This window comes from Pseudoalteromonas prydzensis (assembly GCF_001661495.1).
Taxonomy (GTDB): domain Bacteria; phylum Pseudomonadota; class Gammaproteobacteria; order Enterobacterales; family Alteromonadaceae; genus Pseudoalteromonas; species Pseudoalteromonas prydzensis.
The window spans coordinates 57,672-115,342 of record NZ_BDDT01000001.1; the positions used below are offsets into that span (position 1 = coordinate 57,672).

The window sequence follows — 57,671 nt, forward strand, 5'->3', positions numbered from 1 at the left end:
ACCTATTTAAAGCCGTGCCTGGTGTGTGGGTTGAAAGCTCTGGGGGGGAATCCGGTGCTAATGTGTTTGTGCGAGGGTTTCCAGGTGGTGGCGACGCCCCATTTCTAACACTTAGCCTTGAAGGCTCACCCGTTTACCCTGCCCCAACATTATCGTTTTTAGAAAACTCGTCACTCTTTAGAATCGATGAAACCATCGAAACCATGGAAGCGCTACGTGGCGGCCCAAACCCGGTAGTTTCAAATGGCCAACCCGGTTTAACCACTAACTTTCGTTTAAAGCGTGGCAGTGAAGACACCCAAGGTTTGTTTAAATACACCACCTCTGATTACGATTTGCAACGTGTTGACGCCGTTGTCAGCGGTGAAATATCTGACGACTTATACTTTATGGTAGGCGGTTATGTAAAAAGCTCACCAGGTATTCGTGATGCAGGCTTTACCTCAGAGAAAGGCAGCCAATTTACGATTAATATCACTAAAGAACTCGATAACGGTGAAATGAATTTCTACACTCGCCAAACCGACGATCATGGCGCATGGTACTTACCCACGCCGCTCAATGTTGATGGCATTGATGCTGAGTACACCCAACTTGGCACGCTAAATCGCCAAGCGACCATTTATACTGGGCCAAATAATGACGCGCACCAAGTTGATATTGGCGATGGCCGCGGTTGGGATGGCCATGTATCGGGTGGTAGCATTAAACTTGAATTTGACAATGGCTGGACTTTTTCAGACCGCTTTAATATCACCAAAGGCGACGCCAATACATTTGGTTTAGTTCCTGCAGGCTCCGCGACTACAATGGGTGAAGTGGCTGATAATGGCCAATCGGCCACCGGGGCTGCTACTGGCAAAACTTATGAGAGCGATACCCCTGTACAACAAGTTGGCCGTTGGGTGGTACTCAAAGAAATAAGCTCATTTACTAATGACTTAGCATTTTCAAAACAATTTGATGATTTATCTATTGCGCTAGGCTATTACACAGCCAGCACTTCAGCCAACGATTGGTGGAGCTTAGGCAATACCGCCTATCATGTGCTTGAAGCGGGTGGTGAAATGCTCAATGACATCGCTTGCAACGAAAGCACTGAAGGCTGTGATTTTAATTACGACATTAATTCATCAGGTGATGCACGTACTAATGCTTTTTACACCACAGCACAGTATAAGCTAAGCCAAGCTCTCACCCTTGATGGTGGCCTGCGTTATGAAAGCCATGATGTAGAGTACAGCGTTGATGAAGGGCTTGATGGTGCTATCAATAAAACGGTGCAATATGATGAAAGTAAAACCTCATGGACCACAGGTTTAAACTACTCCATTAACGATGACATGGGTGTATTTGCACGTGTAAACCGCGGCTACAAAATGCCTTACTTTGATGATTTTAGAGATAACTACGGTGCTTACCAAGGAGGCGAAAAGCTTATTAAAGAAGTTACTCAAGCCGAACTTGGCTATAAGCTAATAACCCAGAGTACTGATTTCTTCGCGACCTTATTTACCAATGAAGTCAAAGGCGATACGTTTGTACGCCGCCCAGGAGTACCCGCTGAAATCCTCACCAATGAGGCGTACGGTGTGGAGCTTGATTATAACTATAATCATGAATCTGGCTTTTCAGTAAACTTAAACTCGACCATTCAAGAGACTGAAATCACAGAAAGCCCATCTAATCAGGGCAATAAAAGCCAGCGTCAGCCTAAATGGCAAGTGCGTGTTACGCCAAGCTATGACTTTGAAATAAACGGCATGTACGCCACACTCTATGGTACTTTGTCAGCGGTTGATGACCGCTTTGGTAATAACGAAAACACCGTAACACTTGATGGCTACGAAAAAGTTGACTTAGGTTTTATCCTTGAGCCAATGGAAGGGATCAAACTGCAATTAGCCATTGATAACTTAACCGACGAGCAAGGTATTACCGAAGGCGACCCACGTAATGCCGACGCCCCCAATGGCCGTTACATTATGCCGCGTACAACACGCTTAAGTGTCAGCTACGAATTCTAAACTCATCTTCCTTAGATCAATACCCAAAGCCGCGGTGGTTAATACACAGCGGCTTTTTTAAATCACGCTTTGCACTAAAAGCCGCTCTTGTGACTCGCTCTCTTGGCGCTTGAAATAACTAAATATTAATAAGCAGCTCAGCGCAAGGCTTGCCGCAATAAGCGAGCCTAGCGTGGCAAAGCGAAAACTAAACCACTGGGCAATTAAACCGGTACTAGCGGTGCCGAGCATCACCCCGACTTTAATGGCATTACCATAAAAAGCAGAGGTAAAACCAATTCGTGATGGCAGTTGCTCTTGTAAAATAGTCAGGCCGATCCCCGCAAAGATGCCATAAAAAATAGCATTAACACCTTGTAGTACAAAGAATTGCCATACTTGAACGGCAAAAAATACGCCAATATAGAACAACATAGCGCAGCTAAAAGCAAAGCCCAACAAGGCTGTTTTAGTGATACGCTTGCTGAGCTTGGCGCTATACAACATCACAGGGATCTCAATTAATGCCACCATGCCCATAAATATGCCAGGCATATTATTAGCAAAACCCAGTTCATTTATTGTATAAAGTGGTAAAGCACTGGCGTACATAATATTACCAATTGAAGCAAATGTTATAGCAGCCCCTAAGGCCCAAAAAGAGTGATTGATCGGCTGATTTGGTTCAGCTTTTTTAGCTCTGTCGTTAGCATTAACGCTGGGCAAAAACTTTATCGCAAAAATTAATGCCAATAACGCAAACGTAGCTGCGGTATAAAATGAGCGACTAAAGGCAACCCCTGACGCAAGCAAATAGCCAAGTGGCGGTCCTGCGACCCACGCAAATGAAATCGCGGCTCTCAGGCGAGTATTAAACTGGGTGATATCAATATGCTCTTGCTCATCAGCCCACTGACGAGCAATAGTCATAACTTGCGGTATCGCGGCATTGCCCATTGACAGCAACAACACGCCGGCTGCAAACACCTGCCAAAAAGATGTTGCGTTAGCGAATATGACTAATGCGAGAGCCATCCCTGAGACCGCAATCATAAACATTTTTTTAGCGCTTACGCCGTTATCAGCCAATCCGCCTAACCATTGGCTAAAGAGAATGCCCATTAGCGTGACACCTGTGGTGTATACGCCCAAATAAATGGGTGGACTTTGTAAGCCTTCCACAATAAACAAACTCATTAGTGGATTAACAAATGCGCCAATTAAGCCCGTTAATAAGCTTAACAAGATAAATACCACACCATATTGTTTGCATATCGACTTCAAAAAACACCACACAGACACTAAAAATAGGCCGCGCATTATACGCGGCTTTAAGTAATATTAAAATACAAAGTGGGTTATTTAATAATCACTATAATTTACATTAAGCGCATTTTACCGACCATTAAACTACGTATAAAAACACAGTCACAGCTTGTAAACTGTGGTTTTTTGTTCGCTCAAACATCTAAAAACAGCGTATTGATAAGTGCAATATGCTGTGCTTCAACTTGTTGTTTTAACGCCTGAATAAAATCCATTGCCGTTGCAGGTCGGTTTGGATACGCATACTCTTGCCATACTGATTTAAGTGCGCTAATTATAGCTTCATCGCCTATTTCAGCTCTTAACTTAGCAAATACGATCGTTGCTTTTGAATATTGATCATAGCTTTTTGTTGAATCAATCAACGCCACTTTAGCGGCAATATCCATACGCGATGCTTGCTTGTAGCGCTTTGTTTCATAATCAACTAATGCGTTCATAGCGGCTTTACCGTAGCGCTTTTCTATGATCACTAGTTCGATATATTTGGCCATCGACTCAACTAAAAAAGCACTGTCTGCAGGCACACTATTACCAATATCATGACCAAACCACTGATGCGCAGTTTCATGCACTGCACGGCGATAACGCTGATCAAAGCCAGCATCATCGCTTGGTCGAGCCCTAAAACCCACTTTATCTTCAATTAGTATAATTTGCGGTAAGGCATAGCCAGTACTCCCAAACGGCGCAGCAGCAACTAAGCTCAATTGCTTGGCTTTATACGCAACAATATTATTTTTAAACCAATCAAGTGTGTCGCTCATCGCTTGTAAATTAACGGCGGTTGCATCGGCACGCTCAAGCACATCTTGATTTTTTGCGAATACTTGTAAAGTAATACCATCATGCTTTTTCGTTTCAGCAGTAAAAGGCACTGACAGCCAAGCTGGTAAGTTATTAATGGCAGTCAATGTTTTAAACTCAAATATCTCACGGCCCTGCTCACGTTGATGCGCAATTTGCTTGCCCTGTGTCACAACTTGATACCCCGCTGCCGTTGATATTTTGCTCGACATCGTTATGCGCTCATAGTGCTCTGGTCTATTTTGCCCTTTAGTAAGTAACGCTGAAGCTAAAGGGCGAACCTTTGGTTGCAAACCATATTGAGCTCGTAAGCTTGTATCTGTTAACTCATAGTTGATTTGATAGCCAATGGTTGGCAGCACCGGAACTGCTCGAATATAGCTAAACTCTGGGGTAATGATTTGATGCCCACCAGCTGGCCACAATGTTGCTTGATGTACTTCAAATTGTGTTGTTAATTGCCGTGTCTCATGCGGTTTTATTGCTACTGCAAACTCATACACAGCTTGATTTAAGTCAGGATAAAAAGCGATTTGTGTCGCACCTGCAATCTTCACCTTCGCCCACTTATAAAATCCCGCTCTGCCGACTAAAATTTGCTTAATTGCCCTTGCATGCGGATTCTTTAAGGTGTACGTAAGATCAAACTTGGCAAACTGCTGATGTGGATAAAAGTCAATTTTTGCATCAATATGGCTAACCTGAGGTTGCAATTTATGCTGCCAATCTGCAAAGGTTTTTTCATAATTGGCTTTAAAGGCTTCACGTTTATGTGAATTGGTGAGCGGCTTTTCGTAAACCAAACGCATATGTAATTGCACAAATAGACCGATTGAGAGAAGTACTGGCATAATTAACCATGCATCTTTTCGCTTAACAGCACGCCTGCCAAGCCCTGCACCGCGATGATTAAATGCGCAACTTAGCAATATAAAGCTTATGCAGGCCACCAACCACACCGACATATATGGCCAATAACTATTCAAACTTGCACGATATTGCCAAAATTCATTAGGTGGTTGTAAGGGGGTCCAAGCTAGACTCCAAAATGTATGAGTGAGTCCTAAGTAAGTCATAACCGGTGTAAATTTGAGTAATAACATTACAAAAACAACCAGTGCTGCAATCAGTATTGAACGACAAAGATTAAACACACACACCGTTACCCATGCAATTAGCATCAGGGGTAGTGCCGTTAAACATAAAACATATACATGATCATACGCTTGATATTGACTACCATTAAACCACTGCGCTAAGGAAGCGCCCACAAAGCTCATCGTTGAAAAAATAATAACCAAGGTAGTCAGTATCAGTAATTGACTAGATAAAATAGTGGCCGTTTTAACTGGCGTTACAGCGATTAACTCAGCCATATTAAAACGCTTTGCATAACAGCTTACCTGCCAGCTCCAAAGCACCATCAATAAACACCCAATCAGTATTTGCATATCAAATGCATAGTGATTAATTGCATCGATGCTGGTTGCGCTTATTACACTCAGCGGCTCTGCATAATCAGCAGAAGAGGCAACACTATTGAAAACCATGGCAGGCCAAACTAATAAAATTAATAGTGTCATTGGGTGTTTTAAAACATTGCAAAGCGCGGCTTTATAAAATGCGAAAAATATCGGCAGTTCATGGTTTATTGCACTCGCAGGTTGGTACGAAACACTTGCTACTGTCACTGACTGTGAATAGCTCAGTGCATTTTTTACTGGCTTATTGAACGAGCTAAAAACGCTACTCGCAGCAACCGCACTACAATAGATAACGGTTGTGAGTAACAATATCAGCACCCGATTAACGGCTATAGCCCAGCCCTGAGGCTCAATAAAGCTACCTATAATCGCGGTGTATGCAAAAGGATCTAACCATATAAACAGTTGATAACTGGTTTCGCTGATAATACTACTTCCCGCTAATATGCGATTGCCTGTAACACTTGCAAGCAGTAAGTAACCAATCCATAAAACTGCAAATACAACATAGTTCACCAGAGCACTGCTGAATTTTTGGCAAAACCAAAATGCAATTACGCCAAGCAAGCAACTATTAGGAAGCAACACAAACAGGCTGTTCCAAGCCAGTTGGTTGATAATTTGCCAGTCAAAACCTTTGCTATGCATTTGCATAACCACCATTACCAGCGTACTGATAAGCGCAATCACAAACACACACAACACCAACGTACCTACACGTAGCAATGCACTTTGTTTAAACGTGATAGGCGTCACTGCCACCAGCTCTTGCATATTGTGTATTTGATCACGCAAAAAAAATGTCGGTGCTAAAGCTCCTGTAAGTAAAGCTAGTTGCATCATGTGTAGTGCAACTAAATGGAGCTTAAATTGGTTTATAACGTCGCTGCCTTCGACGGCTAAACCTGATGCTAATGTAAACGCAAATAGCGGGGCGGCTAAAAAGCAAAGCCAAACCAAAGGCTGGCGAAACACATAACCTAGTTCGTTGATCAGTCGCATGTGTTACTACCTCGCGATCTCAACTCATAAAAGTATGTATCTTGCAGCGTCACTTCAGCAGGTATTGCATGTTCAGCGGGCGCCACTCTGGCATAAACACGAAATAACGGTTTGCCGTATCGATAACTTTGGCTTAATACAACGGCCCCTTGGGGTAATGCGGTAGGAAGGCTTTTTAGCAGCCATACATAACCATGTAATGGTTTTATTAGTGCATCTACTTCGCCACTTTGAATTAACCGACCTTGATTGATCATCGCTACAAAATGACACTGATTTTCTATATCTTCCACAATATGGGTAGATAACAGCACCAGACGCTGCTTACTAATAGTTACGAGTAAATTATTGAGACTTTCACGCTCTGCGGGGTCTAGCCCAGCGGTTGGTTCATCTAAAATAATCAGCTTAGGATCACCTAGCAACGCTTGAGCAATACCAAAGCGTTGTTTCATCCCACCAGAAAAGTGGCTCACCTTTTTGTTTGCAAACTGAGATAAATTTAATAGCGCCAAGAGCTCACTTATTTGCTGCTTTCGATCTTTTCTACCCAGGCCCTTTAAAATTGCGATATGCTCCAGCAAAGCAATACAACTCATATTTGGATAAACACCAAATTGCTGCGGTAAATAGCCTAGTTGCTTGCGCATTTCATCGGGATGTTGCAACACATCTAAACCGTTAAAATTCACCTGACCATTATCAACGCTTTGCAAACAAGCAAGCGTGCGCATTAAGCTTGACTTACCCGCGCCATTTGGCCCAAGTAAGCCAACCATTCCGGTTGGTAAAGTAATGGAAATATCACTTAATGCTTGGGTCCCATCTGCATATTTTTTATTAATATTTGTAAGTGTTAGCATCGTTATGTTCCTCAATTGACGAATAGTCACATTAAGCAACAGCTATACAATCAGCTAGCAAGTAATGATCAACACCTAAAACTAAGGGATAAGAGTAACTATTGGCTACTCATCATTAAAAACCTTACTTTCATCATTATCTGCATGTTTTAAACAACATAAACACTAAACTACCCCAGAGTTTGAGTAATTATGAACTCTAAAAATGTAAATTTACGAGCGCAAAGATGTGTTTTAGGCTCTTAAAGGTTAAAGTAATATATCAACTGAATTTAAATTGGAGTTAAATGTGCAGGCGGTTATTTCCTTTGTATCACAGCGGATTAAGGTAAAATATGTTATTGCATTGCTGCCTCTTTTTGCTGCTGTTTTGCTTGAAGCCCACATACGCTACCTATCTTTAAGGCTCAGCTCACCTACACTTTACTTACAAATAAATGTGCAGCTACTGTTAGAGTGCCTGCCTTTTTTCATTGCACATGTTATGGCATTTAAGCGACCAACAAGGCTGGCTGTTATGATCTGGTTGTTAGGCTTTATCGCTTACCCTGCCTTAATGTACACAGTAAATACGGTGTTTTCACAATTTGCCAATTGGCATTATCTTGAACTGCAAGGTTGGATTTTATGCACTGGGGCGAGCATTATATGGCTGATATCTCAACGCACTATAACGATTCAAAAATCACTAATTACCCAATGGCTTAGTTCATTAATATCATTAGATAATGTAGTGCTGATAATACTCTTTTGCTGGTCATTTATCATGGCTGGAGTACTCAATACGCATGATAATCCTTTACTAAATCAACCTTTCGCATTGATTTTTGAACCCAGTAAAATAGTTTCCCAGTTTAGCCAATTTTTTGCTTATTTTTGGCAACTGAGTGTTTATGCAGTGATTATTTATGGCCTGTATCTATTTAACCGCTATATCCTTATTCGTCATTTACTCGCGACTCACGGCGTGTTTACCTTTGTCGCTGCATGCATAATTTTTATAGCGGTTTTGACCCCTTTATTAACCGCAATAGTGCTTACCCTACCTATAAATGATCTACCCACAGGCATTGCAAACCTAACCCCCAGTGGCAGCCAAAACATTTTTAGTAAGTATAACTATCAGTTTATGCTGCTCTTTCTTGTTATAAGCACCCCCATTATTTTAGCGTTTGAGCGCCAACAGCAACAAAGTAAGTTTAATGAAATCGCCAAGCAACAAGTCCAAACCGAGCTAAAATTACTACAACAACAAGTTAATCCACACTTTTTATTTAATACCTTAAATAACTTATATGCACTTACACTGACAAAATCAGACCAAGCACCGCAATTAGTGCTGCATTTAGCTGATTTACTGCGATACACCGTTTATGAAGGTCAAAAGCCATCTGTTCCATTAACAGAAGAGCTAGATTATCTTAAAAACTTTATCGAATTACACAAAATTAGAAGTGCTCATCAATGTAAATTTAATCTAGTTTGGCCAAGCAATTCAGAGACGTTTAACATAGCGCCGTTACTACTGATTATTATCGTTGAGAATGCCATAAAACACGGTGTTGAACCCAGCTCAGATGCAGCAGCAATAACGATTAAAATTACTATCAATGACAACATATTAACGCTTTATTGCGCAAACCCAATGAGACCTAAAATGGCCAAAAATAAACGGGGGATCGGGCTTAACAATCTACTAAGACGGTTAAAACTTTTATACCCAAATAAACATTCACTCACAACATATGAGCAAGAGGAAATTTGGCAAACGACACTGACATTGGAGCTGTCAAAATGATAAAAGCAATCATCGTTGATGACGAGCCACTGGCGCATCAAGTAATTCAACATCATTTAACAGCACACAGCAATATTAATCTGATTGGCCAATACTATAGCGCTAAGGATGCCTTATGTGCGCTGGCGAAATCAGACATTGAGTTAGTTTTTTTAGACATTAATATGCCAGAGTTAACAGGGCTTGAGCTATTAAAAGCACTCGCGGATCCTCCGCAAGTGATCATAGTGAGTGCCTATCAAGACTATGCCGTAGCCGGCTTTGAGCTGAATGTAACAGACTATTTGCTTAAGCCTGTTTCAGCACCAAGGCTGAGCCAGGCACTCAACAAAGTGTACCAACGCACTGCACAGCCTTTAACTCAACAACCCAAAACTATTACCCTCAAGGTTGACCGAGAAAAACGTAAATTCACCTTAGATACTATTGAGTACCTTGAAGCCTACGGTAATTATGTAAAGTTGCATCAGGTACACAACACCACACTTGCCACAACAACATTGAAGCAGCTTTCTCAGCAGCTAGCAGGTTCATTTATACAAATTCATAAATCGTACTTAATTAATAAAAGTAAGGTAATTGCTGTTAACAATGAATATGTTGAACTCAGTAGTGGGGCTATTATTAAAATTGGCAAATCATATAAAGAGCTCTCTCGTACCCTACTTTAAAATAACGCTAATAAGCGCTTTGCAAGCAGCTTATGCGTTTTACAAGGCCAATGTACTCCCTCATTAGGACATGCAGAGATAAGTGCAAAGCCGTCTATAAACAAACAATCTTGACGACCTGCCACTATTTTAAACTCTATAGATAATTGCTTTGCTTTATTGCTTGCACCTGCGTAAATGTTTTTGTAGTTGCCCACTTCATACACCTTTGGCGGACTCAAGATGATTATTTTTGGCTGTGTTTGGCCGTGATAAAAAGCTTTAATAGCTAAAATCAACTCCTCCAGCGCCTGTGTAATATCGATAGCAGAAAGTGTAAAGCGGGCTTTTAAATCATTCGTACCAAGCTGAATAATAATTACATCAACTGTGTGCGCTTCCAGATACGGTTTTAAATACTTAATGCCTGATTTATCACCACTAAATGGCGGATCTTTAACTAAGGTTCTATTTGGCTGCCCCGCTTCAATCACTTGGTGTTCTGAGCCTAGCAATTTTGCAAGTATGCCCGGCCAGCGCTCAGTTTCAGCCAGCCGTTTACCATCAATAGGGGAAATTCCAAAGGTATTGGAGTCGCCAAAACACAGAATATTCATCAGAACGGGTTCAGCGTATAGCCTTGCTGCTGTAACTGCGCATGAGCGGTCATTGCAGAAAGCGCCATTTTCACCCCAGGGATAAGCTGCTCCGGCGCTACCTTCATATGCATTGCCGACTGCCCACACACATACACAACGGTGTTATTCGCAAGCAGCTGGTTGAGCAAGGATTGGTTTTTATTATCGGTATCAAAGCGAGCATTATAAAAGCTGTTTTCAAGCACATCAACGCTGGCACTACCATGTATAACTAAGGCCAGCTGAATGTTTTCTGGCTTCACACCATGAGCAACATGCATATTAATAAAACGCGCTAACGAATTAATATGATTATTTTGCGCGCCTTTTTCAGCACCATCCCCTACATCAAAGGCAATTTTAAACTGCGTTTGGCTTAAGTCCGACACATGCTTTGCTACATTGTAAAAATAACCAAAATCTTTGATAACAGGTGCTGGCTCAGCAGCGATCATTGTTAAGCTAGTTATAAGAAGGCTAAAGCCTAAAAGTAACGTTTTCATAAAGCATCCTTTTTACTTTTTTGTTTAGCCTAACTCGATTACCGCTATTTAACTAGCCTGAACATGTGAATGTGCTTTAAAAGTCATCCCTAAATAATTAAAGGTATGTTTAAACATAGCTATAAATGCGTCTGGCGCTGAGGGAGAGGTAGCATTAGACAACAGTGAAAACTGTTTTTGGCGCAAGGTTCTAAGCTTAGGTTTTAACGCCTCGTCATCCATGTAATCAGTAATTCGATCCATAAACGCCTTCATTTGTGGCGTAGTGTTATACCAATACACAGGGGATGCGAACACCCAATGATCATAGCGTAATAACACTTCAAACAAATTATAAAAATCATCATTTTTATATTGCTTGTCATAACGATAAGGTGAAATAACATAATCATCTAAGCAAAAAACAATGCCGCTTTGTTGCTTGCTATACGCATTCGCTTGCGCGGTAGTATTGCCATTTTTACGGCCACTTGAATAAATGATTGCGGTGTTATGTGCTGATTTTTCTTGCATTGGGTTAGCTCCTTTTTTTATGATGAAGCAAAGCTTAAAACCTCAAGCTAACTTAAGGTCAATAAGCAATCTGGAAATTTTTAAAAAGAAGAAAACTATGACCGTTCAACAAAAAAAACTCGTCGAAGCCAACTTAACCGTGGGCTTTGTTGCTAAACGCAGCGGTGTAAAAGTATCAACACTGCACTTTTACGAAACCAAAGGCTTGATCCGTAGCTGGCGAAACAACGGCAACCAACGACGCTATAAACCAGATGTACTGCGTCGTGTAGCGGTAATAAAAGCGGCGCAAGCAATGGGTATAACGCTTGAAGAAATCAAACAAACACTGGCAACTCTGCCCGAGCAACGTACCCCAACTAAAGAAGATTGGTCAGCACTATCAAAAAACTGGCAAGCACAACTTGATGAACGTATTGCTTTTATGCAGCGCCTACGCGAGCGAGTTGACGGCTGCATCGGCTGCGGTTGCCTGTCAATGACCAAGTGCCCTATTTACAATAAAGACGATTACTTAGGTGAGGAACAAAGCGGGGCTGTGCTTTTGAATAACCCTCAAAAAGAATTAAACAATGGGTAAATTAAAGTAGTGACGCAATAGCAGGTTTTGCCAGTTCACATCGGCGGGTTTAACTGCACGCATTAAAACGTTCAATCCGTACTTAATTTTGCCGCTGTAATAATGTTGAGTACCCGCCAACTAAACACTTTTCCATTGCGAGATTGGGGTTTACTTGGCTTTGAAAACCAAATTGTTGATAAAGCGAATGAGCGTCTCTTGTTGTCAGTGTAAAACGGCGCAACGATTGCAACTCAGGGTGGCTCATTACATGATCCATCAGCGTTTTACCCAACCCTTGTCCTCTAAATTGCTCTAACACAAATACATCCAATAAGTTGGCGAAAGTTGCTCGGTCAGTCACCACTCTTGCAAATGCCAGCAACTGGTTATTTTCAATTAATGCAAAGCACTGTGAATGTGCGAACGCTTTTTCTAACCGTTCACGACTAATGCCTTTACTCCAATAACTTCGTTCAGATAAAAACTCAAACGCTTGGGTAAATTGTTGTGCTGACAATTGCTGAGTAAATTTCATTTCAACTCCTTATAACGTGTTCGATTTTGATATAAAGACTAATGGTATTGATGCTGCAAGAAATAATGACATCGCCCAATTAAAACGTTTAAAGGTAGTTGGCTTATTTAAAAATTGTCGCATGTATTTGCCAAAGTTTACCCAAAACAAACCTGAGCAAGCCGCGACAAGATTAAAAATAACCACGCCCAAAATTGCAGAAGGCCAATAGGCACTCCCAGGTAAAGTAAGTGCGGTACAAAGTGTCATTAACACGGCATATGACTTAGGATTGATCAACTGAAAAAGCATGCCTTGATAGAAGTTTAAAGGCCTCGCTTGAGCATTCTCCCCTTTCACTTGAGAGCTACTAGCCACCTTGTATGCTAAATATAAAATATAACCACTGGCACAAAGCTGTAGAAAAAAATGCAGTTTTGGCTGCATTAAAAAAAGTTTTCCTAATCCTAATAGCATTGCCAAATGCATTATCGTCATGCCCGCTCGAATACCCAGTAGGTGCGGCAGGGTTTTAGTCACGCCAAAATGTGTGCCTGAGTGAGTAAGCAAAATATTATTAGGCCCCGGCGTGATTGACGCAGCAAAACAAAATAGCATGAGAGCAGGTGCAAGCTCAAAAACATTAGCTGTATTCATAATGATTAATTGTATTGATACAATATTGTGGTTGTTTAATAACTATTAATTGTCATAATTATATAAAATCATCAACATTTTTATTGTTATGAATACAATTTACAAACCTGATCACACTCTGTTTAGTCGCCTATGTGACACCCAACCCAAATATCGCGCATTAGCTGCTTTAATTGAACACGCTATTGACAGCAAAGAGCTGTCCTTTGAGCAAAAATTACCGGCCCAACGGCTACTCGCTGACAGCTTAAATATTACACATGGCACAGTAACTCGTGCTTATGCATTGCTTGAGCAACGAGGGTTAGTTACTGCAAAATTAGGGGCTGGCACCTTTGTAAGTAAAGTAGTGGAGTTAAGTCATTTTGAGGGCGACACAGACTTTGCTTCGAGCATGCAACCGATGATGGGGCAACAGCATGTTATGACGAATGCCCTGCAATCGTTGTCAGAGGATCAAAGTGCATTAACTGATGTGATGGTTTATAAACTCAACGGGCTTGCCTCACATCAGCGATTTTTTCAACAATGGCTGGCAGATAAGGGCTTTGATTGCTTAAATCATCCACTGATATTTACCCAAGGCGCTCAGCAAGGAATATTCACAACACTAGCAACCTTGTGTGAAAGTGGCGATACTGTCATAGCAGAATCTATGTGCTACCCAGGTTTTTATCATGCCTGTCACTCACTTAATCTATCATTAGCGCAAGTCGATATGCATTACGAAGGGATTGATCTTAACCAAATTGAAGCATTGTGTAAGTCGCGCACAATTAAAGCGGTGTATATCACGCCAAACTGTCAAAACCCCACAAATATTCGCTATAGCAGTGACAATTTAAACGCCCTGCTGGCGCTGAGTCGCCGGTATAACTTTTTCATCATTGAAGATGACGTAAATTACTGTTTGCCTGAGCATTGGCGATTACCATTATGGCAGCAAGCACCTGATCGGGTGTTTTATATTTCAAGCTTTTCAAAATATTTTGCTGGCGGGCTTAGAGCCGGTTACTTGTTGCCTCCGATACTTTGGGAGCAACCGATTTTAAAACAACTGCATAGCGAATGTTGGGCTGTTTCCTCAATGAATTTTGAGTTAATAATGCGCGCCATTAAAAGTAATGAGTTTACTTATAATCAAACTAAGCTTGCAGATGAGATACGCTATCGAATTGAACAAATAAAAAAGCTGCTTGAAACTTATGAAATAGATGCGCAGTTTGCCAGTTTAAATGTGTATATTCCCTTAGCCCAGTCGCAGAATATGTTTGAGTTTTGCGGCGTATTAAAAGCACATAAGGTAATTGTAAGAACGCTAGACGCCTTTATCCGCGACGTTCCAGCCCTAAAAGCGGAAAGTCCAAATGGTATTCGTCTCACCCTAGGTGGGCCTGCAACTCGAGCTGAGTTTGACTTAGGCGTAACCCGCATAGAAGCCGCTTTAAAGCAATTTAATCAAACATTTGAGGTGGTTATTTAAAAAATGGCATATACACAAGCTCTCCATAATGTGAATAACAAAATCTAAGTTTTACAACGCTAATCAATCTATTGTTACAGTATTGACTATAAACACTGCGCCTTTATGAGGGGATCTAGATCTAAGTGGTAATAAATTGCCCCCTAAATTAAACCTCTTATCAAAAGTAAAGCATTGTCATGCTTGCGAAAATATAAATAACCACAGAATTCAGACAACGTAATACTTCTAAATTATATAAATGAATCCAACCCCTTGTATTTTCTTCTAATTCAGAACACCTTACATAAAATATGCAGCAAATTACCATCAACTGATTGTTAAAACCACAGAGTTCAAGTAGTCTACTGTGCTCAAAAAGGAAGCAAAGTGATAAAGGAGATATCAATTGGAACCGATCCAACAAACACTACCACAATTAAAATCTAGTGCTTTAAATTTACAACAAGAATTAAAACAAAACGATATTATTATCGGCTCATTAAAGGAGGCTGATAATGCCCACTAAACGCTGCCCACACTGCAAAGATCACCCTTTGGATGTTACTCAATATCAGGTCAGGGGGAGGAAATAGATATCTGCCGTGAGTGTGGTGGTTTATGGTTTGAAAAAATGAAGTAAACCGCATGATTGCTGAGATCAACGAAGGGCCAGTTGGTGAAAAATACGAAACTCATTTTGGTGAAGCATTAGGTATTTCAAAGCTTGACTGCCCTTATTGCAGTAAGAATCTTGAGCGCTACCGTCTGTTAGAAGATTTTCATACTGAGATTGATGTATGCCGCCACTGCGATGGTAGTTGGATTGAAAAAGATCAATTAGAAAGTGTCGAGAATAGCCTTGGACTCAAAGCAAGCCTCGCAATGCTAAATAAAACAATTTGTTGGAAAACCTATTTATTTCAGTTTTTAACGCAAATGCCCGTTGAATATAATCTAAAGCCAAAAGAAACTATCAGCAGTGTGGTTCTTTGTTATTTGGTTAGCAATCAACATTTTTGGCATGTTTGCAGCGCCCGACGGTGTTGATTATGGGGCTCATATTGGAGGTTTTATCGCAGGTTTGTTAATTGGCTTTGTACTTAAGTCAAAAATAACTGACCATAACCCTATTCTTAAATTACTAAACCAGCCCGAAGCACAAATAAAACGCTAATTATAGTGACAACCTTCCAATCGATGATTGGTAGGTTGCTTTATTTATCAGTGGTGACTTTGCTAATAATCTCTTGGCACTGCGCTTCGTTCATAAACTTTGGTACAGGGTAATTCCAGTTCGCTTCAGCTATAGCTGACTTTGCTAATAAAGGAATATCAGTACGTTTAACTTCTTCTAAATTAAGTGGAATAGCCAAGTCAGTGAGTAACTGCTCGAGTGTAGCTAAAAACGTAGCGGCTTTCTCGGCGGGTGATTGCTCTAAGCAGGTTAACTGACAATAATCAGCAATCTCCGCTAATTTATTATCTATCGTACTCCCATAAAAGCGCAAAACAGACATTAAGACCACGCTATTAGCTAAGCCATGTGGCGTTCCATAATATGCGCCAAACTGATGGGCAATGGCATGAACATAACCAACCGATGCACGAGTGAATGCTTGACCCGCATAAAATGAAGCCAATAGCATGTTTTCACGCGCGGTTAAATCACCACCATTTTTATATGCAATGAGTAAATTTTTTAAAATAAGGTCAATAGCCATCAATGAACGCTCATCACTAAATGCCAAACCATTGATACCCACATAGGCTTCAATTGCATGCGTAAGCGCATCAATACCTGTAGCTGCTGTTATATGTGCGGGCACTGATTGAGTAAGCTCAGGGATCAATACTGCATCACTTGGTACTAAAGTAAAATCTGTTGCTGCATATTTTTGCTGCGCATTAGCGTCATTCACTACTGCTGCTACCGTTGTCTCTGAGCCAGTTCCTGCGGTTGTTGGGATAGCGCACAAAGTTGGAAGTTTTTTAATAACTTTAAACAAGCCCTTAAGTTGAGCCACTGACTTATTTGGTTGAACTGACCGAGCAGCAATTAACTTAGCGCAATCAAGCACTGAGCCTCCACCTATCGCGATAATACAGTCACATTGATACTCTCGATAAAGTAATAACCCGTCTTCAACATTGCTGACTGTAGGGTTCGCATTCACATCACTAAATAACTGCCAAGGGATTTGCTGTTCATCGAGGTGAATAAGAATAGGCTCAATCACCTTTAAATTTTTTAACGTGTTATCGGTTACAACAAAAATAGGCCTAACGGGTTTAAGTAATAGCAGCCATTGTTTAAACCCCGCAATGCCTTGATATAAAAGTGGATTTGGAATACCAATAAAGATAACGATGCACTTTAAAATACAATGATAACCGCGATAGAGAATACGCATAAGCCAAAGGGTATGATTTCTATGTCAGTTGATAATGCACGAAACTAGATAAATTGCCAATAATAGGTGCAAGCTAACGCGCTGCAGTTAATCAAAATTATTAGCCAAAGCACTGCTATAAATACTCGCTTTTGTGATTTATGCCTTAGCCATTGCTGCGCTATAAGCGCGCCAGGCCAACCACATAATAAGGCTAAAATATGTAAACTACGCTCCGGTACTCTGATCGGCTGGTCTGTTGATTCTATCGCTAAACGTTTATCCCATTTATACACCAAAAAAGTAATACTACTCATAATGCCGTAAATACTCGCTACAAAATAAGGCCAATAGCCAAGCAGCCCGCCAATCAGTAAGACAGCTAAAAAACTACCAGAAAATAACAGCAATGTTTTTTTAATCAATGAACTCTCGCCTATACTACAATAAAACAACACCAAAAATAGGCTGCAATTATGTCATATCTAAAAACACTTTTACTAACCTTTTGCTTGTTCTGCGCAGGCGTTATCCACGCCCAATCGGCTGATTTGGCGCCAGAGCTGGAAGTATTTAAACCTTACCTTGGCACATGGCAAGCTGACTTTGATGTGGGTGATAACAAACCAAAGATTCAAGATGTAGGCCGCTGGGAACGCGCGCTCAATGGTAAAGCGATTCGAACTGCTCACTCTATCAATGAAGGAGAATACGGCGGTGAATCAATGATTTTTTGGGACAGCAAAAAACAATCATTGGTATTTTATTACTTCACCACGGCAGGTTTTTATACGCAGGGCACCATGAACGTATTGAGTCCGACTCAGTTTGTAGCGTACGAAACAGTAACAGGTTCTAAAGAAGGGATCACAAAAGTAAAATCAACCAGTGATTTTAAAGATGGCCAATTTGTAGTATCGACTTCTTATTTAAAAAAGGGTGAATGGACAAAACCTGAAAAGCGTATTTACACTCGCAGTAACAAACAGGTTATTTTTAAATAAAAATCAGCAGTTAAGATATGCAGAGCGCTATAACTTGGATTAACTGTTAGGCGTGTTAGCAAGGGCTGCTTTTAACTAAACAGCCCTTTTCAAGAATCAATCTAGGCCATTTAAACCTGCTTTTGCCGCATTGTATAAAGCACCTAATGTTGAATCGAATACCGATTTAATAAAGCTGAAAGTTAACTCTACTGCCTTGCTAATAACTTTACCAGCAAACACTAACATATGGCCCAATAGCCCTAATGTTTGCGATGCAAAAGACGCTGAGGCTTTGGCTATTTTATCAAGCGTTCGCGCTAACATATCGTAAAACGTTAAACCGGTACCAATTGCAGCCTGCGCTGCTACAGCACTATAATATCCGGCATCTTTTAATAACGTTACTAGCGCAGCACCTAACTTATCAGCCCAATGCGAATTGAATGAAGCTTGGTTTCTGTCTTCAAAATTTAACCGTACAGGGGTACTTAAAAAATGATTAGCACGAACGGTTAAATTTCCCCAATCATTACTGCTGGCGGTATTAACGTAGCCAGGTGTGCCACTTAGCTTGTGCGCAGCTCCTTTAAGCCCCTGACCACTATCAAGCCGAATTTCCTGGCCATTATATGGTGCATGTGAAAATGGCCATAAAGGTACTTTTGTTACTGGATCAGCTCCATGTGTACAACGGTAAATTTTATCAATTCTTGAAGTGGCAGCTCGAGAGAAATTATCAAGACCGACTCTTGGCGAACCAAATGTGTAAAGTTTTACCGGTAAAGAGTATTCAGCTTTGATCCAGTCCGCTGAAAGAGTCGCCAGCGCACCACCTAAACTGTGACCAACAATGTGTACACAGCCGGTCATTTTATCTCTTATATTTGCAGCAACGAACTCTTGTAGTGCAGGCTTCATACTGTAAAAGGTTTTATTAAATCCAGCATGGACCATACTGCCATTACTGCCACCGCTTAAACCAAAGTTACCATCGGTCAAACCATCTCGAAGCGAAGCTGTACCACGTATGGTGATCACTGAATCCCCTTGATAGGCTCCTTGACCATGACCTAATAAACCAAAGCCTGTACTTAAACCAAATAAGTGAGAGAAAAACCCACCCGAGATCCCCTGCACAGCTTCAGGATTGACCCCAAAATTAAAATTTCCACGTAAAGCTGGATGCAAAGAGTTGTTTAACAAGGTTGTACTTTTAATACTTTTTGCTTTGTAGGCAAGTAATGCCATTTGTACAGCTTGAGTAGGTGTTAAAGTATTCATAAAATTCCCTTTAAATGAGTTGGTAAAAGTTAAATTTTACATGCGCCATAGATAGTAAAAAAGTGCTCTGTCGCTTCGGCAATTGGTATATCAGATGTTTGCGGCTTATCTGCAATATCACACGTGAGATCTGCAAGTAAGTTGGTTAAGGTATCGCTACCTTCATGCATAGATACTGTTACATACCAAAGTACAATGCCTTCTGGAGTGCCATTTTCTAAATAGATGTGCTGAATCAACGATTCATTATCAAACATATTGGAAGGTTTAGCTGTTTTAATGGTCTTTTCTGCAAAAGCAAAATAACCATTCTCATCCGTAGTTGCTTCATCTACATATTCATCACCATAAGTGAGTGAACGAACAACTTTAGTATTAGCAACGCCCTGCCCACCATTCAATAACCGCCCTTTTACAGGAGCTGATAAAACAAATTCTTGTTTATTAAAGAAACCAAACATATCTGCCAAAGCCTGTGTTGAAGTAAATAAAATAACTGTAATAGATACAATCACTAATGAATAAACTTTTAAACGAGATAACAAAGTATATCCCTCCTAAATCAATACCTATATGTACACTTTTTATATGCTCTTAAATCCCGCTTTAGGCTCTAAATCGATAACAATTAAACTTAATAGTATTGCCGCTTAACTAAAATACAGTCTAATTAGGGACAGCATTAACTGCAAGCATAAAGAGCAAAAAACAATCAAAAATAAAGCTAATCACTAAAAGAAAACTTCATAAACAAGTTTACAAATAATGCTAAACCCAAGCCCCATCATCAATATATAGCCATATAAAAAAGCAATAGCGCCGCCCGATGCATCGCTAATTTTATCTATTTCAATACACGCAGAGCAAAATATGAAAAAGATAAAAAAGTTAGCAATTAATCCCAAAATATAAGCTTCTCCAAATAATGGTGAAATACCCATTAATACAGCGCTGATTATGATGAGGATACCTGATAGTGCTTCTTTTAATGAGAACTTATACTCGACAATTTTTAGCACTAAGGTCACTACCATTAATGCTAAAAAATACAAGGAAGGCCAAAATTTTTCATAATAAGAAACCGCAGATTCAGGAGCCTCTACAGCATTAGCGCCTTGAGTAGGAGAGTCAAAAAATAAACCTATAAGCCAATACCCTATACCAAACATAAATAACCAAACAAAAACAAACATCCCAATGCGTTGCACCTCTAAACGACGTTTAGCTTTAGGCTCTACAATTTTTGCTAATATAAGCCCAAAAAAACTCACACATGCTAACAACCCAAACGCGTACCAAAATTGCTCCATATAAAAATAAGCAAAGCTAGGGGTCATAACTAAAAATGCGAGGTTAAACGGGTCACTATTTGGATTGCTGGTGTTTTCATTTAAGTCTATTTCATCTGTAAATAAAGCAACATAAACAAATAACGGCTGTAAAAACAGCATTAAAATACAGGTATTTATAAGGGTCATTAATCATCCTTGATTAGTTATTTCAGTTCTCTCTGCCAATCTCAGAGTTTAAATAATTAAAACGGTTAACAATTTATCTTTTGAAAGTAGGTTTTAAGCTTTAATAACCCAGACTCAAGCTCAAATTTTTGTATTTTAGGATTTTTAAATTTAAAGCCATTTGAAATGTGAGTATTAATCATTGCCGCCATGCCTTCAAAGCCAGCAGGAGCACTTGCGACTAAATCGCTCAGTAAAGGCTGTATAAGCGGTTGATGCTCTTCGATTAAGGCAGGGTCCTCGTAAATATCGTATACAAGGTTGGTCAGTGTTTGTTGGTTTTGTTGTTCCATAGTTATTTCTATAGCGCCTTAAGTTTGGCGTTTATAGCTCCTTGCTAATTTCAATTAAATTTTTCGTATTGATAAATCTATAAATTACTACAATCGTAATTTATTGTTCTGAATCTACAGATATGCCTGCTTCATTCATTTGTTTTTTCAATATAGCGTCTTTATTTTCAATATAATTATTTTCATCAAAAAAACGTTTATGTTCAGCTGCCTTTTCAAAATTACCTAATTCTGTATATATCAAATAAAGATCTTCATGAGTACCTGCTACTCTCATTTTTTCTTCTTCGATACCCTTGTTGTCGTTTAAGTATTGATTATATAAAGTAATCGATTTATGCAAATTCTGGGGAACAAAACGTCCGGACTCATATGCAAAAGCTAATGCTAAAATCCCATCAGGTTCGTCATTTTCAGCATGTTTTTGAGCTTCAGCGATATAGCGGCTTCCATCACCTGTATGTAGGCCTATAACTTCTAGTGCCTGCCAGTACCCCACTTCATAAGCTCTTTCGCACCACATTTCGAGCTGGCTAGGCGCATACATCAAACTTTTTTTGCATTGCAGCATCACAGTATCATTAGATAAATTAGGATCATTAATATCATGCTTTGGGAAAAAAGTTCCGGCAAAAGATCGGGGGCATAGCACCACTGAAAAGCACAAGATAATCACAATTATTTGGTTCATAACTGTATCCCTTTGATTAAATGCCACTCTCTGGTAAATGAACTTGATAACTTTTCACTGCACTTTTAAATGGAAAGCCTTCTCTATAAAAGTATTGACGTTTAAGCTCTGCTTTTTCATCTGAGTAACCTTTGCAACTCCTTTGCGAATAACAGGCTGTACCACCAATAAAATCTATAAACCTGATTGTTGATACGCCACCCACCTTAACAAGAGTATCTAACCCCTCCTGATAACCAGCAGCCCTTACTGCATGCCAGCGATGCATATAAGCAACTACACGGTTTTGATTCGACTGATTTAAAATAGCATTTATATTTTGAGCCCAAACCAGATTCCTTACTGTGTGACTATCAAAGCATTTTTTTGCTTCAGCATAATCAAAACCACAGGAAGCATCCATTTCTTCTAAGGTCAAATCCAGAGCTATAATTTTTAAACCTACTTCTCTAGCGGCTTTGACTAATTCACCATAAGCTTGAGGTACTAAATAACCCCTAGCCCAGTATTCATCAAAGTATTGCTGAATAAAATTGAAGCCACTGCCTGTGCGTTGATAAAACTCAACTTTATCTTGCATAGAGCGAGGTAACATTTCCATGGCAAAATGAGTAAAACCTACTTTTTAAGTTCCTTGAGTGCTTTTATCGCCTCAAATTTATAAATAGCGGGATTATGGCTTGATTCGCCTAACATAACTAAACGAGCATTACCGGCCATTGTTCTATAATTTACATCCGTGTTTATTTTATTCATTACCTATCCTTGTTTTTTATTTAAATTTTCAAAACACCATCTATAAAATTCAATAGCGTTATTATTCTCAGAGCTGTAAGGAGCAACTGCATATTCATAGCTCATTGCAAATAAAAGCTCTTGTGCAGTGAAGTTACATTCTTCACTTTTTGAATAACACTCCTTAACTTCACGCCATAGTGACATTGCGCGACTTACATACTCGTCACCCCATTTTTCATTATGTTCCTCAGTATTTAAATTAAGTAAGCAAAGCTACACTGCCTTACTTTTTCTTCCTTTTATTTCCTTTAGCCATCTCTTTTTGAACAGCGGCCCGAGCATCTTTTATAGCTTTAAAAAAGTTATATTGATATTTAATTAAGCCTTGGTATTTATTTCCCTTAATTAGATAAAAAGACAGCAGCATAAAAGCTATATTGGTAACCGTAGCAATATGATAACTACTTCCTTCTAAAATTATAAAAGACGGTAAGCAAATCAAAGCTAAAAATACAGCATAGTATTTTAATATATTTACACATAGGAAAGAGCCCTGGCTAACTTTAAAATTTATAAGGCAAAACATAATTCCAACGGAAAACAAAATGCCCAACAGCCACTCTGGACTTGTATCAAAGTACTGTGTTAACAATGTCATTCCTGAATAAACCGTACCCAAAAGTAAAATGATTGTTACTAATAAGAACCTACGCAAAAGCTTCCATGGGGGAAATAATAAAAAGATTTCGGTACCTTTAGCCATTAAAACCGTCCCCATAGACCTAACTTTAAATTTTAGCTAATCAAAACTCTTGAGTTTTTTTGAAACGTACCAAACCATACCTACTTATTTAAGTAATTATTTTAGATAGTTTGGAGCCGTTATTACATTTAAAATGTTAAATATATGTCCATTAAAACTTGAATCATTAAAATCATCCACAAATGTGGACGGTATTCTCACCACACTTTATCCCAACTACTCTGACTCTGAACGGTGACAAACAAGTGGCGAAAAGTCTGTATTTTCAATCTTAATTGAACAATTCATATTAACCACATTTTGGCTTAGTAGAGATAGCTCCAACTCAAATGTTAGAGTCTGAGATTCAACACTCAGATTGTAGGTATCTAAAAATGATAACTTTTTAAAATCATGTGTAACTTTTAAAGCTTCATCATACACGTTACAAATATTCTTTCGTTTGATAAGCGCATTACTACCTGCTTCTAAAATCTCTAATCTTAAACATGGGAACTCGCTATCAGGATGAAATTTTATCCAGCGGAATAAGTTATCATTAACCCTTTCCACATTCATCTCTATAACATCAAGGCTCACATAAGATTTGTCATCATTACTTTCAGAGTCAGTACAAAAGAAAATTAAAATAAAATATACGCTAGTAATTATTAGTTTCATCAAACACCTATGAATTTATATACTTAGTCCGAGCCTGCTGCCTAGTTAGTGGAACACCACTCCAGTTAGCACTTTTATTAATTTCAGCTTTAAAAGAAATTAAATCATTATTCGCAACATGTTTTTGTAAAACTTTACGGCTTGCAGGGTGGTAATCTCCTCTGAACCTTAAATCTATCAGGACGTTTTTTATCTTCGAGTTTAAATTTAGCCAATCTGTTTTTCCATATGTTTGACTTGTTATAGTTTTATTACATATCCGCTTTACATCAGCTTCCATTTCTTTATAAACAATTTCAAATAGCTTTAATTGCACCTGTGCTGATACTTCAAAATCAAGTAAGTCTTTTTCTATAACAAACTGCTTAGCTGTATTACCCATTTCACCTGCAGCAAGGGCTATAACGTTAGCTACTTTATTATCGATACCCGCTTGAATAAGATGACCACTAACTTTGGAAAATGTCTTATCACGCATATCATAACCTCGACCAATGGTTAGCCCAGACCTATTAGATGGAACATGAAAACAGCGGCTATGATAAATCCCACCTTCGGTTCCTTCTGCATCCCATGTTAAAATGCCATAAGTTGGTTTAGTTATTGAAACCGTAGTATAAGTACTAAACAAAAACTCAACTAACTTTCTAAAAGTCCCTCGATTTGCAGAAACAATACCATCTGGATTACCCATTTTTATAATTCTTTTTTGAAAGTGCTGAATTAAATCTATAAAGTTACTATCTACCTTACTATTTGCAATAGGAGATAATCCCGTTTTACGTGCATAAGCATTTAAGAGTGAACGTATCAGTTGTACGTCAGCCGATTTATTTGCTGATTTTAACCCAACACTTGCAGTCATATTTAAGTTGAACATAAAATCCCTTTTCTATAAAAATACTTTTTAAATCATTTATATTGATACTATTAAAGTTTTGAACCTTTTGATGGAAATCGACTATATTATTTTACAGCCTCCCCCTACCGACATGGTTACAATTTCTAAATAGATATGAAGCCATTAAAATGACCATCATCTATATATATCTAAAAACTTACCGAGAGTGTTATCTCCCATAATAAATTCATATTGCTCTGTATCTCCCCATTCATTACCAACTTCGTTAGTATTTGGGTGGAATAATAATGAAACTCCTGTTTTAGAATCCATGTTTTGATTTAAACCGCGGAAGCTATAATACTCTAAAGTAGCAATTTTGTATTTTTCAACAAATTCACCATTTAACTTAAAAGCTGAACTTCCATATCGGCATATGCTTCAACAAAAACTAAGTTTAGTTTTTTAGAAAACACAGCACTTGCATCAAAGCTAAAGTTTATTTCAATTAGCTCTCCTTCATAGACCCATGACAGGGTTGTACTAGGTGAGCCACCACCTCTATTAAACACTCTTTTTATTTTCATAATATTAACGTGACCCTGGTAAAGGTGCCCAAACCTTTAAAACATCCGTGTTGTTAAAGAGCGTTGCTAAAATATAAATTTTTGATAGCTGTCTTTGTTATTTTTAGTGTTCGAAGTCAAGATTTTATCCCTTTATATTTAGATCAAAATCACAGTCATCAAGTACTATTAAGTTTTTTCTAACCAACCTAACCCTATTTTGTGGTGCATGACCAGAGTAATCAGTGTAATTTAAAAAAACAGCAGAACATTCATTGCACACTCTTATTTTTGACTCATGGTACGGATAATATGCGATCGCGATTGGTGCACTTTCACTCCAGTAGTTTGTACCTTCCAGATGAAATTCCGTATAACCATTTTTATTTATATAACAATCTGAATTTAAAAAAGCTCCAATCACATTCAGGGCTTGATCCATTTCTTTTGTTATATTCCCCCAACTCAAATATAACTCTTTTGTACAAGTCTTACACACTTTTGTGTCACTTTTATCAACCAAAAGAAAAAACTCTTTTAAACTTACCTCTTTAACTTTGTCCATAAACTCATTTACCTTTTTTAATTATTTTAGTTTTAGAAAAAGACTTTTCAAAACCTTCAAGACTTTTATTATGTACTACTTTTTCAGAACCAATTAATGCAGCTTCCCTTGTTCCTGACTTAGTTTTTCCTCCAGGCACCCATTCACCCGGAATAGCTCCAAACTCATTACCCGTAGGCATTTCATAAGAAAAGCGTGTATCTTTCGGTTCAACCTGAATATAGAGGACGCTATCATTTTCTAAGTTTACATCACTGCCAAGATTTAATTCATCTCTCAATACTCTCCAATCACCACCAGAGCTTTCATACTTACTTATTAACTTGCTCATTTCAGGCTCTAAACCAACAAATTTACGTGGCGGTAATGAATCATGCCTGCCATTCTCCGTCCAGCTACCAACAACAATGAAAGCACCTCCTAGTTCATTAAATAGCTGAGAATGTGAGTCAATGTATGATTGTGGTAGATAGCTTGATACCTCAGGCTTTTCCCCCATAGGTAAAGCCTCAACTTCTTTCATTTTTTGATAGCTGACTGATGCCTCACTACTATTACTGAAATGCCCTTTTGTCATTTTCTGAAATGCATTCCAAGCATTTTCCTTACAACTCAACCCCATCGGATCTACCCAATTCACTGGATTTGGTGCATACTGATAGTGGTTTATGCCACCCACTAAGCCAATTGGATCTTGGTTTATAAAGCGTTGTTGTTTAGGGCTGTAGTAGCGATAACGGTTGTAATGTAAGCCGCTCTCTTCGTCTAAATATTGCCCTTGAAAGCGGATTGGCTGAGTGAAGTTATTTGTAGTGCTTACCTCTGACTCCTCATAACCATACACATCCGCTTGGTTTTCCCATACTACTTCTGCTTTGTTGTTGGTTACAAAACGTGGGGTATTCAATTGGTCTAGGTGGTAGTAGTACACCTCGCCTTGTTTAATCAGTGCGACTGGGTGAAATTGATTCGGCAGGTTGATATACCAAGTATATTCACCGTGTTGGTATTCGCCAATTAACTGGTCGTTATCCCAAATGTAGTCAATTTTGCCCTGCTCGGTGTGCTTAGCGATACGACGCCCGAGTGGGTCGTAGTCGTATTGAGTAAGCGTGCCGTTATTATTAAAGCAACTTAGCTGGTTAAACGCGTTGTACTCGCGGCGGGTTTTTATACCTTTACCGGTTTCGCGTATTTGGTTACCAAATTCATCGTAATGAAAATCGCTATCGCCGAAGTGGGTTAAACGGTCGGCATCAGTTATGCCTGTAATAACAGCATCATTATCACTTAAATCACTAGCAAGCGCTTCAGCACTTGAATCGTTATACTCACTATGAATTACATTAATTTTGCTTTCAGATTGGTTACTTTCAACCTTATTGATGATATCGCTATTATCATTTGGCTGAGTAGCTTGTTGTTCGGCTAATTCGTTATTTTGAATTTTTAATTGACTAACTGGGTTACCAAAGCTATCCCACTGGTATTGCGCGGTTTTATCAACCTCAGAGCTTGCAAGGTTTTGCTGAATTAACTGGCCTAGGCTGTTGTACTCAAAATTAATGTTATGACTACTAACGCCTTCCTCTTTACGGGCAATAAGTTGGTTAACACTGTCGTAGTTGTACGTACAGGTATCAAATAACGCCTGCGCAGGATGGGTTAACTGCTGCTGTGTTAAGCGGTTAAATACATCAAATTGTTGGGTAAGGGTTACAGTATTACCAAATTGTTGAGTTTGAATATTACCTTGGCTGTCGTAAGTTAATGTTACGAGCGGCTGTGCAGTACTAACTGTGCTATTGGCTTGTTGTAAATGAATGCTACTTAGCTGACCAAATTTATTATAACTGTAATTCAGTTTGCTTGAGTCTGGCAAAGTAAGGGATTGCCTTCTGCCATATTCATCGTAACTGTATTTGAGGGTATGCGCTTGTTGCTGATTATGCACTTGTTCAGCACGTAGCAGCCTGCCGCCTTTATCAAACTGCTGTTTTAAAGTTGATTGCGCATTATGGGCACGAGCAATTTTGCCTTGTAAAGTATAACTGTAGTAATTGGCGTTATTAACGATGTGCGTATCAGTTGCCAAACTTGCATGCTGCGCAGTTACACGACCTAATTTATCACGCTCTATTTTTACATGGCGTTTATCACTTTGTGTAACCGACGTTAAACGGTTACAGGCATCGTATTTATAACGCTGCAATGTGCCATCAAATCCAATAACTTGCGTTGGATTTTCGTTGGCATCGTAACTTATACGATATACATGGCCGTCGCTGCGCTCAATGGCAGTTAAGTTACGCTCTTTATCGTAGGTTAAATGCAGCGCACTGCCATCGGGCTGAATAACACAATGGGGCTGACTTAGCCCTTCAAAGTGTTGCTCTGTGGTGTCACCCTTGCTGTTTTGCGAGCTAATCAACCGACCTGCTTCATCATAACTAAAATGCTGATGCTGTTTGTGTGCAGGGTCTTTTTCGTCAAAGGCGATGGTTTGCGTTAGTTGCCCGTGGTCGTTGTATTTATACTGAGTAAGCAGCCCGGCATTGTTTATTGTCGCATTTACACGGCCCAACTTATCATAGCTGTAGCGAACAAGTTCATCATTGTGATGTTTAGCAAGTAATTCTCCTTGCTCATTCCACACAAACTTGGTTATTTGCCCTGTTACATCTACGTGCTGAGTTAATTGCCCTAATTTGTCGTGGCTATAAAGTGCAGTGCGGCCGTCACCAAAGGTTTCGCTTTGCAGCAAGCCTGCAACGCTGTACTTGCGCGCGATTGTTTGGCCATCAGGTAACGTGGTTAATACTCGTTGGCCTAATTGGTTATACGCAAAATGAGTTTGGCTGCCATCAGGCTGAGTTATTGATTCCAATTGGCCATAAGCCGTATAACTGAATTTTACTTGGCTGTTATCAGGCTTTATTTCCGCTATTTTTTGCCCTTGAGCATTGTATGAGTACTGCCATACATTGCCATTCGGGTCGGTGCGTTTAACTAATTTACCTTGTGCATTATGAACAAAATGCTCTTTATTCCCATGAGAATCTATACAGGTTGTTTCACCTATCTCAGGGTTATATTCAAACTCATAGGTGTAGGTGTTGTTATCACCCCATTGTTTTATACATTTAGCGCTTGGAGAATAACTATCCCATTCAAAGTGATGACTAAAACCACTGGCTCGGGTTCGTTTTGTTAATAAATTAGCGGCGTTATAGGTGTAACGTTCAACCTCATTTTGTTGATTTGTAGCGTGTATAAGGTTGTTGTTTTCATCATATTCATAGCTTGCTAATAGTGGTGATAGCAATTGCTGTTTGTTGTTTTCATTTGTGTGGTAAGGCGCTATTTTGCTTAACAAGCCTTGCTGGTTATAACTAAGTATACAACCACGCGCTTTGTTTACTTCAATACGATAAAGGCGTTCTTTCGCATCATAGTAAAACTGAATGCTTTGGCCTTTTTCGTTGATTATCTTTTCCAGCAACCAAGAATTCTCACCTGCTTTAAAGGTTAAATGCTGATCATCAGGTGTGACCAACACTTGCTTACCATTGGTTTGGTAATGCAACGCAAGGTTACTGCTTAGTTGGTAGCTGGATTGGCCTGGCTTTACTTTTTCAAAGCGGTGCTTAGCGCCGTGCTCATCTTGGTACTCTAACCAGTAGGTGCCTTTTTGTTTTGGCCCAACGATCGGTGGCGGTAAATAATGCTCCGTTAAATTGACCATAAAGTCATGGCGCCAACCATTACCCATAGTACTGCATATATCAGCGTGCGATGAGCGATATAAACGTCGCCAAATTAATTGTTTACTGCCTGCAAGTGTAAAATCGATTAACGGGAGGATCTCTTCCCCTGATAGCATTGAAACGGGATCAGAGCGGCACTCTTGTTGATCGATGGGCGTTTCACTGGCAGCTGTGCTGCTGGCAGCACCGGTTTTATTTACAGGGGCCTGTGTAGCACTTTTACCTGACGCTTTAGTAGTCCCATTTTTGCCTGACTTTTTATTTGCTTTACCAGAGCCGCTTGCGCTACCACTGTTTGTATTATCGCTAACCTGAAGCGCTGATTTTGCTTTTTGATGATAACAGTTCACACTGCCAGCAATTAATGCTTGGCTAAGCACACTGGCGGCTTCTCGCGCTGATGCACTGCGTGGACAGTGAGCTCCCACACTATTTAACAGATTTATAAGATCAAGTCGCTTTGCTACATCAGCACTCAATGTACCGCCAATTTGGGCTATTTGAGCTTTTGCACTATCTTGGGTATTAGCAACAACACTAAAGTAACCCGGTGGTGCTGATCCTTTCCCAGCAACAAAACAAACAGGGTAACTTGCTCCTTGTAAAACAACGATATTACTTTGCATTGTTGTGTACTTCCTCACTTATCCATAAGTATGATGCCGCGGCTTGATATTTTGCTTGCACTTGCGAAATCACCAACGCATGCGTATAGCGTTCAACAATCGCGGGGCTTGTGGTCAATTGATATAAATTGACAATTCCTTCTAAGGCACCCATTTTTCCTAATTTATAGTTAGGTAATTCATAATGTGTTTGTTCATTTATTACTTGGTCAAGTAACTGTAAACTGTTTAACCACACGTCACTTTCAGGCTCAATGCCATTTCCTGGGGCAAAAATAACCTCTATTGTGGGTTGCGCAGTTTGTGCTATTTTTTCAAGTATGCTTGGTAACTGATCATGTTTAGCAAAATCAATTGAAGGCGCTAAATGATGACTTGTTTGCATCCACCCTGTGTTTTTAGCAGTAACCACAGCGAGAATTCCGGCCACACCTTGATAGCTATACTCTCCCTGCTTATTTACTTTAAACGTTGCATCTAGTGCTATTACGTTTACTTTCTGCCAAGCATTTTTTCGTGCTAACGTTACTAATGCAGCCGCACCAGCTGCACCATAAAAGAATGTGTGGCTTACATGTTCTGGATAAAGCTGTTTCAAACTATTTGTTAAAAGTTGCTTAAGGTCATCTTGATAAGCAAGCGCAGGTAATAACCAAACTAATGGCGCTTGTGGGTCTTTAAGCTTTGCAAATAATTCTTTGGATTTTATTATGCAATCATACAAACACGCATCCCAAGATTGCCAACGGGAGTGCTCATTAACAGACCTAGTTTCACCGTATAATAACTCATCGATATCATGTTCATGCAGACTCGAAAAAGATTCTATCGCAACGTTAAAAGCTTTCATGCCGATACTCCTGCATTTAGCTTTTTAGCAGCCAAATGGTGATAGTAGCGGTATAAATTAAACACCGCTTGGCTATAGCAATCCATTGCTGAGATTTCTATTGCATTAAGCTTGGCGGTTACAGTATTCCCTGCAACCAATCGCAAAGAGGCTAGCTGCTCCTCATGCTTTGGCCAATTGAGCTGTAGCTGCTGTTTAAAATCCGCACATGCTTGTTGATCTCCCTGCCAGGCTCTTATTTGCGTTTCAAAATCAACGAGCAAATCAAGCTTATCGCCTAACATTCTTCTCATTAGGGCAATTAAGCTACTTGGATTTTCTACTTTACTGAGCGATGTATTGACCAGTGGCAGCAATTTAACAAAGCCACTTTGTAACAATACCTGCAATACATCCACTGTCGGTAAGTTTCGACTGGCATGGTTGCCGATCGCATTAACCTGATCCCAAGATAACGACAATAAAAAAAGTGACATTAACGGGGAGTTAACGAGCTCACTTTGGCACAAAAAATTAAAACCAGTGACAACGTCGTTTAAATCCGTTTGAGCATCGACAAAGACTGTCAATTCACTTTCGACAAGGGCTTGAATTGCTGGATTTTTACTTGTCGAAAAAGCAAAATATAAGGTTTGTAAGTCAATTAACGTGATTAAATTAGAACTATGCTGCTGTAATAACACTTTACGGATAATCAGCTTGGCAACACTTTGTAAGCTAGTCTCCTTAAGCAAATTATTAATAAAAATAAGATTAATATTTTGCGGCAAGTTAGCCATGATCTCGATACATGCTTGTGAAATTGTATCTGGGCTTATATCGTCATTCAATAACGAGACTAGTTGCTCTAATTTTGGCTGAATGAATCGTTGCTCGACTTGCTTTTTTTTAGCCGTAAGCCAACATGACTCTAATAGCCTATTTTGCAGTGTTTTAACATAACCTACAGAAGTAAACGGGCAGCGCTGGGCATTACTAATTTTTATAAGCTGCGCTTGGTGATCACTTAAATAGATAGATAACAAAATCAGCCACCGATCAATACAGTAGGGTTACCAATAACAATTTTTCCACCATGTGAACTATCATCGCCCATTCTAGCCGCTGGCTTACCATTAATTTTAACGCTTCCTGATCCGGATTTAATACTATCCGGAGGGCCAATACATACCAACATATCGCCTTTACGCGCAGCCGGCATACCACCAATTAATACGTTACCAGAGCCTGCAACCACAGGGCCTCCAACATGAGGAACGGTTCCCGTGGTTTTTGGGCAAACATGCATGTGACCAATTGTAGCGGCGGGCTTACCCATTATGACTCCTTGTCTTATTAATATTTATGCAACAGCATTATTCACATTTACAGGACTGTATTATTCATACAGAGGAATAATTAGCAGCTTACTTTGTGCAGTTAAAAAAGATAAAAGCTCGATTAATTCAGCTTGACTATAATCATTAAGTGAAACTGAACTTTGCATCACATACTGATAAAGAACAGACACTATATCTGCGCTATTTAAAGCTGGGTGTAAATTAATAAAAAACTGCTTAGCATAATAACCATTCAATGCTTTCAAATGGCTTAACGCAGGATTAAGTAGTGGATCATCTGGCCTATTTATTGGTAAACAAATTAAATGGGGAAGGCCATAACGGCAATATACAACATATCCATTATTGTTTATCCCACTTCTAACCCCAGATTTAAAGCCATTTATAATTTCCATATCTGCACTAATTCAACTTAATCATGCCAGCAGACAATGTAATTGCGCTACCGTCAACTTTAATATTGCTGCCTTTAATATCGATATTAGTGCCTTCAATTGTAATATTTCCGCTGCTGCTCATTTTTATTTGCGCAGAGCCCGTTTTTATTACAATTTCATCACCCGCTTCAATATTTAATGTTTTACCAACTTTAACCGTATCGTTATCACCAATCTCACTAACACGATTAGTTTTTACATTTAGAGTATCGTTATTGCCAACGTCTACGGTACGATCATTGCCGATTAGGACTTTATTATCATTACCGATTTCGACATTATGATCGTTATCAGTTTTGTCATTTTGGTCATTTTTAACATAGAGCTGTTTATCTTTTTCCGCCTGGATATAAACGAGCTCACTGCCCTTTTTGTCTTCAAAACGCAGTTCGTTAAAGTTATCTGCTCCACCCTCTTTGGTCGAACGTGTTTTAATACCACTTTGTGTTTTTTCAGCGGGCAGCGCATAAGGAGGCATTAAATCAGCATTATAAATGGCACCACTTATAATTGGCTGATCAGGGTCGCCATTTATAAAATCAACTAGGACTTCTTGACCTACACGGGGGAAGAAAAATGCGCCCCATTTTTTGCCTGCCCAGTTTTGGGCAACACGGATCCAGCATGAACTTTTAGAGTCTTTTTTACCTTCGCGGTCCCAATCAAATTGCACTTTTACACGACCATACTGGTCAATCATGATTTCATCAGCGCTGTCGCCGGTGACAATTGCGGTCTGAACACCATTTATTACAGGCTTTTTCTTATTAATTTGTGCTCTGTATGGAATTTCTTTTGGTACACATTCAAAGTGGTTTGAATATACTTCTTCTGCACCAGCTTGCTGTGCGCCGGACTGGTTTGGTACTGTGATTGATGTCATCATCGAGGTAATAACAAATGTTTTACCTTCTAATCTCGGATCTTCGTGCTTTTTGAAACTAAATAATTTACCAACAGTAAAAGAGCGACAATCACTTCGGCCACTTGATAACTTCATGTCGCGTTGTAGCGACTCTAGTTGTACTGAGGCTAAATTTGCAGCTCGCGGATGACACTCTGCTTCACCTGTATATTCGAATACTTCAGAGACTGATTGTGTTGGTAACTCAGGATTAGCTTGCTCACCATCAGGGTATCGTGATGGTTGTTTAAAATCATAACCAACACGCTTAAAGCTGCCAGGCGCTAAACTCAAACCACCTTGCCAACGCGAAATATGTGACGTACTTAGGTGGCCTGTTGAATACTCAACTTTACTTTCATCGCATACTTCATAAGCGGTAATATCATCAGCTAATACAAGAGTATGAGCACTATTACTATGCTCGAAAAAATAAAAAATACCTTCTTGCTGCAGCAAGCGCTGAATAAAATCAAAATCGGATTCTTGATACTGAACACAGTATTCGTATTTTGGATAAGTTTTGCTGGTTTTATCTGAAAAGGCGACATTATGCTGGCCAAATAAATCAGCAAAAATATCTTTAACTGTTTTCTTTTGATAGATACGACTGTTCTTACGGTTTCGCATAGAAGCAGCAAATGGAACAATCGTAGCCTGATAATCAATATAATTCTTTTGTTCGTCAATATCGGCTGTACGGCTGCCGTTCGACACAAGATGACTAACAATCCCGTGGTAATAACGCTCACCACCACCATCAGCATTTCTTACTTTTATAGATACAGGTTTGCCCACTAAGTCTTCGTGAGCTATCTGCTTGCCAATTGTATACATGTTAGCAGACATTACAAATAAGTCAGACATTGCCTCTTGGGCAACAAAGCGAGTTAAATAAAGGGCATCTTTACCAGCAGGGGTGCTAATTTGAATTACGTTTTTATCTTGTGTAGCTTTTTGCATTCCTTGCTTTTCCCATCCTAGAGATCAAAAAAAGCTCTGAGCAATGCTCAGAGCCATTATTAGACAACAAATATTACATTTGTTGACCTTTAACACCGCTGTAACCATATACAAGTGGAGCAGTGATGTTATTTTTGTCATCAGTAGGAGTAACAGTCATCATCATTTCAGTGTAGCTGATAGTGATTGTTTCGATCGGACGATCGTTTTGTACTGAAACTGAATAGCTAGAAATCATTGCATCAGTAAGTTCGATTTTCATGATTTCTTCAACTTTATCACCTTGCTTAGTGATATGGAAAATAGCCGGAAGACCTTTACCAATTGTTGCTTCTTTGAAAAGATCCGGAGATGCTTTGTCTTGAAGTTTAGTAATTGTTACGTCACCAAGACGAGTAGAGCTAGACTCACGGTCCATTGCTGTACCAGTCGCAGCGCTAATTTCACGGCTTACGTTCCAATCTAAAGATAATACTGTGATTAAATCTTTAAAAGACTCAGCTGTAGTTTCGCCTTTAATTGAACCGTACTTTAAATATGTATTTGCTTGCATTTGATAATGCTCCTTTTTATTAAACAATGTTATCCATTTAGCCTGGATTCTTTTCTTTGGTTTCCCAAAATTCCTTTGAAATCATTATCTCTAATACTGCGATGAAAAGGCCCTAAAAATCCTTTCCTTAGATGAAGACAATATCTCAAAATTCCATGTAGTGATTTAAGGCACCAAAATTATAATACCGTAAAACTTAATAAACAACCTTATTATCGAGTTATTTATAAATTTATTTTAATCTATATTAAGCTCGAATTCATTATCTTTAACTTTCAACAATATATTATTAATTTCGTTATTTTCAATCATACTGAAAAGCAAGACTTCAGACAGCATTGGTAACACTTTGTTTTGCAATATTGTATGAATATTCCTAGCGCCTGAGCCAGCGTTTTGGCAATTTGCAACTATATAATCAATAACATCATTATTATAAGTCAATACTGCATTATAATTTTTCTCTACACGTTTGATTATTTTAGCCAATTGTATCTTTGCAATCTCTGTAAGAATATCGTCACTTAATGGGATATAAGGAATTACATTAATACGACCTAAAAATGCAGGTTTGAAAGCAGTCAGTAAATCATCTTGCAGAGCTTTTGATAATCCTTTGATACTTGGCTTACTTTCTTCATCTTCAAATAGGCTCATAGTGGTATCTGTACCCACATTTGAAGTCATAATGATAATGGTGTTTTTAAAGTCAATATCGCGCCCTTCGCCATCTTTGATGGTGCCTTTATCAAAAACTTGATAGAAGATATCTTGCACACCAGGATGCGCCTTTTCCATTTCGTCTAATAGCACTACACTATAAGGCTTTCTTCTAACCGCTTCCGTTAAAATGCCCCCTTCACCATATCCAACATAGCCTGGAGGCGAGCCTAATAATAATGAAACTTTATGCTCTTCTTTAAATTCAGACATGTTGATCACAGTGACATTTTCTTCACTGCCATATACTTCCTGCGCCAGTGCTAAAGCGGTCTCAGTTTTACCTACCCCACTTGGACCTGCGAGCATAAATATACCATTAGGGCGACTTTCATCGGCAAGCTGCGCCCGAGAGGTTTGCACAACTTTAGCAATTAAATCCAATGCATGATCTTGGCCTACAACCCGTTGCTTCATATGCGTTGCTAAGTTCAAAATGCCGTGAATTTCATCTTCATGCATTTTACCGACAGGAATACCCGTCCAGTCTGAAATCACTTGCGCTATAAGTTCTTCACTGACCTGCCAGTGCACCATATTTTGCTCAAACGTGGCGAGTTTTTCTTTACTAAGTTTAAGTGACTCAAGCATTTCTTGTGACGCTTCTTGCTCTTGCGTATTTACAAGTTCAAGTGCCTGATTTAACTCTGAGACAATTTCTTTCTCGAGTTTAAATTGTTCATTGAGCGGCTGTAATTGCTGATCAATACTTATAAGCTCTGCTTTTAAATCGTCTAACTGCTGAGAATGATCTAAGCCCGTTTTTTGCTCACGATTTAACATTTTAATTTGCGTTTCAATCACACTTAGACGATTGACTAATTGCTCTATTGTATTAGGCGTAGACGCTTGGCTCATTGCAACGCGGGCACAGGCCGTATCCAAAAGTGCAACGGCCTTATCTGGTAATTGTCTGGCTGTGATGTATCGATGCGAAAGATGAACAGCACTTTCTAGCGCCTGCTCAGAAATAAATACTTTATGGTGGCGCTCCATCACAGGAACTAAACCACGTAACATCGCCACTGCTTTTTCTGGTGTTGGCTCTTCGACTTTAACAACCTGAAAACGGCGGGTCAGTGCGGCGTCTTTTTCAAAAAACTTTTTATACTCTGCCCAGGTGGTTGCAGCAATTGTACGTAATTCACCACGTGCCAATGCTGGTTTTAGTAAATTAGCCGCGTCGTTTTGACCTGCTTGACCACCACTGCCGATCATTGTGTGTGCTTCATCGATAAATAAGATAACAGGGTCAGCAGAGTTCTTAACTTCATTAATTAATGATTTTAAGCGATTCTCAAACTCACCTTTCATGCCAGCACCGGCTTGTAGAAGCGCTAAATCTAAGCTATGAATTTTTACATTTTGCAGTACAGCGGGAACATCTTTTTGCGCAATTCTAAGTGCTAAACCTTCGACAACCGCTGTTTTACCAACCCCAGCTTCACCGGTTAAAATCGGGTTGTTTTGACGTCGTCGGGTTAAAATGTCGATCATTTGTCTAATTTCAAAATCTCGTCCTAAAATAGGATCAATTTTACCTGAGCGTGCTTGTGCTGTGAGATCGACCGTAAATTGTTCAAGGTTTGGTGTTTTAGAATTCATGCTTGCTTGTGCTGCAGTCGCATTTTGCGTTGCGTGATTTCGCTCTTGTGATTGCGCCACTATTTCAGGCCAAGCATGTAACAGCTGGCCCGGATCAATTTTATTAAATAACTTACTACAGCGGGTAACCAAACTAGCTAGCGTGTCGTCTTTCGTTAATGTATAAATAACATATGCACTGCGAATTTGCTGATCCGTAAATTCTATACTTGTACTTAACCAAGATTGTCTTAATAGACTCGTAACATGCACAGATAAACTAGGCGAAGACTCACTCCCAGTTTTGAAAGATTCAAGTGACTGATTTAAGTCCTGTTTCACTTGATCAATGTCGATATCAAATGAACCAAAAATAAGCCTAACATCATCAAGCTGCTGCTCGACCATGGCGAGCAACCAATGCTCAAGTTCAACCGTAAAGTGACTGCGGCTATTACAAATTGCAACAGCCGCCTCAAGGCTTTTTCTGCAGTCGGGACTCAGTTTTTCAACTAATTTATTCAGTGTCATCGAAGACATACTCTGTTCCTTTTAATTTTAATTATCCCTTAAACGATAACTTAGTAGGGTTTGATTTTAATTTGTCATGCTGTACCGCTAAGAAACTATTCGCTCCTAGCTGACAATTACTCTGCGCTAGCGATACAGAACCTAAGCTTGCAAAGTGCGATTCAATGACTAAACGAAAATTAATGGCATTACCCACATAATCTTTGGTAATTTTGTTAGCTAATTTGAATAACGTTCCATTAGGTAGTAATAATTTGGCCTTTTGTGGATCATCTGTCGCAATATTTACTTCAATGTTCGACGATGCATCCCACACTTTTTTACCTAGCATTGTATCTATGCCTAAGCGAGCATGTTGGCCCTCATATAACGCTTGGCTCGCTAAACAGGTTTGCTCTTGTGCATCTAAAGTATGCCATTGACCAACCATTTGCTTAATGGTGACCTGGCAATCTAAATACGATGATAGAATGTTTTGTAAATCAGCTGCATTTCTGATTTTTCGGCTATACAAACCGGCAAAATAAAGTTGGTGTTCGTTATAACCACCACTCAGCAAGCCCAAAATTTGTGTATAGGGATCTTTATTTCGAGCGCTGTTAGTATGATTAAGCGACGGCTTATATTTTTTCCATGCACGGTAATACAAAGAGACTAAACGGTGATTAAACATGTCGTAAAAATCACGCATGGTAGTGTCTTTATAACGTAAGCGCTGCATCACCAACTCACTGTAAAACTGTGGTAATGCGCCAGAGCACCCTGTTAAGCCCATAAACGAAACTTGCATATGCACTTTATGTAAGCCGTCTTCAAAGCCAATTTCTTCAAGCTTGGTAATTGCATTACCTGGATAACCAAATTTTTGAGTTGCCGTAAATTTGATCAGCTCTAACTTGGGGCTACTATCGTAACCCACATGGCGATACTCTAAGCCACGCTTTTTAAGTTGCTTTTCAACGATAAAAACAGCTTTATAAAAATCAATTTGTGAGGCTTGAGAAATTAGATGCTTGATCATAAAAGTGGATTATCTCCCACTCGCGCAGGCCACTGATAATAGATTTGTTCCTGCTCTTTCAATCTAAGACTTAGGCGTGTGTAACTATTAATTGCAGCAAATTGTGCAAAGAAATGATCTAAAATCGCAGCAAAGAAAAACATACCACTACCAGAGAAATCATCATTGGCAAATGTGATTTCAATTTCACTACCCGTAGCAAAACTTACCCGCCCCTGTTGTACAACTCGTGCTGTTGAAGGGGCTATTTTTAATCGATAAATATTATCAATCATACCTTTACTTTGTGGCGTCGCCCTAAAGTCATAAAGCCTTAAAATTTCTTTTAATCGATTACAAGCATCATCACCAGTGAAGGTATCTAACGTTAAATGATTTACTAACTGCCATCTTGTTGCATCGGCTAGAATTGGCCGAACAGCATGAGTAAAGGGAGTGAGGCAACGGATTTTTTTTATTACGTCCCCGCGCTCAGGCATTAATAAGCCTAATTCATCATCGCCAAACGGCATACTGGCAGGCAAGTTCCTATTACTGCACTTCGCTCTTACCGTTAAAACAGAGTTACCTTCACCATATTCCAATGCACTGTTTTCAAATGTAGCATCAACAAGTGACATAAAAGTCTCAGTACCTGACTCTACATAACCTCCAGCCCATGAGGCTGTTTCTCGGCGAATATGCCAAAATAAATCATTATGGCCTTGATACTTTGGATGAGTTTGACCATAAAAAGGCGAGACCACTTGTTTATTGCCTTTATGATCAAACGCAATCACTTCAGAAATGGCAATCACTTCAGAGATCTCAGAGTCCATATAACGCGGTGTTAATTGGTATTCATATTCACTTATTTGTGGCCGGATTGGCTCTAATTCTTGCTCAAACAAGTTAATGATAGGCGTGCAGCCGAGCAAAAACATGTTCTTATCGACTTGCTTTTCAAGCTCATTTGACTCGGTATCAAGGTAAATATAAATTTCGCATCGGTTTGATAACTTAGGTAACGAAGCTGCGATACCGTCAATTTCAAAAAACCGAAATTTCTCAGGAAACGTAAAGTTCTCAACAAGTAAACGATAACCACCAGATGAACGTTGCGAGTAAGGAACAACGGCTTCATGCGGCTCAAAACCAACCGCTTTAAGCTGGTTTTTTGATAAATATTTAATCCCTTCTTCACCATTATCTATGGCTATACCAATAGCGTGCTTAAAAAGTAATTCGTACACTTTTAATGTGTGATGCCATTGCCCATTAATAAACACTCTCAGTTTTTCAAGGCCTGTTTCAGCCAGTGATACACCTTTGTATTCACCCGTTAATTCAAGCTTGAATATTGATTTAGCACGTTCGTGCCAACGAGGTTTAGGCGCAACAAATGGGCTGTTATCAAACTGAGCATGGGTAATTTCTACCGGCCATAAGTAAGTTTCATAGCATGTCTGAAACTTACACTGCTTCATAGACTCAACATTGGTTTCAACTTCACTGGCTCTTGGAATAACCACGCCCGCCGTAGATAAATTTTCAGCTTCTAACTTAACAACTGACATCGACGGAATGGGCGCTTGGTAATCAGGCAACATTTGCCCTAGTAAAGCATCCGTCAACTCAGGGAAACTATCATCTAATTTTTGGCGAATGTTGGCCGTTAAAAAAGCAAAAGACTCGATTAATCGCGATACGTGTGGATCTTCAATATGATCCTCACTCAGCTTTAAACGACCTGCTACTTTTGGGTATTTTTCAGAGAAATCTTTACCTAAGTGACGCACAAATGCTAATTCACGATTGTAATATTTTAATAGTTCATCGTTCATAATGACGCCTCAATAATCTTCATGCCAAGGTTCACAGGCTCTACTTCTGAATCAAAACTAATAAATTCCGGCTCAGGATCCGCGTATAAAAGGGCATTGATCCTTAAATTAAGCACCCGGTTTATTGGCACATCTTCATCTGTAAATACTTCGACTTCTAGAAAGCGTGGTTCAAACTTTAAAATTGTATTTCTGACGGTCTCACATAACAGTGCCCGTCCTTCATGAGAGCTCACTGACATACTTGAAAAGTCAGGCAAACCATAGGATAAGCATGACGTAGACAATTCATTATACTGAGCAGGCCAGGTGTGCCATTGAATACGAGCATTTAGCAAAGCTTCAATGTCTCTGCGCACATTTTTACGAAGCTCACTAATCGTGATCCCTTCAGTACGCGAGGGTGCATCTTGAAAATTTGGCTCATCGTCAATCAATCGATCAAGGATGGATGCTTGTAGCTGTTGCTTATGCTCTATCATGAGAATTTAACTTTTTGTTACGCTGTTTCTAACGAGCTTATTTGTAAGTCAGGGATGGTGATTGCTTCATCATTAGCAAAAACCATTTTCATCCCTTTCCCTACCATAAAATCAGTATTAAGTTCTTGCCAGTCTGATACTTGACCAAGTTTTTCGAGATCTGATTCAGAGTTAGCATAAATAAGTGGGATGTGGGCAGTACCAGATGGACCATCTTTAATTGTGATTTCAACTCTTAACCAAATGGTTTCAAGTAAAGATTCTACTGGCTCTATTTTTAAGGAATCAATTTCATTAAAGTTAGCTAGATAGAATTCACCATTAGTACCCAATACCTCTAAATACGGTCCTAGCGTATCATCCAAGTCACGCGTTGCAGTGCCGTCACCTTGTGAGCTTCTAAATTCTTCCATTTCTTGTGCAAGTCCAGCCGCTTGCTCAATCTCGCCCTCTTGCAAAGCAACATGCATTTTTAAAAACAGGGTATCGAGTGCATCTGCGTCATGGAACAGTTTAGGGATGCCCTTTCCTTGATAGAAATCAATTCTTGATTGTTGAGCGCGAATTAAATGCCTTAAATTAATTGCACCAACGGCAAACTCAGGATTCTTTTGCACCATAAAATCAATCTGCCTATCGGCTTTTTCAAGCTCACCATTAATGCAAAGAAGTTCTGAATAAAGACTTCTTACATCATAATTTAATGGTTCATCTTGCAGCTCAGTTGCACAAGAAGCTAAAGCTTCTGCAAGTTTTCCCTCTCGAATGAGGCTGGTTATTTTTTTCATGACTATTCCTTTATTTTGTGATGAGGACTGAGCTCTGTTATTAATTTAATACTGGAGACCATTTGATCTAATTGAAAATGAGGCTGTAACTGCAAAACTGAAAAATAATGACCGGGATTTGCCTTATTCTCGCTTACTTTAATTTTTGCATTACTCAGCGGATACTTACTTCTCACATACTCAGACGCTGAGTCTGACGCGGTTGTATAATTGTTGATCCACGCCTGTAAATCACGCTCACATGCTTGTGCTGTGTTGTATGAACCAACTCGGTCCCTTGCTAACAGCTTTAAATAATGAGCAAACCGAGAGACACACAAAATGTATTGCAACATAGATGACAAACGGGCATTGATGTTTGCTGCACTTGATTCATAGTTTTTTGTTTTTTGAACTGATGCATTACTATAAAAAACAATATGCTCTGTGTTAGTAACAGATGAAGTGGGGATAAACCCAAGTTCCGAAAACTGTTTTTCAAACTTACTCGTTACCAATAAATCAAGTGGCGGCTTTGATTCTTTTTGATAAATATCATTGGCAAAATTATCTTTGGCTAACCCAGTCACTAATCCCTTGGATACCTTACCGGGTTCCATGCCACGAATATGCCCAAACCAACCACTATCACAGTAAGCACGAATAATCGTTGAAACAAATTGATAAGCTGCATTTCCCCACAACATATCTGTTTCAGGGTCATTAATTTGCTCTTTAAAATAAAAATCTTGATGCCGTTTACCGTCATTCTTATATGGCGGGCGCACTAAAACATGAGGTAAAGTAAGCCCTACAAACCGAGCTTCTTCCATGCTTCTAAAGCTTTGCCACTTAATATATTCAGGTTGATCAAATTGATTAAACAAATCTGAGTGATAACCTAAATCGGAAAAATTATCTGCACCAAATAAACTTGCAGAAGCCGAGCAAATAAACGGTGCAAAAGCCGCTGCTGCGGTACGTGAGATTTCTTTAATTGTGTCGATATCGTTGTAAATAGATCCTTGCGAAAACATATTACTAATTTCGTAATCACCTATTACGACACCGAAAGGTTCACCACCGGCGCTATCAAATTCACTTTGGTACAACAATTGAAAAAATAAGCTTTGGTCAAAATCGATTGCTTTATTGACATCTTTTGAAAGCGTTGCCCAATCACAGTTCAATACTTTTATTTTTACTTTATTTTCTTTGTCGTATTGTTCTGTTTGTAACAGCAACCACCATAAGTTACGCCAACTTGCTTCTAATTTTTGAAAGCGCGGTTGATGAATAATTAAATTTAACTGATTTGATATTAGTTGATCGAGTTCAACGATAACTTTTTGTAAATAAGGACTAAGTGATTCCTTACTCCATGTGATAGGTGAATCAGAAGAGCCTTCAAGCCATAACAACAAAGCCTTGTCTAAGTTTTTTTCATTCAAAAAACGGTCAAGCAAAGCATCATTATCACTTATACGAGAATGCGACTTTTGAAAAAAAGTAACATCTTGATTTATAAATGAAAACTCTTCGTGATTCATTTTACAGCATTATCCTTAACGCTAAAGATCGGATGATTAACCGATCTCAGGTATTTTAGCTACTAAACGTAAAGAAGAGGTGAGCTCTTCCATTTGTAGCCAAGGTCGTAACCACGCAACTGCATTGTATGCACCTGGTTGACCCGGTATTTCTTTAACAGATACTTTTGCATCTGCTAATGGATAACGTGCTCTAATATCTTGACCACCGCCTTCTGTCGCATTGACATACGATAGGATCCAACGGTTTAACCAAGACTCAACATCTTCCGCTTCCATGAAGCTACCAATTTTATCGCGCGCCATAACTTTTAAGTAATGCGCAAAACGTGATGTTGCCATAAGGTATGGTAAACGTGCAGAAATAGCCGCGTTAGCAGTCGCATCTGGCGTTGAATAAAGTTGTGGTTTTTGACAACTTTGGCCACCAAAGAATACGGCGTAATCAGTATTTTTATAATGACAAAGCGGTAAGAAACCAAGCTTACTTAATTCAGCTTCTCGTCTATCTGTGATACCGATTTCTGTAGGGCATTTAAGATCCGGGTCGCCATCGTCACTAGTGAAAATATGAGTAGGTAAGCCTTCAACCTTGCCACCACCTTCAGCACCGCGTATTGCTGTACAAAAACCGTATTGAGAGAATGCTTTAGCCATATTAGTAGCCATTGCATATGCTGCATTACTCCAGCAGTACTCGCTGTTATCAGCGCTGGTAGAACGACCATCTGAAGACTCAACGACAAACTCTTCGTAATTAAATTCTTCAACTGGCTTAGAAGCTGCACCATAAGGTAAACGAGATAAGAAGCGAGGCATAGTAAGTGATACAAAACGAGAGTCATCACTATCACGGAATGAACGCCATTTAGTGTACTCTAACGATTCAAATACTTTTTCTAAATCACGTGGTTTGGTTAGCTCTTCCCAGTTGTCAAAACCGAATAGAGAAGGCGATGATGCCGCAATAAATGGGCAAAAACCAGCAGCTGCAACGTTAGACATTAAGCTTAATGTTTCAACATCTTCAGGGTGGTTTGTAAATTCAAAGTCACCAACAATTGTGCCATAAGGTTCGCCACCAGGCGTACCAAATTCAGCTTCGTAAATTTTCTTAAATGTTTGGCTTTGATCAAATTCAACCGCTTTACTTAAATCTTTATGAAGTTCTTTTTTCTTCATGTTAAGTACACGAATTTTTAGTGTGGCACTGGTATCTGAGTTCATCACCAAATGGTGTAGACCACGCCATGAACCTTCAAGCTTTTGAAATTCATCGCTGTGCATTACTACACTTAGCTGCTTTGATATTTTTTGATCGATTAACTGAATCGCTTCATTGAATGTTACAGTCATGTTTTTATTCCACTGGACTGTCCCTTTCATTGCTTCTTCAGTTAATGTTCTTAGTAACTCTTCTGCACGGCTCGCATCTGTTTGCTTAGTAGCACCAATCGCTTGTTCTAATAGCGAAGAAGTTACTTCTGAAGTTGACTCTAACTCAGCACTTAATTGTTCTGTACTCATTTTTCAGTCTCCTCTAATTTCAGTTCCTTAGCAATTGAATCTAAACTTGCAGTGTTACTTAAAACTTCTTCAAGAACATTTTCAAGTTCTTCTGAGCGGTCAATTTTAGTCATAAGATCGCGTAATTTATTCCGCGTTTCCATTAACTTGCGCAGTGGTTCAACTTGGTTAACAACTGCTGCTGGCTCAAAGTCATCAATCGATTTAAAGTTCAAGTTCACTTCAAATTGAGTACCATCATCATTAAGCGTATTATCTACGTCTAATTTTAAAGACGGGCTCATGCGCTTTAAAACATCATTAAAGTTTTCACGATCTATTTGAATAAATCGTCTATCTTTTAGTGGCTTAAGTGCATCAGTATTGTCACCTGAAAAATCACCCATAACGCCAACTACAAACGGTAATTCTTTCTTTACCGCAAGACCTTCGGTTTCTACATCATAGGTGATGTGCACACGTGGTTTACGAACTCGTTTTAGTTTATCGTGGATACTCATTGAGAACTCCTTTTACTTATGTTTCAGTTTCGCTGATCTTAATGCCAGACAACTTAAAGTATCCAGTCCTAGCATCACTATCTGTAATTAATTCATTTAATAATTCAGGTAGCGACAATTCGCTCCATCGAATTACCTGCTCTATGGTGTAAGACATAGGTGAGTGTGGTTCTGTTTTTCGAAAATAAGAGGCTATTTCTTTAAGTTTTTCAATGGCATTATCTCTAGAATTAATTTCTAAATTGTGTGCCTTGGCCACTTGTGAATGAGTAACCTCACCATCTTCTAACACCACCTCTTGTACTGCTTGCGCTAAATCTTGTGCTTTTTGGGCGGCGGCGAGTTTATCAGCTGCTATATGATTCACAGCAGCTAAACTCTCTTCCAAGGCTTGTTTAATATTAGAAGTCGGTTGTGACTGAGCAGTAACGCGATCGAGTACGTCACTTAGTAGTGCGAATTGCTCAATCGCAGCCGTTATATCATTTCTTAGGTTTACAAAAAATTCAGTGCTCGTTTCTGCTGCGCTTTTTTCGATTAGCTCAAAGTCGACAGCACCTTGTGTTAGCTTCTTGTCTCTTTTTTCTTCGCTTAATCTGGATATGTCATAGCCTTGTTGATATTCCCAAAAAGAAAATGAATCAAGACTAACACTTTCTGTCAGCGCTATGCTTTTGATCGGTATAATTAAGGTGCCTTCGCCAGCCACACCATTTAAGCCAACTAACGCAGAGACTTTGTCAGAGATTTCATCATCAGCATCAAGAGCTGGATATAAATCATCAAAATAATTATCGAGTAAGGTATGGGCAACTTGAAAACCAAATGCTAGTCCTTTAAAGCCATGCACGCGGCACAGTGCTTCAATAAACCAAGCTAAGTAGTCAATATCTTTACTTTCTGTTTTTAACGCTTTACTGGATAGCTCTAACAACGGCAACCAGTCTCTGGCTAAAGTCGCAATGCCTTCTTCATCGACAAGCGCATTTCTTTCTGCCGCACGTAATTGGTTTCGTAAATCTTTTAACGCGTAATAGGTAGACGCAGGAGTGACGTCTGAGCGCGGGTCAATACCTGCAATCTCAGTGTCTGAAATAGGGGAAACATACTCTTCAAAAACAAACATTCCATTGTCCTAATAATTGTCCATAAAACCCAAACAAAGTGAAGCGGACTCCATATTACATTTTTTATTTAGAATTACAAGCCTAGTTACATTCTAGTTTATACCGATTTCTTAAATAATAAACCGGCATATTATATCTAAGTCCATAAGCTTATTTATTTTTTAATATATAACAATAAAAAAAATAAACTTAAATATTTACTTTGTAAATAATGGAATTGTAGCCTCATCCTGAACATTAAATGAATGAGATTTATAATTACTAATCCCTTTATCGTATTTAATCAAAATACAGGTTACATTATCTTTCGCACCCCGAACAAGGGATGAGTGCATTAGTGCCATACCAGAGTCAATTATACTTGTTGGCTCTAGTGAGCGATGAATATCATTATCAGATAATTCGCCAGTTAATCCATCTGAACATAATAAAAATATATCGCCTGATTTTACCTCATTTTGTACCACATCAACGTTAACATCCTGTGTAACTCCCACTGCACGGGTTATGACATTAGATAATGGATGATCTTTGGCTTCCTCAACAGAGATAACCCCTTCATCGATTAGATCGTTGATTTGGCTATGATCCTTTGAAACTTGCTGCAACTGACCATTACGCAGTAAATACGCTCGACTATCTCCCACCCAGAGCACATAGTATTGCTCATTTTTGATGAATAAAACGGTCACTGTGCTACCCGCTGTTTTACTCCCTAAATATTGCGCACTGTATTCATTTAATTGACTGTTTGCATTTTCGATCGCGACGACAATATGCGACACAGTAAGCTCTTCAAATGTCAATTCTTCAACGGTTGACCTAATAGTATCGACGACAAGTTGGCTTGCCACTTCACCAGCTTCATGGCCGCCCATGCCATCAGCAACAACCCAGATACTATGGCTATTTATTTCAACATGGGCATCTTCATTTAGTTGCCTAACAACACCGCGATGGGTAATCGCATAACTAGTGCTCAACTTACTCATCAGTACTTTTTACCTGTGTATAATTCCATTCCCATTGCTTCCATCGACCATCTAACATTGCTGCAACTTGATTAATGGCAGGAAGTCCTGCGGTGATAAGTACCATAGGCTTTATACTGCATGAACCATGAGTCCACCAAACGCTGTAATCACCATATTTTTTACTTAAGACAGCATGCATTAGATCTTGCAAAGCTGTCTCTGTAAGTTCATCACCTGAAAACTCAAATGCCTCGCCAGTTTTATTCTTATCTGCCGTATTAAAGTAAGTCACCACTTTTTGGGTGCCTTGAACAGCACCTAAGGTTTTCGCAACATCTTTGCGCCAAGCAAAAAGATCAACTGAGTTATCAAGTACCTTCAACACCACATCTTCGTAAGCTAATGAAAAAACGCCAGAGTTAAGAACATCAATAGGTGCGTACTCTAATGTACTTGCTACGGTAAAAGGATAATGCCGTCCTACCGCATCCATGCTTGGCATTAAAGTCCCCATTACCCCTTTATCTCCAACAATATTCGCGGACAAAGCAAAGTGCCATACAGGGCCTGTTAAATAATTATTTTGCCACACTTCGCCAAGCTGCTCTTTGCTTACAGCAATCGCTGCTTGCAGCCACTTTTCCCAATGTTCAGCGAACTCTTTAGATACACTATCTTGTACAAAATCACCTAAACTAGGGACTTTACCCAGATAGCCAATATTTATAATCGGGTCGGACATGAGAACTTCTCTATACTCTTATTCCAAAATGGATGCCTAATTGAATTCGGTAATAGTTCTACTTTTGCGTTATTGCCCATGAGAGCAAAATGCAACGTTAGATCTTCCCGTGTTTTACTTCGTTTAGCACTTAGTTCATCAAGCATGCGATATAACGACCATTCACCTTGGTAAGTGGTATTAATAGAGCGTCCGCCATTAGGTGGAGTAAATACAACGCGTGTTTTACTTTGTCCTGTGGATCCAGGCCAAACAAAATTACTCACTTTTAATGGCCCGTGTCTATAGGTCATTGATTGACCATCAATCTCAAGCATAAAACTCGAGATTGTTTGATCTAATTCTAAAGGTTTCAAGCCGAACTCAATCCTTGGTGTGCTGCTACCACCATCAAAAAATGCGAGCTGTATTTGATTTGCAAGTTCAAACATTGCCAAAGTTTCTCGACTGATACCGATGTCTTTTTCAAACTTCCATGGTCGTGAACTCATATCAACACTCGGTGCAACGTAGCTATTGAAGAAGCTATCTATCGTACCGCTTGGTCCAAAAAATCGAGTAAAGTCTTTTAAATTCACTTCTTTATCTGCATAAGGTGAAAATGGGTAACGACCAACAATGGCGGCATTGTATTCTCGCAAAACTTTACTTTTCCAAATCTCATTTAAGTGTCTATTGGCACTATTTTTAGTGATATTACTGGTATCTCGACTAATATCTAACAGCCAGCTATTAAAAGGGTACGGTAAGTCACGACTTTGGAATTCTAGTTGGCGGATAAAACTAGGCTTACTTTTACCGCTGATTTGATCTTTAATGGAAGACTTCAACTGATCGCCACGGTCAAGTTTAGTTAAATAAACATTCAGCTCCCTAAGGTTCTTTTGCATATTATCTAACTGCTGAGCGTCAATTTTAAGCACATCCTCAAATGCTTCTTCCACTTGATACCCTGGTAACTTGATATCAAATTTTGGCGTTTCGTCAGGCAAGAAACGTTTGATGCGATTCGCCTTTGTTTGCATCGCAACTTCAGCAGCATTGGCTGCAACTTTACCGGCTGCTTTTTGATTTTCAGAGACTGGCAATTGAGTTAACTGCACATTTTTCTGCACTGCTAGAATGATGTTTTTAATTGGAGTTTCTGAACCAGCTAACACATCAGTGATATTAACCCCTTCAGCAGGAGAGCTATATTGGTTTAAATTTAGATCATCAAGAAATGACTGCCAATAGTAGATATAGTCCTGAAAATAACGCTGTTCTAATTTCTTTTCTATCTCATCTTTGGAGATATCATAAGTTCCAGATGCTTCTTCTCCGTACACCCAACTGCTCGCCATTAGGTTTCCTAGCATCTTACTTTTTTCGATATTAAAAATGCCATGGAAACCATTGAACGTATATAAGCCAGGGATGCTTCGAGTTAACTCACTGTTATTACGAAATGAAAACTTTTGGGCGCTTTCAAAACTAATGATATCCGTCAATCTAAATGGTGGAATACTACTGTCGAGAAAGTCTGCTTGAAGCCTTTGATATGCTCTCTCAGCAATCGGTAATTTTGTCAGCTCAGCACGAGCAATTTTAACGGCTTGATTATCAACTTCTTCATAAGCAACACCTTTTTCAAGTAATGCCGCAATATGATCCATTAAATCGAGACGAGTTTGTGTATTTTTCTCACCAGGAAAGCTACGTTCTAAGTATGCATCAAACCAGACGACTATGTCATCACGCTCAAAATACTCAGGTTGAAACAACATTAAATAACACTTCAGTGTCTCGTACAAATAGCTTAAGTGCTCAGGGTGAGTTTCCATTTCCTTCGTCAAGGTATTGAGAACAAAAGGCGCCAAGAAAGTTTGTAACGCTCTGTCGTAGGCATCGTTCGACGACTGTTTAATTTCGTTTAATTTATTAAAACCAACTGATGACGAGTCTTGCTCATTATTAAACGCATTACTACGCGCAGGAAGTGCTCGTAATGAATTGAGCCTGTCATTAAGTACCAGTACATTGCTGCGATCAAAAGATGCCGCATCGATTTCTTGATATGACTCAATTGCCGCTTCAGTGACCGTGATAAGGTTATTATTCCATGCATAGCTAAAATACCATGATGCCGAAAAACCAATCACACAAGCACACGCCAAAGAGATACTTGCTATGCGCAACCATTTGTTTTGCTTATCATGATGTTTGTTAGTACTTGCTAAGTTTTGCTCAGGGAAAATGACTCTTTCTAGTACATTTTTTATGAAAAAACTTTTCGATTGATTTATATAGCTGCCGCTTGTGTTATTTCCTTCACTTAAAAGACTGGCCGGTGTCCCTTCTTGAGTTGCGCTGGTTAAATACACTCCCCTAAACATAGGGAGTTCTTCATATGCATTAGGGGTAAAAATTTCTTTCAAAAATGCGTCGCCTACACCTTGCAATACGCGAAGCTGTCTTGGAAATTCAAAAATTTTTGCTCTTATTTCTTCATTGCGTTCATTAATCAAACGCCGATTTAACAGCTCTGTTAACTTAGCTATAAGTGTATGAAACTCTTTATTAAATGCATCAACTTGGGTGTTTTTATCTAAATCAAGTTCAAATGTAACCCCCCATACTTGTTCACACTCTTCTTCGCTTAATTCAGCAAAAAACTCTCTAAAACCTTCTATTAAGTCAACTTTTGAGAAAATAACATAAACAGGAAAAGTCATTCCGAGCTGATTTTGTAACTCTTGCAGACGTTGCTTAATTGCACGCGCATGTAGGTTTCGCTCTGTTTTAGTTTGGCTCATTAACTCAGAGATACCCATACTGATCATTACGCCATTGATTGGTCGTAATGGACGGTATTTACGCAGTAAACCTAAAAAGCCTTCCCAAGCACGTGAGTCATGTTTTGCATGACTACTTTGTGTGGTGTAACGCCCTGCCGTATCAATGAGTACAGCTTTGTTAGTAAACCACCAATCACAATTTCGCGTGCCACCGACACCATGAATTAAATCAACCCCAAGCTTATCTTTTAATGGATAATCTAAGCCAGAATTGTTGATCACCGTTGTTTTTCCTGCACCCGGTGGTCCTATCATGATATACCAAGGTAATTGATAGATATTCTTTCCCTTAAAGAGTTTTACATCTTTAAGTAAATCAATAGCTTCACCCATTCTTGTTTTTAAGGTCGTAATCTCTTCATTAACTTCATTACTGTTTGCGTCATCACTGTCGATTAACTCATTAGCCATTTTTTCATCACGTTTACTTTGACGAGTCAAACGGTATATTTTCGTGATCGCAAAAATAAGAATAACCACTAAAATAGTAAGTAATCTCGAGGCAACACTCGCCAATGGCACATTACCAGCAATGGCAATTAATGGGCCGCCAAACCAAATTAGTAATGACAGTGCGCTAAAACCAATAATTAGGATTGCTGTACGCGATGTAAGTAGGTATGTGATTTTCTGTAAAAAGTTCATTCCAGCCCCATTAAAATAATAAATCAATTTCAATTCGTCGGTTTAATGACCGAGAAGCTGAATCTGAATTGCTAGCGATTGGTTCGGCAGCACCTTTTCCTTCAGGCCACAAGCGGCCACTAAGGTTAGTACTTTTAGCCATAGAATTAGCAACTTGAGTTGCTCTAGCTAAAGAAAGATGCCAGTTAGAGGGATACTTATCGGTGCGAATAGGCGTGTCATCTGTATGGCCTGTTATTAAAATCCGCCCCTTTGTACCTTCTAAACTCAGTGCTAGTTTTTCAAGTATTGGCTGAAATGAAGGTAATAGTTTTGAGTCACCTTGGTTAAACAAGCTTTCACTATTGATAGTGATCCGAATGCGATCATTACTCTTTTCTACAGAGACAATCCCCATCTGAATCTCGGTTTGTAAAAGTTGTTCTAACACTTGCAGTTGCTGATCTTTTTTATCAATACTGTGCGTTTGGGCTAATGGATGGATCACCGCCAACTTTTCATTCACCAACACAACTTGATCATTAAGTTTCATATTGATAAACAGGTAAACAATTAATAATGCTAAACCTAAAACTGAAAAAATAACCCATAGAGGTACTTGGTTTCTAAGCTCAACACCTGCTGCAACCCGTTCTTTCCAATTAGGCGATAACTTGTTATTAATAGGTCCATCTAGTTGGTTTAGTAGGTGATAAATGCGAGAGCGGTATTCTTCAACTTTATTATCGCCGACACTATCAACTCGATACTTGCCCTTAAAACCTAAATTTAAGCAGTGATATTGTAATTCTAAAAACGCTTTATGTTGCTCTGGTTGCCCAAGAGCATTATCCAATAAGGTATAGAAATACTCGCCACCAAAGGTTTCTTTATGAAACGTTGACAACAAACTTTCATCAGCCCATTCCATCGAACTCCACTTAGAGTTTAGAACTGATTCATCCAGAATTGCACATAAACAATAGCGCGAATTTTCAATTACTTCTTTGGGCAGCACTTGGTTTCTGACTTCAACTTCAAAACGTTTAATCGCTTCAACACAACGATGCTTCAAAGCGGCTAAATTTGTCATTTCTTTAGCTTGGTTGATCGATATAACCAGTGAAAAACAATCGGTAGCAGCTTCTAATAATGGGTTTTTGAAAATAGAAACTTTCGTATTACTAGCAACAGCATTTGCTATTGGCTCAATAGACATAACTGTCTTTTCAGGATCAGTTGCTGTTTTTGAGTTATTTGAAGTGTCACGCCCAAGTCTGCCAGGGCGTGGTTTGATAATGGTTTCATCCATTGAAACTCTTCCTTTTAACAGTTAAGTTCGTATAGCCCAAAGGCTTAATTGTAACTCTGGGTAACTACCAGATAAGTGAATGGCGATCCCACCACTTGTGCGAAGCTTTTCCCAATGCTGACCATGCTTGTTCAACTCAAAATAATGAAAACCTGCATGATACGGAATTTGCCTTGGTGCTGTAGGTAAACTGCTGATTGTTATACCTGGGATCTGGTTATTAACTAAGTCACGAATAGTTTCAACGCTACCGATTTTAACCTGGGAAGGTAAAACTTTACGCAACTCTTCATGGGGTACACTCGCTTTAATAGCGAGAATAAACTGACCTGAATCAAGAATCGACTTATCTTTTAAAGCACCAAATGAAATACCAAATTTACTTTGCTCCAACTTAATTTCTGTTGCTGTTTGCTCAATCACGTGACTTAAAGATTGATATAAGAAATTCACGATTTCACCAAATACAGCTCCTAAATTATCATGTTCATATTTAGGGAGTTTTGGAACGCGTTTATTGGCAGTACTGAATGTTGCCAGTTCACCTGATAGTTCAATTAAACGCGTATAAAGAATATTTGGATGTAAATTATTGACCATTAACAAACTATCAAATACCGCATCATACTTATTTAGTGTTTGCAGCATAATAAAATCAGCAACTGAAGTACTGCCCGCATAGCCTTGACATAAACGTACAGCAATACTTTCTGAACGCTGTTTGATCATTGCACCAATTTCTCTTACTAATCCTAGCAGAGGCTTACACTGTGCAACTTTTAGCGAGGCAGGAATAAACTTACTATCAAGCTTGATCCGACCTTCAGTACTTACTTCAGTAATTTTAGCTAAAGGTAAAAGTATGAATCCAGCGTGATCATCTGAACCTAATACCAGTTTGCTATAAATTTTTGCAACTTGAATAGTCTCTTGTGATTGCGGACCCAATGAATCATCATTTACCGCTAAATCGGTGAGCTTATAACGCGTAACTAAATTTTCGTCCGCAGCTGAGATGTTAATACCACTGGCTTTCAGTGCTGGGATTGCCAAATAAACAATTTCATTATAGGTGTCTTTGTTGACAACCAAAGGCTCAGGTAATGACGTTGACCTTGGCATATCAACAGGTAATAAATCAGGAGTAATTGCCGACAATGAGTCGATTGCAAACTGCCCTGTATTTAACAACTCAGTGTCAATATCTAACTCTAGAATTCCCCACGGATCAGCTAAATTACCATTACACACTTGCTTAATTAAATGTGAAAAATGTTTATCTGATTGTTGAAAGTGTTGCGGCCTTAAGAACATCCCTTCAGTCCAAGCAACACGAGTGGTATCACTCATTTTATATCCTTATTAATGCTCTCTCATGTATGTTGCAATTGATTCAACATTTACATCGATATCGTCATAACCGGTAGGATCAACTTCTATTACCGCTCTCCATCGGGCTTGATCTATGTTCCTATACGCTACCACTACTCCTACATAGCGAGTATTACGATTAAGGCTCATCTCATAGTTTTGCACTGAACCAGGTTGTAATTCTAATTCATCTTTCTTAAGTAAATCAGGGCCTAGTAACTTCTCTGGCGCCTCATACAAACTAAAAAAGTCTTGTGTATCAAATATAGTTCTTGAGCTTAGCTCAAAAATTTTCATCACAACTGGAGAAGGTCGATCAGAAGTATCAGGGTTTACATTTTCTGATACATTAATAATTAATTCTGTTGATGGCGGAACAAACTTATTCATTGTCGAACAGCCCATTATCAAAAATAGTAAACTAAAACTCAGTAAGTAGAGCTTAATGTTACGCATTATTTACTTTCCTTTTTTTAAAAAGTTTCTTGAATTTTATCATTGTATGCTTTGAGGAAATCATCTGATAATGCCATTGCACCTTTAGCATTAACGTCACGTGATAACTCGTCATGCAGGTTTTGATACAACTTCCAGCTTTTCGATTCTGATTGGCCAGGTATTATTTTCAAAATATTAGAGTTATCATTCACTTGTTGATTTATGTGAGAAGGTGAAACTTGCTCTAATATTCCCTTAAGTACACCATCAGCTCCTGCTAATAAAGCATGTTCATGCCTACGAGTATCGATGAAACTTTCTTTAATCGATTCTCGAGAAGATAGGAAGCTTGCACTATTAATTATGAATAAGTTCTGAATAACATCGTCTATATTGGCCGAAAATTTGATTGGGTTATTTTGCTGGGTTTGAAACAGAGTTTGATTAACACGTAATTGATTTTTCACCAATGCTCTTTGGCGTAACGATTCCATCAATTCAGTTAAAAGAAGATTTAACCCTTGGCCCATTTCAAACCATAATTTTTCAGTCGTTATAGCATTTTGCAATTCAGGTTTGACGCCAAGCCCTTTTAAAAAAGCACTTGTTAGTTCTGCGCTGTTTGCGATTGGCTTTGTTTCGAGAGCGGATTGAGCTGCAGGAGTCGAGACTTGAACTTCCTTCGCGACTTCTGGCTTTATATCAACAGCTGCAGGAGCTTCGATCTTAGGCTCTGTTGTACTCGCGGTTGTATGACTGGCTATTCCACTCTGATTGCTAGAATTAGCCATTTCAGGATTCAATAAATGTGCGATCTCATCCCAATTTTCCGGGATCTGGCTCTGTGATTGTGAATGTTCAGCATGCGCCATAGCAACTTTTGGCATTGGTTCATTCATAATTGAATCATTATAAAAGTGCTCAGAGTTTGAATCACGATTAGCAGAATCAAAATGTTGCGATTGAGTAGCGGCGTTATTATTTTTTGCCGTTGTCACAGAGCTAAACTCATCGATAGAAGCTGTAACGGAGTTTGCTGCTGCGATTTTAACTTCTATTTGAAAATCACCTACCGTTAAAATATCACTATCAGCTAACTTTTGCTTATTACCTTGGCCAATGGCTGAGACACTATAATTTGAATAGATACCATTTGTAGAAGTATCAATCACAACAAACGAGTCACCTTCCTTCTCGATACGACCATGTTTACTTGAGATAATTTTTTCAGGATCAGGTAAATGCCAGTCACATGCTTCCGAGCGGCCAAAGATAAGTGAATCTTTTACAGTTTTAGATGCTTCTATTTCAGGCGAGAGTCGATGATAACTAGTAATGTTTAGTATCAGTTCCATTTGATGCGTTCATCCCATATTCTACATTCCTATTAGAATAAATTAGAAGAGAAACTATTGTCAACATTGAAATTAATACTTGGGGATATTAGAGGGTCATTTAAAACGACAAATAGAGATTAATAATATAGTCTTATTTTCTGTTTATTTAAATTATTAAAATCAATAAAATTAAGCCTGTATGTTCCTATTTGAAACCAGAGAAACCACTTTACAACACTGTTTTACATACAAATAACATCAGAAATTATATCTAATGAATAAAATAAATATATAATTAGTAGAAGTACTACAATAGAAACATTGCTTATAGTGTTAAATTTTGTAAAAATAGCGGGCTAATCAAAGGGAATATTGATAAAAATTACAAAAAGCACCTTTGCAATTATTTAACTATCTACAATAAAAGGATTTATAATGAGCGGTATCAATAACTCAAATGATAAAACTCAAATCGCTTCGCTGGAGTCTAGCGTTAGATCTTCCCAACCAAAAAGTAAACTCAATTTAGTTGGTAAAAAAATATCTGGACGATATTTAGTTGAGGAACTCATTGGGCAAGGTGGCATGTGCTACATTTATAGAGCTAGGGATTTATTTTTAGAAAGTCCTACCAGTCCAGAAGTACATGTTGCACTCAAAGTGTTACTAGAGGAATTTAGTCAATCTGAAGAGGCAATAACATTACTTAAAGATGAAACGACTAAAACTCAACAACTTTCACACCCTAATATTGTAAAAGTATTTTCAGCCAGTTTTGATGGTGATCTGCATTATGTGACAATGGAACTCGTTGATGGCGAAACATTAGAGCAAATAATCAAACGTAACAAACCTTCAGGTATGCCTTTTAAAAAAGCACATGTT

General features: G+C 39.0%; 56 protein-coding genes (2 of these 56 cut by a window edge). 9 read left to right on the forward strand and 47 right to left on the reverse strand.

Annotated elements, in window-relative coordinates:
• Positions 1 to 2,027 carry the 3' portion of a TonB-dependent receptor gene (locus tag A7968_RS00230; RefSeq protein ID WP_064664577.1) on the forward strand. 241 nt of this gene lie to the left of the window's left edge, so only the last 2,027 of its 2,268 coding nucleotides appear in the window; the start codon falls outside the window, past its left edge; the stop codon is at positions 2,025 to 2,027.
• Between the two features lie 57 nt (positions 2,028 to 2,084).
• On the opposite strand, the gene A7968_RS00235 is transcribed toward A7968_RS00230, so the two are convergent.
• The 3 genes from A7968_RS00235 to A7968_RS00245 all read right to left on the reverse strand — a co-directional run bounded on the left by A7968_RS00235 (position 2,085) and on the right by A7968_RS00245 (position 7,488).
• Positions 2,085 to 3,290 (reverse strand): sugar efflux transporter, encoded by a 1,206-nt coding sequence (locus A7968_RS00235; RefSeq protein ID WP_244270393.1) that lies wholly within the window; start codon positions 3,288 to 3,290, stop codon positions 2,085 to 2,087.
• A 176-nt stretch (positions 3,291 to 3,466) separates the two neighbouring features.
• Positions 3,467 to 6,625, reverse strand: coding sequence for a M1 family aminopeptidase (locus A7968_RS00240; protein ID WP_084447942.1), 3,159 nt, complete (start codon positions 6,623 to 6,625; stop codon positions 3,467 to 3,469).
• On the reverse strand, positions 6,616 to 7,488 hold the full coding sequence (locus tag A7968_RS00245) for an ABC transporter ATP-binding protein (protein ID WP_064664578.1): 873 nt from the start codon (positions 7,486 to 7,488) through the stop codon (positions 6,616 to 6,618). Before A7968_RS00245 ends, A7968_RS00240 begins: the two co-directional genes overlap by 10 nt.
• Before the next feature lie 517 nt (positions 7,489 to 8,005).
• Here A7968_RS00245 and A7968_RS00250 point away from each other — a divergent pair.
• Positions 8,006 to 9,286 carry a sensor histidine kinase gene (locus tag A7968_RS00250; RefSeq protein ID WP_227008967.1) on the forward strand — a complete coding sequence of 427 codons (1,281 nt, stop codon included), beginning with the start codon at positions 8,006 to 8,008 and terminating at the stop codon, positions 9,284 to 9,286.
• Positions 9,283 to 9,957 carry a LytR/AlgR family response regulator transcription factor gene (locus A7968_RS00255; RefSeq protein WP_064664580.1) on the forward strand — a complete coding sequence of 225 codons (675 nt, stop codon included), beginning with the start codon at positions 9,283 to 9,285 and terminating at the stop codon, positions 9,955 to 9,957. The genes A7968_RS00250 and A7968_RS00255 overlap by 4 nt, the downstream gene beginning before the upstream one ends.
• Here A7968_RS00255 and A7968_RS00260 read toward each other — a convergent pair.
• From A7968_RS00260 to A7968_RS00270, 3 genes are read right to left on the reverse strand one after another with little or no spacing between them, the layout of a single operon-like run.
• A complete protein-coding gene (locus A7968_RS00260; protein WP_064664581.1) occupies positions 9,954 to 10,553 on the reverse strand; it encodes an SGNH/GDSL hydrolase family protein in 600 nt (199 codons plus the stop codon). The genes A7968_RS00255 and A7968_RS00260 overlap by 4 nt on opposite strands.
• The gene (locus A7968_RS00265; protein WP_064664582.1) at positions 10,553 to 11,077 is read right to left on the reverse strand and encodes a DsrE family protein; all 525 of its coding nucleotides are present in this window, start codon (positions 11,075 to 11,077) and stop codon (positions 10,553 to 10,555) included. Before A7968_RS00265 ends, A7968_RS00260 begins: the two co-directional genes overlap by 1 nt.
• A 48-nt stretch (positions 11,078 to 11,125) precedes the next feature.
• Positions 11,126 to 11,590 (reverse strand): flavodoxin family protein, encoded by a 465-nt coding sequence (locus tag A7968_RS00270; protein WP_064664583.1) that lies wholly within the window; start codon positions 11,588 to 11,590, stop codon positions 11,126 to 11,128.
• A 97-nt stretch (positions 11,591 to 11,687) separates the two neighbouring features.
• Here A7968_RS00270 and soxR point away from each other — a divergent pair, with 97 nt between their 5' ends.
• Positions 11,688 to 12,170, forward strand: a complete 483-nt coding sequence (gene soxR, locus A7968_RS00275; RefSeq protein ID WP_064664584.1) for a redox-sensitive transcriptional activator SoxR — start codon at positions 11,688 to 11,690, stop codon at positions 12,168 to 12,170.
• A gap of 82 nt (positions 12,171 to 12,252) precedes the next feature.
• Here soxR and A7968_RS00280 read toward each other — a convergent pair whose 3' ends face one another.
• Positions 12,253 to 12,687 carry a GNAT family N-acetyltransferase gene (locus A7968_RS00280; protein WP_064664585.1) on the reverse strand — a complete coding sequence of 145 codons (435 nt, stop codon included), beginning with the start codon at positions 12,685 to 12,687 and terminating at the stop codon, positions 12,253 to 12,255.
• A 9-nt stretch (positions 12,688 to 12,696) separates the two neighbouring features.
• A complete protein-coding gene (locus tag A7968_RS00285; protein WP_064664586.1) occupies positions 12,697 to 13,323 on the reverse strand; it encodes a LysE family translocator in 627 nt (208 codons plus the stop codon).
• 88 nt (positions 13,324 to 13,411) lie between these two features.
• Here A7968_RS00285 and A7968_RS00290 point away from each other — a divergent pair, with 88 nt between their 5' ends.
• The 3 genes from A7968_RS00290 to A7968_RS23470 all read left to right on the forward strand — a co-directional run bounded on the left by A7968_RS00290 (position 13,412) and on the right by A7968_RS23470 (position 15,962).
• Positions 13,412 to 14,806, forward strand: coding sequence for an aminotransferase-like domain-containing protein (locus A7968_RS00290; protein ID WP_064664587.1), 1,395 nt, complete (start codon positions 13,412 to 13,414; stop codon positions 14,804 to 14,806).
• A 627-nt stretch (positions 14,807 to 15,433) separates the two neighbouring features.
• Positions 15,434 to 15,835: a zf-TFIIB domain-containing protein gene (locus A7968_RS23465; RefSeq protein ID WP_064664588.1), complete on the forward strand. Its 402-nt coding sequence runs from the start codon at positions 15,434 to 15,436 to the stop codon at positions 15,833 to 15,835.
• Complete coding sequence (locus A7968_RS23470) at positions 15,810 to 15,962, forward strand: rhomboid family intramembrane serine protease (protein ID WP_244270394.1); 153 nt, start codon at positions 15,810 to 15,812, stop codon at positions 15,960 to 15,962. The genes A7968_RS23465 and A7968_RS23470 overlap by 26 nt, the downstream gene beginning before the upstream one ends.
• A 40-nt stretch (positions 15,963 to 16,002) precedes the next feature.
• Here A7968_RS23470 and A7968_RS00300 read toward each other — a convergent pair whose 3' ends face one another.
• Positions 16,003 to 17,199: an iron-containing alcohol dehydrogenase gene (locus A7968_RS00300; protein ID WP_064664589.1), complete on the reverse strand. Its 1,197-nt coding sequence runs from the start codon at positions 17,197 to 17,199 to the stop codon at positions 16,003 to 16,005.
• 44 nt (positions 17,200 to 17,243) lie between these two features.
• Positions 17,244 to 17,603, reverse strand: a complete 360-nt coding sequence (locus A7968_RS00305) for a DUF1294 domain-containing protein (RefSeq protein WP_064664590.1) — start codon at positions 17,601 to 17,603, stop codon at positions 17,244 to 17,246.
• A gap of 51 nt (positions 17,604 to 17,654) precedes the next feature.
• On the opposite strand from A7968_RS00305, the gene A7968_RS00310 reads away from it, so the two are divergent.
• Positions 17,655 to 18,182: a hypothetical protein gene (locus tag A7968_RS00310; protein ID WP_064664591.1), complete on the forward strand. Its 528-nt coding sequence runs from the start codon at positions 17,655 to 17,657 to the stop codon at positions 18,180 to 18,182.
• 96 nt (positions 18,183 to 18,278) lie between these two features.
• On the opposite strand, the gene A7968_RS00315 is transcribed toward A7968_RS00310, so the two are convergent.
• The 37 genes from A7968_RS00315 to tagH form a co-directional block, all read right to left on the reverse strand.
• Positions 18,279 to 19,445 (reverse strand): lipase family protein, encoded by a 1,167-nt coding sequence (locus A7968_RS00315; RefSeq protein ID WP_064664592.1) that lies wholly within the window; start codon positions 19,443 to 19,445, stop codon positions 18,279 to 18,281.
• 29 nt (positions 19,446 to 19,474) lie between these two features.
• Positions 19,475 to 19,990 carry a DUF6795 domain-containing protein gene (locus tag A7968_RS00320; RefSeq protein WP_064664593.1) on the reverse strand — a complete coding sequence of 172 codons (516 nt, stop codon included), beginning with the start codon at positions 19,988 to 19,990 and terminating at the stop codon, positions 19,475 to 19,477.
• 186 nt (positions 19,991 to 20,176) lie between these two features.
• Positions 20,177 to 20,923 carry a hypothetical protein gene (locus tag A7968_RS00325; RefSeq protein ID WP_064664594.1) on the reverse strand — a complete coding sequence of 249 codons (747 nt, stop codon included), beginning with the start codon at positions 20,921 to 20,923 and terminating at the stop codon, positions 20,177 to 20,179.
• Between the two features lie 65 nt (positions 20,924 to 20,988).
• Positions 20,989 to 21,255, reverse strand: coding sequence for a hypothetical protein (locus A7968_RS00330; protein ID WP_064664595.1), 267 nt, complete (start codon positions 21,253 to 21,255; stop codon positions 20,989 to 20,991).
• Between the two features lie 100 nt (positions 21,256 to 21,355).
• Complete coding sequence (locus A7968_RS00335) at positions 21,356 to 21,946, reverse strand: SEL1-like repeat protein (RefSeq protein ID WP_064664596.1); 591 nt, start codon at positions 21,944 to 21,946, stop codon at positions 21,356 to 21,358.
• A 16-nt stretch (positions 21,947 to 21,962) separates the two neighbouring features.
• On the reverse strand, positions 21,963 to 22,547 hold the full coding sequence (locus A7968_RS00340; protein ID WP_244270395.1) for a hypothetical protein: 585 nt from the start codon (positions 22,545 to 22,547) through the stop codon (positions 21,963 to 21,965).
• A gap of 17 nt (positions 22,548 to 22,564) precedes the next feature.
• Positions 22,565 to 22,702: a hypothetical protein gene (locus tag A7968_RS23475; RefSeq protein ID WP_227008964.1), complete on the reverse strand. Its 138-nt coding sequence runs from the start codon at positions 22,700 to 22,702 to the stop codon at positions 22,565 to 22,567.
• Between the two features lie 3 nt (positions 22,703 to 22,705).
• Complete coding sequence (locus A7968_RS00345; RefSeq protein ID WP_227008963.1) at positions 22,706 to 22,888, reverse strand: hypothetical protein; 183 nt, start codon at positions 22,886 to 22,888, stop codon at positions 22,706 to 22,708.
• A 79-nt stretch (positions 22,889 to 22,967) separates the two neighbouring features.
• Complete coding sequence (locus A7968_RS00350) at positions 22,968 to 23,447, reverse strand: hypothetical protein (protein ID WP_084447944.1); 480 nt, start codon at positions 23,445 to 23,447, stop codon at positions 22,968 to 22,970.
• Between the two features lie 216 nt (positions 23,448 to 23,663).
• Positions 23,664 to 24,107 carry a hypothetical protein gene (locus A7968_RS00355; protein ID WP_064664598.1) on the reverse strand — a complete coding sequence of 148 codons (444 nt, stop codon included), beginning with the start codon at positions 24,105 to 24,107 and terminating at the stop codon, positions 23,664 to 23,666.
• A gap of 7 nt (positions 24,108 to 24,114) precedes the next feature.
• Positions 24,115 to 24,987, reverse strand: a complete 873-nt coding sequence (locus A7968_RS00360) for a DUF8812 domain-containing protein (protein WP_064664599.1) — start codon at positions 24,985 to 24,987, stop codon at positions 24,115 to 24,117.
• A gap of 156 nt (positions 24,988 to 25,143) precedes the next feature.
• Positions 25,144 to 25,281, reverse strand: a complete 138-nt coding sequence (locus A7968_RS23080; protein ID WP_157586602.1) for a hypothetical protein — start codon at positions 25,279 to 25,281, stop codon at positions 25,144 to 25,146.
• 71 nt (positions 25,282 to 25,352) lie between these two features.
• Positions 25,353 to 25,535, reverse strand: coding sequence for a hypothetical protein (locus tag A7968_RS00365; protein WP_064664600.1), 183 nt, complete (start codon positions 25,533 to 25,535; stop codon positions 25,353 to 25,355).
• Positions 25,536 to 25,659: 124 nt separating this feature from the next.
• Positions 25,660 to 26,079 carry a hypothetical protein gene (locus A7968_RS00370; RefSeq protein WP_064664601.1) on the reverse strand — a complete coding sequence of 140 codons (420 nt, stop codon included), beginning with the start codon at positions 26,077 to 26,079 and terminating at the stop codon, positions 25,660 to 25,662.
• A gap of 4 nt (positions 26,080 to 26,083) precedes the next feature.
• The gene (locus A7968_RS00375) at positions 26,084 to 30,472 is read right to left on the reverse strand and encodes an RHS repeat-associated core domain-containing protein (protein WP_227008962.1); all 4,389 of its coding nucleotides are present in this window, start codon (positions 30,470 to 30,472) and stop codon (positions 26,084 to 26,086) included.
• A complete protein-coding gene (locus A7968_RS00380; RefSeq protein ID WP_064664602.1) occupies positions 30,462 to 31,322 on the reverse strand; it encodes a hypothetical protein in 861 nt (286 codons plus the stop codon). The genes A7968_RS00375 and A7968_RS00380 overlap by 11 nt, the downstream gene beginning before the upstream one ends.
• Positions 31,319 to 32,347 carry a hypothetical protein gene (locus tag A7968_RS00385; protein ID WP_064664603.1) on the reverse strand — a complete coding sequence of 343 codons (1,029 nt, stop codon included), beginning with the start codon at positions 32,345 to 32,347 and terminating at the stop codon, positions 31,319 to 31,321. Before A7968_RS00385 ends, A7968_RS00380 begins: the two co-directional genes overlap by 4 nt.
• A 2-nt stretch (positions 32,348 to 32,349) precedes the next feature.
• On the reverse strand, positions 32,350 to 32,640 hold the full coding sequence (locus A7968_RS00390) for a PAAR domain-containing protein (protein ID WP_064664604.1): 291 nt from the start codon (positions 32,638 to 32,640) through the stop codon (positions 32,350 to 32,352).
• A 60-nt stretch (positions 32,641 to 32,700) separates the two neighbouring features.
• The gene (locus A7968_RS00395) at positions 32,701 to 33,057 is read right to left on the reverse strand and encodes a hypothetical protein (protein ID WP_064664605.1); all 357 of its coding nucleotides are present in this window, start codon (positions 33,055 to 33,057) and stop codon (positions 32,701 to 32,703) included.
• Between the two features lie 7 nt (positions 33,058 to 33,064).
• Positions 33,065 to 34,966, reverse strand: a complete 1,902-nt coding sequence (locus tag A7968_RS00400) for a type VI secretion system Vgr family protein (RefSeq protein WP_064664606.1) — start codon at positions 34,964 to 34,966, stop codon at positions 33,065 to 33,067.
• A 73-nt stretch (positions 34,967 to 35,039) separates the two neighbouring features.
• Positions 35,040 to 35,519, reverse strand: coding sequence for an Hcp family type VI secretion system effector (locus A7968_RS00405; RefSeq protein ID WP_024032870.1), 480 nt, complete (start codon positions 35,517 to 35,519; stop codon positions 35,040 to 35,042).
• A gap of 237 nt (positions 35,520 to 35,756) precedes the next feature.
• The gene (gene tssH, locus A7968_RS00410) at positions 35,757 to 38,363 is read right to left on the reverse strand and encodes a type VI secretion system ATPase TssH (protein WP_064664607.1); all 2,607 of its coding nucleotides are present in this window, start codon (positions 38,361 to 38,363) and stop codon (positions 35,757 to 35,759) included.
• Between the two features lie 22 nt (positions 38,364 to 38,385).
• Positions 38,386 to 39,375 (reverse strand): type VI secretion system baseplate subunit TssG, encoded by a 990-nt coding sequence (gene tssG / locus A7968_RS00415; RefSeq protein ID WP_064664608.1) that lies wholly within the window; start codon positions 39,373 to 39,375, stop codon positions 38,386 to 38,388.
• Positions 39,372 to 41,198 (reverse strand): type VI secretion system baseplate subunit TssF, encoded by a 1,827-nt coding sequence (gene tssF / locus A7968_RS00420; protein ID WP_064664609.1) that lies wholly within the window; start codon positions 41,196 to 41,198, stop codon positions 39,372 to 39,374. The genes tssG and tssF overlap by 4 nt, the downstream gene beginning before the upstream one ends.
• Positions 41,195 to 41,680, reverse strand: a complete 486-nt coding sequence (gene tssE, locus A7968_RS00425; protein ID WP_064664610.1) for a type VI secretion system baseplate subunit TssE — start codon at positions 41,678 to 41,680, stop codon at positions 41,195 to 41,197. The genes tssF and tssE overlap by 4 nt, the downstream gene beginning before the upstream one ends.
• A 17-nt stretch (positions 41,681 to 41,697) precedes the next feature.
• Entirely contained in the window at positions 41,698 to 42,468 is a 771-nt protein-coding gene (locus tag A7968_RS00430; RefSeq protein ID WP_064664611.1) for a type VI secretion system accessory protein TagJ, read from the reverse strand.
• 2 nt (positions 42,469 to 42,470) lie between these two features.
• Positions 42,471 to 43,997 carry a type VI secretion system contractile sheath large subunit gene (gene tssC / locus A7968_RS00435; protein ID WP_064664612.1) on the reverse strand — a complete coding sequence of 509 codons (1,527 nt, stop codon included), beginning with the start codon at positions 43,995 to 43,997 and terminating at the stop codon, positions 42,471 to 42,473.
• Between the two features lie 36 nt (positions 43,998 to 44,033).
• Positions 44,034 to 45,524: a type VI secretion system contractile sheath large subunit gene (tssC, locus tag A7968_RS00440; protein ID WP_064664613.1), complete on the reverse strand. Its 1,491-nt coding sequence runs from the start codon at positions 45,522 to 45,524 to the stop codon at positions 44,034 to 44,036.
• On the reverse strand, positions 45,521 to 46,024 hold the full coding sequence (gene tssB, locus A7968_RS00445) for a type VI secretion system contractile sheath small subunit (protein ID WP_064664614.1): 504 nt from the start codon (positions 46,022 to 46,024) through the stop codon (positions 45,521 to 45,523). The genes tssC (A7968_RS00440) and tssB overlap by 4 nt, the downstream gene beginning before the upstream one ends.
• A gap of 16 nt (positions 46,025 to 46,040) precedes the next feature.
• The gene (gene tssA, locus A7968_RS00450; protein WP_064664615.1) at positions 46,041 to 47,150 is read right to left on the reverse strand and encodes a type VI secretion system protein TssA; all 1,110 of its coding nucleotides are present in this window, start codon (positions 47,148 to 47,150) and stop codon (positions 46,041 to 46,043) included.
• 198 nt (positions 47,151 to 47,348) lie between these two features.
• On the reverse strand, positions 47,349 to 48,143 hold the full coding sequence (locus tag A7968_RS00455; RefSeq protein WP_227008961.1) for a PP2C family protein-serine/threonine phosphatase: 795 nt from the start codon (positions 48,141 to 48,143) through the stop codon (positions 47,349 to 47,351).
• Positions 48,136 to 48,867, reverse strand: a complete 732-nt coding sequence (gene tagF, locus A7968_RS00460; protein WP_064664617.1) for a type VI secretion system-associated protein TagF — start codon at positions 48,865 to 48,867, stop codon at positions 48,136 to 48,138. The genes A7968_RS00455 and tagF overlap by 8 nt, the downstream gene beginning before the upstream one ends.
• Entirely contained in the window at positions 48,849 to 52,349 is a 3,501-nt protein-coding gene (gene tssM, locus A7968_RS00465; RefSeq protein WP_064664618.1) for a type VI secretion system membrane subunit TssM, read from the reverse strand. Before tssM ends, tagF begins: the two co-directional genes overlap by 19 nt.
• A 10-nt stretch (positions 52,350 to 52,359) precedes the next feature.
• On the reverse strand, positions 52,360 to 53,640 hold the full coding sequence (tssL, locus tag A7968_RS00470; RefSeq protein WP_064664619.1) for a type VI secretion system protein TssL, long form: 1,281 nt from the start codon (positions 53,638 to 53,640) through the stop codon (positions 52,360 to 52,362).
• 21 nt (positions 53,641 to 53,661) lie between these two features.
• Positions 53,662 to 54,990, reverse strand: a complete 1,329-nt coding sequence (tssK, locus tag A7968_RS00475; RefSeq protein ID WP_064664620.1) for a type VI secretion system baseplate subunit TssK — start codon at positions 54,988 to 54,990, stop codon at positions 53,662 to 53,664.
• Positions 54,991 to 55,002: 12 nt separating this feature from the next.
• A complete protein-coding gene (tssJ, locus tag A7968_RS00480; RefSeq protein WP_064664621.1) occupies positions 55,003 to 55,467 on the reverse strand; it encodes a type VI secretion system lipoprotein TssJ in 465 nt (154 codons plus the stop codon).
• A 17-nt stretch (positions 55,468 to 55,484) separates the two neighbouring features.
• Positions 55,485 to 56,804, reverse strand: a complete 1,320-nt coding sequence (tagH, locus tag A7968_RS00485) for a type VI secretion system-associated FHA domain protein TagH (protein ID WP_064664622.1) — start codon at positions 56,802 to 56,804, stop codon at positions 55,485 to 55,487.
• A gap of 417 nt (positions 56,805 to 57,221) precedes the next feature.
• Here tagH and A7968_RS00490 point away from each other — a divergent pair, with 417 nt between their 5' ends.
• Positions 57,222 to 57,671 carry the beginning of a serine/threonine-protein kinase gene (locus A7968_RS00490; protein WP_064664623.1) on the forward strand. It continues 1,521 nt past the right edge of the window, so only the first 450 of its 1,971 coding nucleotides appear in the window; its start codon is at positions 57,222 to 57,224; its stop codon lies beyond the right edge, outside the window.

Excerpts from the sequence above, each read along its gene's own strand:
- tssE (WP_064664610.1), bottom strand. The coding sequence starts at position 41,680 with ATGATAGAGCATAAGCAACAGCTACAAGCATCCATCCTTGATCGATTG.
- A7968_RS00455 (WP_227008961.1), bottom strand. The coding sequence starts at position 48,143 with ATGAGTAAGTTGAGCACTAGTTATGCGATTACCCATCGCGGTGTTGTT.
- A7968_RS23470 (WP_244270394.1), top strand. The coding sequence starts at position 15,810 with ATGTTTGCAGCGCCCGACGGTGTTGATTATGGGGCTCATATTGGAGGT.
- tssK (WP_064664620.1), bottom strand. The coding sequence starts at position 54,990 with ATGAGTGATACCACTCGTGTTGCTTGGACTGAAGGGATGTTCTTAAGG.
- A7968_RS00255 (WP_064664580.1), top strand. The coding sequence starts at position 9,283 with ATGATAAAAGCAATCATCGTTGATGACGAGCCACTGGCGCATCAAGTA.
- A7968_RS00260 (WP_064664581.1), bottom strand. The coding sequence starts at position 10,553 with ATGAATATTCTGTGTTTTGGCGACTCCAATACCTTTGGAATTTCCCCT.
- A7968_RS00375 (WP_227008962.1), bottom strand. The coding sequence starts at position 30,472 with ATGCAAAGTAATATCGTTGTTTTACAAGGAGCAAGTTACCCTGTTTGT.
- tagF (WP_064664617.1), bottom strand. The coding sequence starts at position 48,867 with ATGTCCGACCCGATTATAAATATTGGCTATCTGGGTAAAGTCCCTAGT.
- tssC (WP_064664613.1), bottom strand. The coding sequence starts at position 45,524 with ATGAGTACAGAACAATTAAGTGCTGAGTTAGAGTCAACTTCAGAAGTA.
- tssL (WP_064664619.1), bottom strand. The coding sequence starts at position 53,640 with ATGGATGAAACCATTATCAAACCACGCCCTGGCAGACTTGGGCGTGAC.
- A7968_RS00370 (WP_064664601.1), bottom strand. The coding sequence starts at position 26,079 with ATGGACAAAGTTAAAGAGGTAAGTTTAAAAGAGTTTTTTCTTTTGGTT.
- tssA (WP_064664615.1), bottom strand. The coding sequence starts at position 47,150 with ATGTTTGTTTTTGAAGAGTATGTTTCCCCTATTTCAGACACTGAGATT.
- A7968_RS00285 (WP_064664586.1), bottom strand. The coding sequence starts at position 13,323 with ATGAATACAGCTAATGTTTTTGAGCTTGCACCTGCTCTCATGCTATTT.
- tssH (WP_064664607.1), bottom strand. The coding sequence starts at position 38,363 with ATGTCTTCGATGACACTGAATAAATTAGTTGAAAAACTGAGTCCCGAC.
- A7968_RS00315 (WP_064664592.1), bottom strand. The coding sequence starts at position 19,445 with ATGAATACTTTAACACCTACTCAAGCTGTACAAATGGCATTACTTGCC.
- tssJ (WP_064664621.1), bottom strand. The coding sequence starts at position 55,467 with ATGCGTAACATTAAGCTCTACTTACTGAGTTTTAGTTTACTATTTTTG.
- A7968_RS00340 (WP_244270395.1), bottom strand. The coding sequence starts at position 22,547 with ATGGAAATGTTACCTCGCTCTATGCAAGATAAAGTTGAGTTTTATCAA.
- A7968_RS23465 (WP_064664588.1), top strand. The coding sequence starts at position 15,434 with ATGATTGCTGAGATCAACGAAGGGCCAGTTGGTGAAAAATACGAAACT.
- A7968_RS00240 (WP_084447942.1), bottom strand. The coding sequence starts at position 6,625 with ATGCGACTGATCAACGAACTAGGTTATGTGTTTCGCCAGCCTTTGGTT.
- tssM (WP_064664618.1), bottom strand. The coding sequence starts at position 52,349 with ATGAACTTTTTACAGAAAATCACATACCTACTTACATCGCGTACAGCA.
- A7968_RS00310 (WP_064664591.1), top strand. The coding sequence starts at position 17,655 with ATGTCATATCTAAAAACACTTTTACTAACCTTTTGCTTGTTCTGCGCA.
- soxR (WP_064664584.1), top strand. The coding sequence starts at position 11,688 with ATGACCGTTCAACAAAAAAAACTCGTCGAAGCCAACTTAACCGTGGGC.
- A7968_RS23080 (WP_157586602.1), bottom strand. The coding sequence starts at position 25,281 with ATGGATTCTAAAACAGGAGTTTCATTATTATTCCACCCAAATACTAAC.
- tagH (WP_064664622.1), bottom strand. The coding sequence starts at position 56,804 with ATGGAACTGATACTAAACATTACTAGTTATCATCGACTCTCGCCTGAA.
- tssC (WP_064664612.1), bottom strand. The coding sequence starts at position 43,997 with ATGAATCACGAAGAGTTTTCATTTATAAATCAAGATGTTACTTTTTTT.
- A7968_RS00400 (WP_064664606.1), bottom strand. The coding sequence starts at position 34,966 with ATGCAAAAAGCTACACAAGATAAAAACGTAATTCAAATTAGCACCCCT.
- A7968_RS00360 (WP_064664599.1), bottom strand. The coding sequence starts at position 24,987 with ATGTTCAACTTAAATATGACTGCAAGTGTTGGGTTAAAATCAGCAAAT.
- tssB (WP_064664614.1), bottom strand. The coding sequence starts at position 46,024 with ATGAGTATCCACGATAAACTAAAACGAGTTCGTAAACCACGTGTGCAC.
- A7968_RS00430 (WP_064664611.1), bottom strand. The coding sequence starts at position 42,468 with ATGAAAAAAATAACCAGCCTCATTCGAGAGGGAAAACTTGCAGAAGCT.
- A7968_RS00270 (WP_064664583.1), bottom strand. The coding sequence starts at position 11,590 with ATGCAAGAAAAATCAGCACATAACACCGCAATCATTTATTCAAGTGGC.
- A7968_RS00300 (WP_064664589.1), bottom strand. The coding sequence starts at position 17,199 with ATGCGTATTCTCTATCGCGGTTATCATTGTATTTTAAAGTGCATCGTT.
- A7968_RS00330 (WP_064664595.1), bottom strand. The coding sequence starts at position 21,255 with ATGGAACAACAAAACCAACAAACACTGACCAACCTTGTATACGATATT.
- A7968_RS00405 (WP_024032870.1), bottom strand. The coding sequence starts at position 35,519 with ATGCAAGCAAATACATATTTAAAGTACGGTTCAATTAAAGGCGAAACT.
- A7968_RS00380 (WP_064664602.1), bottom strand. The coding sequence starts at position 31,322 with ATGAAAGCTTTTAACGTTGCGATAGAATCTTTTTCGAGTCTGCATGAA.
- A7968_RS00335 (WP_064664596.1), bottom strand. The coding sequence starts at position 21,946 with ATGAACCAAATAATTGTGATTATCTTGTGCTTTTCAGTGGTGCTATGC.
- A7968_RS23475 (WP_227008964.1), bottom strand. The coding sequence starts at position 22,702 with ATGAATAAAATAAACACGGATGTAAATTATAGAACAATGGCCGGTAAT.
- A7968_RS00395 (WP_064664605.1), bottom strand. The coding sequence starts at position 33,057 with ATGGAAATTATAAATGGCTTTAAATCTGGGGTTAGAAGTGGGATAAAC.
- A7968_RS00325 (WP_064664594.1), bottom strand. The coding sequence starts at position 20,923 with ATGACCCTTATAAATACCTGTATTTTAATGCTGTTTTTACAGCCGTTA.
- A7968_RS00365 (WP_064664600.1), bottom strand. The coding sequence starts at position 25,535 with ATGAAAATAAAAAGAGTGTTTAATAGAGGTGGTGGCTCACCTAGTACA.
- A7968_RS00250 (WP_227008967.1), top strand. The coding sequence starts at position 8,006 with ATGATCTGGTTGTTAGGCTTTATCGCTTACCCTGCCTTAATGTACACA.
- A7968_RS00290 (WP_064664587.1), top strand. The coding sequence starts at position 13,412 with ATGAATACAATTTACAAACCTGATCACACTCTGTTTAGTCGCCTATGT.
- A7968_RS00280 (WP_064664585.1), bottom strand. The coding sequence starts at position 12,687 with ATGAAATTTACTCAGCAATTGTCAGCACAACAATTTACCCAAGCGTTT.
- A7968_RS00350 (WP_084447944.1), bottom strand. The coding sequence starts at position 23,447 with ATGGCTAAAGGTACCGAAATCTTTTTATTATTTCCCCCATGGAAGCTT.
- A7968_RS00355 (WP_064664598.1), bottom strand. The coding sequence starts at position 24,107 with ATGAAACTAATAATTACTAGCGTATATTTTATTTTAATTTTCTTTTGT.
- tssF (WP_064664609.1), bottom strand. The coding sequence starts at position 41,198 with ATGAACGATGAACTATTAAAATATTACAATCGTGAATTAGCATTTGTG.
- A7968_RS00245 (WP_064664578.1), bottom strand. The coding sequence starts at position 7,488 with ATGCTAACACTTACAAATATTAATAAAAAATATGCAGATGGGACCCAA.
- tssG (WP_064664608.1), bottom strand. The coding sequence starts at position 39,375 with ATGATCAAGCATCTAATTTCTCAAGCCTCACAAATTGATTTTTATAAA.
- A7968_RS00345 (WP_227008963.1), bottom strand. The coding sequence starts at position 22,888 with ATGTCACTATGGCGTGAAGTTAAGGAGTGTTATTCAAAAAGTGAAGAA.
- A7968_RS00390 (WP_064664604.1), bottom strand. The coding sequence starts at position 32,640 with ATGGGTAAGCCCGCCGCTACAATTGGTCACATGCATGTTTGCCCAAAA.
- A7968_RS00265 (WP_064664582.1), bottom strand. The coding sequence starts at position 11,077 with ATGAAAACGTTACTTTTAGGCTTTAGCCTTCTTATAACTAGCTTAACA.